Origin of the sequence: Arthrobacter echini (genome assembly GCF_004803505.1) — a bacterium.
Taxonomy (GTDB): Bacteria; Actinomycetota; Actinomycetes; order Actinomycetales; family Micrococcaceae; genus Arthrobacter_D; species Arthrobacter_D echini.
This window is the reverse complement of record NZ_SSWH01000006.1, coordinates 112,850-168,496: the sequence shown is the minus strand read 5'-3', so window position 1 is coordinate 168,496 and position 55,647 is coordinate 112,850. Positions and strand designations below refer to the sequence as shown.

56 protein-coding genes, 1 tRNA gene and 2 pseudogenes (1 of these 59 running past the window's edge) are annotated in these 55,647 nt (G+C 66.7%); 33 read left to right on the top strand and 26 right to left on the bottom strand.

The window, feature by feature from the left end; genetic code table 11:
* Window positions 1-141 precede the first annotated feature (141 nt).
* Window positions 142-1,500, top strand: a complete 1,359-nt coding sequence (locus E8P82_RS08795) for an MFS transporter (protein ID WP_136454117.1) — start codon at window positions 142-144, stop codon at window positions 1,498-1,500.
* Window positions 1,501-1,533: 33 nt separating this feature from the next.
* Here the strand turns inward: E8P82_RS08795 and E8P82_RS08790 are convergent, their stop codons facing one another.
* On the bottom strand, window positions 1,534-2,436 hold the full coding sequence (locus E8P82_RS08790) for a phosphatase PAP2 family protein (RefSeq protein ID WP_168796530.1): 903 nt from the start codon (window positions 2,434-2,436) through the stop codon (window positions 1,534-1,536).
* 157 nt (window positions 2,437-2,593) lie between these two features.
* On the opposite strand from E8P82_RS08790, the gene E8P82_RS08785 reads away from it, so the two are divergent.
* Together E8P82_RS08785 and menD are read left to right on the top strand one after the other, a co-directional pair.
* A complete protein-coding gene (locus E8P82_RS08785) occupies window positions 2,594-3,637 on the top strand; it encodes an o-succinylbenzoate synthase (protein WP_281275785.1) in 1,044 nt (347 codons plus the stop codon).
* Window positions 3,634-5,385 (top strand): 2-succinyl-5-enolpyruvyl-6-hydroxy-3-cyclohexene-1-carboxylic-acid synthase, encoded by a 1,752-nt coding sequence (menD, locus tag E8P82_RS08780; RefSeq protein ID WP_136454114.1) that lies wholly within the window; start codon window positions 3,634-3,636, stop codon window positions 5,383-5,385. The genes E8P82_RS08785 and menD overlap by 4 nt, the downstream gene beginning before the upstream one ends.
* Window positions 5,386-5,390: 5 nt before the next feature.
* Here the strand turns inward: menD and E8P82_RS08775 are convergent, their stop codons facing one another.
* From E8P82_RS08775 to E8P82_RS08760, 4 genes are all read right to left on the bottom strand, one after another.
* Complete coding sequence (locus E8P82_RS08775; RefSeq protein ID WP_136454113.1) at window positions 5,391-6,161, bottom strand: amino acid ABC transporter ATP-binding protein; 771 nt, start codon at window positions 6,159-6,161, stop codon at window positions 5,391-5,393.
* A gap of 5 nt (window positions 6,162-6,166) precedes the next feature.
* On the bottom strand, window positions 6,167-6,952 hold the full coding sequence (locus E8P82_RS08770) for an amino acid ABC transporter permease (protein WP_211096839.1): 786 nt from the start codon (window positions 6,950-6,952) through the stop codon (window positions 6,167-6,169).
* 75 nt (window positions 6,953-7,027) lie between these two features.
* The gene (locus E8P82_RS08765; protein ID WP_136454111.1) at window positions 7,028-7,840 is read right to left on the bottom strand and encodes a transporter substrate-binding domain-containing protein; all 813 of its coding nucleotides are present in this window, start codon (window positions 7,838-7,840) and stop codon (window positions 7,028-7,030) included.
* 116 nt (window positions 7,841-7,956) lie between these two features.
* A complete protein-coding gene (locus E8P82_RS08760) occupies window positions 7,957-9,297 on the bottom strand; it encodes an isochorismate synthase (protein WP_136454110.1) in 1,341 nt (446 codons plus the stop codon).
* Between the two features lie 62 nt (window positions 9,298-9,359).
* On the opposite strand from E8P82_RS08760, the gene E8P82_RS08755 reads away from it, so the two are divergent.
* The 3 genes from E8P82_RS08755 to E8P82_RS08745 are packed head-to-tail and all read left to right on the top strand — an operon-like array spanning window position 9,360 to window position 12,539.
* Window positions 9,360-10,121, top strand: a complete 762-nt coding sequence (locus tag E8P82_RS08755; protein ID WP_136454109.1) for a demethylmenaquinone methyltransferase — start codon at window positions 9,360-9,362, stop codon at window positions 10,119-10,121.
* Window positions 10,122-11,438 (top strand): geranylgeranyl reductase family protein, encoded by a 1,317-nt coding sequence (locus tag E8P82_RS08750; protein WP_136454108.1) that lies wholly within the window; start codon window positions 10,122-10,124, stop codon window positions 11,436-11,438.
* A 9-nt stretch (window positions 11,439-11,447) separates the two neighbouring features.
* The gene (locus tag E8P82_RS08745) at window positions 11,448-12,539 is read left to right on the top strand and encodes a polyprenyl synthetase family protein (protein ID WP_136454107.1); all 1,092 of its coding nucleotides are present in this window, start codon (window positions 11,448-11,450) and stop codon (window positions 12,537-12,539) included.
* A 49-nt stretch (window positions 12,540-12,588) separates the two neighbouring features.
* Here E8P82_RS08745 and E8P82_RS08740 read toward each other — a convergent pair whose 3' ends face one another.
* The 3 genes from E8P82_RS08740 to E8P82_RS08730 all read right to left on the bottom strand — a co-directional run bounded on the left by E8P82_RS08740 (window position 12,589) and on the right by E8P82_RS08730 (window position 14,201).
* Window positions 12,589-13,065, bottom strand: coding sequence for an HIT family protein (locus E8P82_RS08740; protein ID WP_136454106.1), 477 nt, complete (start codon window positions 13,063-13,065; stop codon window positions 12,589-12,591).
* On the bottom strand, window positions 13,065-13,490 hold the full coding sequence (locus tag E8P82_RS08735; RefSeq protein ID WP_136454105.1) for a hypothetical protein: 426 nt from the start codon (window positions 13,488-13,490) through the stop codon (window positions 13,065-13,067). The genes E8P82_RS08740 and E8P82_RS08735 overlap by 1 nt, the downstream gene beginning before the upstream one ends.
* Window positions 13,491-13,565: 75 nt before the next feature.
* Complete coding sequence (locus tag E8P82_RS08730; protein WP_136454104.1) at window positions 13,566-14,201, bottom strand: trimeric intracellular cation channel family protein; 636 nt, start codon at window positions 14,199-14,201, stop codon at window positions 13,566-13,568.
* A 124-nt stretch (window positions 14,202-14,325) separates the two neighbouring features.
* On the opposite strand from E8P82_RS08730, the gene E8P82_RS08725 reads away from it, so the two are divergent.
* Window positions 14,326-15,294 (top strand): alpha/beta hydrolase, encoded by a 969-nt coding sequence (locus E8P82_RS08725; protein WP_136454103.1) that lies wholly within the window; start codon window positions 14,326-14,328, stop codon window positions 15,292-15,294.
* Between the two features lie 31 nt (window positions 15,295-15,325).
* Here the strand turns inward: E8P82_RS08725 and E8P82_RS08720 are convergent, their stop codons facing one another.
* Window positions 15,326-16,795 (bottom strand): PucR family transcriptional regulator, encoded by a 1,470-nt coding sequence (locus tag E8P82_RS08720; RefSeq protein WP_136454102.1) that lies wholly within the window; start codon window positions 16,793-16,795, stop codon window positions 15,326-15,328.
* A 188-nt stretch (window positions 16,796-16,983) separates the two neighbouring features.
* Between E8P82_RS08720 and gabT the strand changes: the two genes are divergently transcribed.
* Window positions 16,984-18,369, top strand: a complete 1,386-nt coding sequence (gene gabT, locus E8P82_RS08715; protein ID WP_136454101.1) for a 4-aminobutyrate--2-oxoglutarate transaminase — start codon at window positions 16,984-16,986, stop codon at window positions 18,367-18,369.
* Window positions 18,370-18,481: 112 nt separating this feature from the next.
* Here the strand turns inward: gabT and E8P82_RS08710 are convergent, their stop codons facing one another.
* Window positions 18,482-19,009 carry a GNAT family N-acetyltransferase gene (locus E8P82_RS08710; protein ID WP_168796529.1) on the bottom strand — a complete coding sequence of 176 codons (528 nt, stop codon included), beginning with the start codon at window positions 19,007-19,009 and terminating at the stop codon, window positions 18,482-18,484.
* Window positions 19,010-19,132: 123 nt separating this feature from the next.
* Window positions 19,133-19,870, bottom strand: a complete 738-nt coding sequence (locus E8P82_RS08705) for a TetR/AcrR family transcriptional regulator (RefSeq protein WP_136454099.1) — start codon at window positions 19,868-19,870, stop codon at window positions 19,133-19,135.
* A gap of 131 nt (window positions 19,871-20,001) precedes the next feature.
* Between E8P82_RS08705 and E8P82_RS08700 the strand changes: the two genes are divergently transcribed.
* The 4 genes from E8P82_RS08700 to E8P82_RS08685 all read left to right on the top strand — a co-directional run bounded on the left by E8P82_RS08700 (window position 20,002) and on the right by E8P82_RS08685 (window position 24,791).
* On the top strand, window positions 20,002-21,414 hold the full coding sequence (locus E8P82_RS08700; RefSeq protein ID WP_136454098.1) for a flavin monoamine oxidase family protein: 1,413 nt from the start codon (window positions 20,002-20,004) through the stop codon (window positions 21,412-21,414).
* 2 nt (window positions 21,415-21,416) lie between these two features.
* Window positions 21,417-22,310, top strand: coding sequence for a universal stress protein (locus E8P82_RS08695; RefSeq protein ID WP_136454097.1), 894 nt, complete (start codon window positions 21,417-21,419; stop codon window positions 22,308-22,310).
* Window positions 22,307-23,827 carry an APC family permease gene (locus E8P82_RS08690; protein ID WP_136454096.1) on the top strand — a complete coding sequence of 507 codons (1,521 nt, stop codon included), beginning with the start codon at window positions 22,307-22,309 and terminating at the stop codon, window positions 23,825-23,827. Before E8P82_RS08695 ends, E8P82_RS08690 begins: the two co-directional genes overlap by 4 nt.
* A 121-nt stretch (window positions 23,828-23,948) precedes the next feature.
* On the top strand, window positions 23,949-24,791 hold the full coding sequence (locus E8P82_RS08685) for a universal stress protein (protein ID WP_136454095.1): 843 nt from the start codon (window positions 23,949-23,951) through the stop codon (window positions 24,789-24,791).
* Window positions 24,792-24,821: 30 nt separating this feature from the next.
* On the opposite strand, the gene rarD is transcribed toward E8P82_RS08685, so the two are convergent.
* On the bottom strand, window positions 24,822-25,781 hold the full coding sequence (gene rarD, locus E8P82_RS08680) for an EamA family transporter RarD (RefSeq protein ID WP_246021139.1): 960 nt from the start codon (window positions 25,779-25,781) through the stop codon (window positions 24,822-24,824).
* Window positions 25,782-25,966: 185 nt separating this feature from the next.
* On the opposite strand from rarD, the gene E8P82_RS08675 reads away from it, so the two are divergent.
* The 4 genes from E8P82_RS08675 (at window position 25,967) to E8P82_RS08660 (ending at window position 31,557) form a co-directional block, all read left to right on the top strand.
* Window positions 25,967-27,388, top strand: a complete 1,422-nt coding sequence (locus E8P82_RS08675) for an FAD-dependent oxidoreductase (protein ID WP_136454093.1) — start codon at window positions 25,967-25,969, stop codon at window positions 27,386-27,388.
* A 348-nt stretch (window positions 27,389-27,736) separates the two neighbouring features.
* Window positions 27,737-29,482, top strand: a complete 1,746-nt coding sequence (locus E8P82_RS15165; protein ID WP_246021132.1) for a M23 family metallopeptidase — start codon at window positions 27,737-27,739, stop codon at window positions 29,480-29,482.
* Between the two features lie 135 nt (window positions 29,483-29,617).
* Complete coding sequence (gene exaC, locus E8P82_RS08665; RefSeq protein ID WP_136454092.1) at window positions 29,618-31,141, top strand: acetaldehyde dehydrogenase ExaC; 1,524 nt, start codon at window positions 29,618-29,620, stop codon at window positions 31,139-31,141.
* A gap of 14 nt (window positions 31,142-31,155) precedes the next feature.
* A complete protein-coding gene (locus E8P82_RS08660) occupies window positions 31,156-31,557 on the top strand; it encodes a DUF779 domain-containing protein (protein WP_136454091.1) in 402 nt (133 codons plus the stop codon).
* Between the two features lie 102 nt (window positions 31,558-31,659).
* On the opposite strand, the gene E8P82_RS08655 is transcribed toward E8P82_RS08660, so the two are convergent.
* Complete coding sequence (locus E8P82_RS08655; protein ID WP_136454090.1) at window positions 31,660-32,595, bottom strand: cation diffusion facilitator family transporter; 936 nt, start codon at window positions 32,593-32,595, stop codon at window positions 31,660-31,662.
* Between the two features lie 89 nt (window positions 32,596-32,684).
* Between E8P82_RS08655 and E8P82_RS08650 the strand changes: the two genes are divergently transcribed.
* Both E8P82_RS08650 and E8P82_RS08645 read left to right on the top strand, forming a co-directional pair.
* Complete coding sequence (locus E8P82_RS08650) at window positions 32,685-33,350, top strand: TetR/AcrR family transcriptional regulator (protein WP_168796528.1); 666 nt, start codon at window positions 32,685-32,687, stop codon at window positions 33,348-33,350.
* A gap of 64 nt (window positions 33,351-33,414) precedes the next feature.
* Window positions 33,415-36,000 (top strand): MMPL family transporter, encoded by a 2,586-nt coding sequence (locus E8P82_RS08645; protein ID WP_136454088.1) that lies wholly within the window; start codon window positions 33,415-33,417, stop codon window positions 35,998-36,000.
* Between the two features lie 46 nt (window positions 36,001-36,046).
* On the opposite strand, the gene E8P82_RS08640 is transcribed toward E8P82_RS08645, so the two are convergent.
* On the bottom strand, window positions 36,047-36,439 hold the full coding sequence (locus E8P82_RS08640) for a DUF7793 family protein (protein WP_136454087.1): 393 nt from the start codon (window positions 36,437-36,439) through the stop codon (window positions 36,047-36,049).
* 108 nt (window positions 36,440-36,547) lie between these two features.
* Between E8P82_RS08640 and E8P82_RS08635 the strand changes: the two genes are divergently transcribed.
* Entirely contained in the window at window positions 36,548-36,787 is a 240-nt protein-coding gene (locus E8P82_RS08635) for a hypothetical protein (RefSeq protein WP_136454086.1), read from the top strand.
* A gap of 7 nt (window positions 36,788-36,794) precedes the next feature.
* On the top strand, window positions 36,795-37,046 hold the full coding sequence (locus tag E8P82_RS08630) for a hypothetical protein (protein WP_136454085.1): 252 nt from the start codon (window positions 36,795-36,797) through the stop codon (window positions 37,044-37,046).
* A 91-nt stretch (window positions 37,047-37,137) separates the two neighbouring features.
* Here the strand turns inward: E8P82_RS08630 and E8P82_RS08625 are convergent, their stop codons facing one another.
* Together E8P82_RS08625 and E8P82_RS08620 are read right to left on the bottom strand one after the other, a co-directional pair.
* Entirely contained in the window at window positions 37,138-38,625 is a 1,488-nt protein-coding gene (locus E8P82_RS08625; RefSeq protein WP_136454084.1) for a catalase, read from the bottom strand.
* 29 nt (window positions 38,626-38,654) lie between these two features.
* Window positions 38,655-39,125, bottom strand: a complete 471-nt coding sequence (locus tag E8P82_RS08620; RefSeq protein ID WP_136454083.1) for a Fur family transcriptional regulator — start codon at window positions 39,123-39,125, stop codon at window positions 38,655-38,657.
* Between the two features lie 81 nt (window positions 39,126-39,206).
* Here E8P82_RS08620 and E8P82_RS08615 point away from each other — a divergent pair, with 81 nt between their 5' ends.
* The 4 genes and pseudogenes from E8P82_RS08615 (at window position 39,207) to htpX (ending at window position 42,709) form a co-directional block, all read left to right on the top strand.
* Window positions 39,207-39,911 (top strand): esterase/lipase family protein, encoded by a 705-nt coding sequence (locus tag E8P82_RS08615; RefSeq protein WP_136454082.1) that lies wholly within the window; start codon window positions 39,207-39,209, stop codon window positions 39,909-39,911.
* A gap of 138 nt (window positions 39,912-40,049) precedes the next feature.
* Window positions 40,050-40,262, top strand: a pseudogene (locus E8P82_RS08610) (VOC family protein); the annotation flags it as partial.
* A 149-nt stretch (window positions 40,263-40,411) separates the two neighbouring features.
* Window positions 40,412-41,695, top strand: coding sequence for an MFS transporter (locus tag E8P82_RS08605; protein WP_136454081.1), 1,284 nt, complete (start codon window positions 40,412-40,414; stop codon window positions 41,693-41,695).
* A 135-nt stretch (window positions 41,696-41,830) separates the two neighbouring features.
* Window positions 41,831-42,709 carry a zinc metalloprotease HtpX gene (gene htpX / locus E8P82_RS08600; RefSeq protein ID WP_136454080.1) on the top strand — a complete coding sequence of 293 codons (879 nt, stop codon included), beginning with the start codon at window positions 41,831-41,833 and terminating at the stop codon, window positions 42,707-42,709.
* Window positions 42,710-43,235: 526 nt separating this feature from the next.
* Here the strand turns inward: htpX and E8P82_RS08595 are convergent.
* From E8P82_RS08595 to E8P82_RS08585, 3 genes and pseudogenes are all read right to left on the bottom strand, one after another.
* A complete protein-coding gene (locus E8P82_RS08595) occupies window positions 43,236-43,619 on the bottom strand; it encodes a helix-turn-helix domain-containing protein (RefSeq protein WP_246021130.1) in 384 nt (127 codons plus the stop codon).
* Window positions 43,585-44,013: a hypothetical protein gene (locus E8P82_RS08590; protein WP_211096837.1), complete on the bottom strand. Its 429-nt coding sequence runs from the start codon at window positions 44,011-44,013 to the stop codon at window positions 43,585-43,587. Before E8P82_RS08590 ends, E8P82_RS08595 begins: the two co-directional genes overlap by 35 nt.
* Before the next feature lie 375 nt (window positions 44,014-44,388).
* Window positions 44,389-45,638: pseudogene (locus tag E8P82_RS08585) on the bottom strand (IS256 family transposase).
* 51 nt (window positions 45,639-45,689) lie between these two features.
* Here E8P82_RS08585 and E8P82_RS08580 point away from each other — a divergent pair.
* Window positions 45,690-46,508: a tyrosine-type recombinase/integrase gene (locus tag E8P82_RS08580; protein WP_246021128.1), complete on the top strand. Its 819-nt coding sequence runs from the start codon at window positions 45,690-45,692 to the stop codon at window positions 46,506-46,508.
* Between the two features lie 15 nt (window positions 46,509-46,523).
* On the opposite strand, the gene E8P82_RS08575 is transcribed toward E8P82_RS08580, so the two are convergent.
* Window positions 46,524-47,012, bottom strand: a complete 489-nt coding sequence (locus E8P82_RS08575) for a YajQ family cyclic di-GMP-binding protein (protein ID WP_136454078.1) — start codon at window positions 47,010-47,012, stop codon at window positions 46,524-46,526.
* A 161-nt stretch (window positions 47,013-47,173) separates the two neighbouring features.
* On the opposite strand from E8P82_RS08575, the gene E8P82_RS08570 reads away from it, so the two are divergent.
* From E8P82_RS08570 to E8P82_RS15495, 3 genes are all read left to right on the top strand, one after another.
* Entirely contained in the window at window positions 47,174-47,548 is a 375-nt protein-coding gene (locus E8P82_RS08570) for a hypothetical protein (RefSeq protein WP_136454077.1), read from the top strand.
* Between the two features lie 101 nt (window positions 47,549-47,649).
* Window positions 47,650-47,731: transfer RNA gene (locus tag E8P82_RS08565), tRNA-Tyr, on the top strand.
* A gap of 403 nt (window positions 47,732-48,134) precedes the next feature.
* On the top strand, window positions 48,135-48,233 hold the full coding sequence (locus E8P82_RS15495) for a hypothetical protein (protein WP_425456016.1): 99 nt from the start codon (window positions 48,135-48,137) through the stop codon (window positions 48,231-48,233).
* 59 nt (window positions 48,234-48,292) lie between these two features.
* Here the strand turns inward: E8P82_RS15495 and E8P82_RS08555 are convergent, their stop codons facing one another.
* Complete coding sequence (locus E8P82_RS08555) at window positions 48,293-48,535, bottom strand: hypothetical protein (protein WP_136454076.1); 243 nt, start codon at window positions 48,533-48,535, stop codon at window positions 48,293-48,295.
* A gap of 175 nt (window positions 48,536-48,710) precedes the next feature.
* On the opposite strand from E8P82_RS08555, the gene E8P82_RS08550 reads away from it, so the two are divergent.
* A complete protein-coding gene (locus E8P82_RS08550) occupies window positions 48,711-49,460 on the top strand; it encodes a hypothetical protein (RefSeq protein ID WP_136454075.1) in 750 nt (249 codons plus the stop codon).
* A 78-nt stretch (window positions 49,461-49,538) separates the two neighbouring features.
* On the top strand, window positions 49,539-50,624 hold the full coding sequence (locus tag E8P82_RS08545; protein WP_136454074.1) for an acyltransferase family protein: 1,086 nt from the start codon (window positions 49,539-49,541) through the stop codon (window positions 50,622-50,624).
* Here the strand turns inward: E8P82_RS08545 and E8P82_RS08540 are convergent.
* The gene (locus E8P82_RS08540; RefSeq protein WP_136454073.1) at window positions 50,591-51,022 is read right to left on the bottom strand and encodes a DUF6314 family protein; all 432 of its coding nucleotides are present in this window, start codon (window positions 51,020-51,022) and stop codon (window positions 50,591-50,593) included. The two genes, E8P82_RS08545 and E8P82_RS08540, sit on opposite strands and share 34 nt — an antisense overlap.
* 88 nt (window positions 51,023-51,110) lie before the next feature.
* Between E8P82_RS08540 and E8P82_RS08535 the strand changes: the two genes are divergently transcribed.
* On the top strand, window positions 51,111-51,551 hold the full coding sequence (locus E8P82_RS08535; protein ID WP_246021126.1) for a MarR family winged helix-turn-helix transcriptional regulator: 441 nt from the start codon (window positions 51,111-51,113) through the stop codon (window positions 51,549-51,551).
* A 10-nt stretch (window positions 51,552-51,561) separates the two neighbouring features.
* Window positions 51,562-52,782: an MFS transporter gene (locus E8P82_RS08530; protein WP_136454071.1), complete on the top strand. Its 1,221-nt coding sequence runs from the start codon at window positions 51,562-51,564 to the stop codon at window positions 52,780-52,782.
* A gap of 17 nt (window positions 52,783-52,799) precedes the next feature.
* Here E8P82_RS08530 and E8P82_RS08525 read toward each other — a convergent pair whose 3' ends face one another.
* Complete coding sequence (locus E8P82_RS08525; RefSeq protein ID WP_136454070.1) at window positions 52,800-53,234, bottom strand: DUF1810 domain-containing protein; 435 nt, start codon at window positions 53,232-53,234, stop codon at window positions 52,800-52,802.
* A gap of 97 nt (window positions 53,235-53,331) precedes the next feature.
* Here E8P82_RS08525 and E8P82_RS08520 point away from each other — a divergent pair, with 97 nt between their 5' ends.
* On the top strand, window positions 53,332-53,721 hold the full coding sequence (locus E8P82_RS08520) for a thioredoxin family protein (RefSeq protein ID WP_136454069.1): 390 nt from the start codon (window positions 53,332-53,334) through the stop codon (window positions 53,719-53,721).
* Between the two features lie 82 nt (window positions 53,722-53,803).
* On the opposite strand, the gene E8P82_RS08515 is transcribed toward E8P82_RS08520, so the two are convergent.
* The 3 genes from E8P82_RS08515 to E8P82_RS08505 form a co-directional block, all read right to left on the bottom strand.
* Complete coding sequence (locus tag E8P82_RS08515) at window positions 53,804-54,094, bottom strand: putative quinol monooxygenase (RefSeq protein ID WP_136454068.1); 291 nt, start codon at window positions 54,092-54,094, stop codon at window positions 53,804-53,806.
* Window positions 54,095-54,149: 55 nt separating this feature from the next.
* On the bottom strand, window positions 54,150-55,121 hold the full coding sequence (locus E8P82_RS08510) for a DNA-3-methyladenine glycosylase family protein (RefSeq protein ID WP_136454067.1): 972 nt from the start codon (window positions 55,119-55,121) through the stop codon (window positions 54,150-54,152).
* A gap of 108 nt (window positions 55,122-55,229) precedes the next feature.
* Window positions 55,230-55,647, bottom strand: partial view of a tartrate dehydrogenase gene (locus E8P82_RS08505; protein ID WP_136454066.1) — the final stretch only. It continues 659 nt past the right edge of the window; the window shows 418 of its 1,077 coding nt (coding positions 660-1,077); its start codon lies beyond the right edge, outside the window; its stop codon occupies window positions 55,230-55,232.

Sequence of the window (55,647 nt, the reverse complement as noted above, 5' to 3'; positions counted from 1 at the left end):
GTGCCCGGAGTCCGTCCTTGAAGCGCAGTCCTGGACCTCACCGCTGAAACACATCGCGGCGACCCTTGACTGTGACGTTGCGCACTCATAGTCTTGTGCAACCATGTTGCATTGAATGCAACTCCGACGAAGAGGTGGATCATGGCGGAGAACGAGGACAACCGCAGTTCCGTTACCACGGGGGCATCTCCCGTGGGTCTGGACGAGACGTTCGCACCGATCACGGTGGACAGCAGCACCCGCAGGCGAGTCATTGCGGCGAGCTTCATCGGCAACTTCGTCGAGTGGTTCGACTACGCCGTCTACGGATATCTGGCGGTCACGATCGCGGCGGTCTTCTTCCCGGAGTCCGATCCGCAGACGGGCCTCCTGCTCACCTTCGCGCTCTTCGCGATCTCCTTCCTGGTGCGGCCGATCGGCGGCTTCGTGTGGGGGCACATCGGCGACAAGGTGGGACGGCGGACCGCGCTGTCCCTCTCGATCCTGATCATGTCCGGTGCGACGTTCTGCATCGCCCTCATCCCCAGCTACGCCGTCATCGGCATCTGGGCGCCGATCCTGCTCCTGCTCCTCCGCGTGGTCCAGGGCTTCTCCGCCTCCGGCGAGTACGCCGGTGCCTCGGCGTTCCTCGTCGAGTACGCCCCCGAGAAGAAGCGCGGGCTCTACGCGGCCGTGGTGCCGGCGAGCACGGCGGCCGGGCTCCTGCTCGGCTCACTCATCGCGGGCCTGCTGACCACCCTGCTCGACGACGACGCCATGAGCAGCTGGGGCTGGCGTCTGCCCTTCCTCCTCGCCGCCCCCATGGGCCTGATCGGGCGCTACATCCGGACCAAGCTCGAGGACACCCCGGTGTTCCGCGAGCTGGCGGAGGAGGACGAGACCATCAAGGCGCCGGTCGCCAGCCTCTTCCGCCTCCACTGGCGTCTGCTGCTCCGGGCAGGCGGGGCCGTGCTGCTCAACGCCGTCGGCTTCTACGTGATCCTCAGCTACATGCCCACGTATCTCTCCGCGGAGCTGGGCCTCGGTGCCACGGAGTCCTTCCTGGCCACCACCATCGCGCTGATCACCTACATCGGCTTCATCTTCCTGACCGGGGCGCTCTCGGACCGCTACGGCCGGAAGAAGGTGCTCATCTCGGCGTCGATCACGTTCATCGTGCTGACCGTGCCGGCATTCGCCCTGCTCGGTACGGGGAGTTTCCTGGTCATCGTCCTGGTCCAGATCCTCCTCGGCGCCATGCTCACGCTCAACGACGGGACGCTGCCGTGCTTCCTCGCGGAGATGTTCCCCACCCGCGTGCGCTACACCGGCTTCGCTGTCAGCTTCAATCTCTCGAACGCGATCTTCGGCGGCACCGCGCCGTTCGTGGCGACCTACCTCATCGGCGTATCGGGAAGCGACCTGGCTCCTGCCTGGTATCTCGTCGCCGCAGCGGTCGTGTCGCTGATCGCCGTCGCCGTCTCGCGCGAGACCTCCGCCGAACCCCTGCGCCACGAGTAGTCGGCGTTCCCGGCGGGGCGGGCGCCGGAGCGATCAGGCAAGCGCCCTGCCGGTGAGCCGGGCCGCCGCGAGGAGTGAGCCTGTCGCGGCTGCCAGGACGAAACCTACGCCGGTGATCCACAGCAGGCCCCACCAGAAGAACAGCGGGCGGCCGGCATCCGGAGCCGGGAACGGGAGGTCGGCCCGAACCGTGAGGTACACCAGGGCCGAGAGCACCAGGCCACCGACACCCAGCGTCCAGCACAGCACGAGCCAGCGACGCGAGGATCCCCACCCGGCGCCCGCTGCCCGCCGGGTGCTTCCTTGTCCGTCCGTCCGCAGGATCACCGGTCCGGCGAGCAGTGTCCAGCCGCCGACGACGAGCAGGGCCGCGACGACGTCGGCCGGGCGGTGCCAGAGATTGACGTAGGTGGCAGCCCCTGCAAGGACGGAGTACGCCCCACCCATCGCCGCAGCGAACGGACGCCACCGCGGCGCCACGATCAGGAGGACGGCGGCTGCCGTGGAGGCTGCGAGGGTCGTGTGCCCGGACGGCAGCGAGTTGAAGCTCAGTGTCTCCACGCCCCGGTCCGGGCGATCGAGGACGACGTTCTTCAGCAGCTGCGTCGTGAGGTTCGAGGCGGCGATGACGCCGGTCGCGACGATGGCCGCCGGGTATCGTCTGCGCAGCACCGCGACGAGGAGGATGGCGGCTGCCGTGAGGATCAGCGAGATGGTCGGCAGGGTGTCGAGGAAGCTGAGGAAAGCGCCCTTCGTCTCCGGTGCCAGCAGAGCTGCCTGACGCAGCGCCGACTCGTCGGCGAACTGGCCCCGTGTGGTCCGGACGAAGGCCCAGTAGGTCCATCCGAGCGCTGCTGCACAGCCTGCTGCCGCCAGGACGAAGACTATCGGCAGCCACGGTGCTCGCCCTGCGGGGCCGGTCATCTGCTGAGGCATCGCGTCAATGCTTCCACATGCGCCTGTGAATTCCGGTGGTGTTACAGGTCTGCCCGATGCACGTCGGCTCCGTAGGGTCGTGGGCCCCGTCGTCTCGGAGCTTCTGCTCCGGGAGTGCTGCGTGGCAACGCTCCCGTAGCCTGAGCGTGTGAGCGCTGTGTCCAACCCTCCGCCGGATCCCTTCGTGGGCGGCCGGCCGCTTCCCGTGCCCGACCTCCACGACGTGATCTCCTCCGCACGGGTGGTCTCCATCCCCATGCGGGTGAAGTTCCGCGGCGTTCTCGAGCGCGAGGCCCTCCTGGTCGAGGGGCCTGTGGGCTGGGGAGAGTTCTGCCCGTTCCTGGAGTACGACGACGTCGAGTCCGCGCCCTGGCTCGCTTGCGCGCTCGAGGCGGCGTGGCATGGTTTCCCTGCACCGGTCCGCACGTCGATCCCGGTCAATGCGACGGTCCCCGCCGTCGAACCGGGTCGCGTGGAAATGGTCCTCACCCGCTTCGGGCGTGTCGGCGCGGTCAAGATCAAGGTCGCCGAGCGGGGACAGAGCCTCGCCGACGACGTCGCCCGGGTCGCGGAGGTGCGCCGCCTGCTGCCCGACGCCGGTATCAAGCTCGACGCCAATGGTGGCTGGAGCACGGACGAGGCGCTCGCTGCCGTCGACGCCATGGCCCGTTTCGACCTGCAGTACGTGGAGCAGCCCGTGGCCGACATCCCGGGTCTACGCACTGTTCGCCTGGAGGTGCAGCGACGCGGGTACGGTGTGCTCGTCGCCGCGGACGAGAGCGTCCGGCGCCAGGAGGATCCGCTGCTCGTGGCCCGTGAGGATGCGGCCGATCTCCTCGTCATCAAGGCGCCACCCCTCGGTGGTGTCCGCCGGGCGCTGGAGATCATCGCGCAGGCCGGGCTTCCTGCCGTCGTCAGCTCCGCACTGGACACCTCCGTGGGCATTCGCGCCGGCGTGGCCCTCGCCGCCGCGCTGCCGGAGCTGCCCTACGCCTGCGGACTCGCCACGGTCTCGCTCATGGCCGGCGACGTGACGCAGTCCTCCCTGATGCCCGACGCCGGATCCCTGCCGGTGCGCGACGTCGCCGTGTCCCGGACCCGGCTGGAGCGCTTCGCTGCCGCACCGGAGCGCACGCGGTGGTGGCTGGAGAGGCTCCGCCGCACCCATGCCGTCCTGTCGGGTGTGAGGATGGGGTCGTGACCGAATCCGCGACCGATCCTGATCCTGCCCTCGATTCCGCCGCATCGGCAGCGCGAGCCGTCGCAGCACTCATCGCGGGCGGCGTCACCGACGTCGTCGTCGCCCCCGGGTCCCGCAGTGCGCCGCTGGCCTACGCGCTCGCCGACGCGGAGGCGGCAGGGCGCGTGCGCCTGCACGTGCGCATCGACGAACGCTCCGGGGGCTTCACGGCACTGGGCCTGGCCCTGGGTGCGGGCCGTCCGGTTGCCATCGTGACGACGTCGGGCACAGCCGTGGGAGAACTCCTGCCCGCCGTCATGGAGGCGAACCACGCGGCGGTGCCCCTCGTGGTCGTGTCGGCCGACCGGCCCGCCGAGCTGCGGGGGACCGGGGCCAACCAGACCACCGTGCAGCCGCAGCTGTTCGGCGTGCACGTACGCACGGACTTCGACGTCGCCGCCGGGGACGACCCGACCGGTCCCGTCACGGCGGCACTCCGGGCCGCACTCGGCGGCGACGCGGGTCACACCCCGCGTGGTCCCGTGCACCTGAATCTCGCGTTCCGGGACCCGCTCGTGCCGACGGGGGACCGCTCGCCGAATCACGATGATGCTCAGGAGGCGGTCGCACCTCCGGCGGCCGTGGAGCCGGTGCCGGTTCCGTCCGGTACTACCCGGTCGGACAGGGCCGCTCTCAGCGCGGCAGGGCAGGCGCCGAGTCCACGCACCGGTCCGCGCCATGGCAGCCGTACGGTGGTCGTCGCCGGACACGGTGCCGGGGACATCGCCGCCGTCGTCGCCGCGCAGCTCGAACTCCCCTTGCTGGCCGAGCCGTCGTCGAACGCGCGTGTCGGCAAAAATGCGATTACTGCGTACCGTCTGCTGCTCGATGAACTCGGACCGAGGATCACCCGTGTAATCGTGTTCGGTCGGCCCACACTCTCCCGGCCCGTGACGGCGCTCCTGGCGCGGTCCGACGTCGAGCACGCGCTGTACCTGCCCGAGCCCGTCGCATGGTTCGAGGAGGGCCGCCGACCCGAGCGGATCATCGTCGATCTACCCGAGCTGCTCGCGTTCGCCTCCCGCGGGGAGGAGGGGTGGCTGCGCACGTGGCAGGAAGCCGGGGCACGAGCGGACGCCGCGATCCATGCACTGCTCGACGACGAGGTGGAGCTCACCGGCCTGCACGTCGCCGAGGCGGTATGGGCCGGTACGGAGGGCAATCTCGTGCTCGGCTCCTCCAATCCCATTCGCGACGTGGATCTCATGGCGTCCGCGGACCGGCATCCGCTGGAGGTCTTCGCCAATCGGGGTCTCGCCGGCATCGACGGCACCATCTCGACCGCGACAGGCGTCGCCCTTGCGAACGGTGTCCCCACACGTGTCCTGTTGGGGGACCTCACCTTCCTGCACGACGTCGGTGGGCTGCTGATCGGCAACGGTGAGGTGCAGCCGGATCTGCAGATCGTGGTGCTCAACGACGGCGGCGGCGCGATCTTCGGTCTGCTCGAACATGGAGCCGAGACGACGACGGACCGCTACGGGTCCGCCGTCGAGCGCCTCTTCGGCACGCCGCACGCCGTCGACGTCGCCGCCCTGGCCGCTGCGTACGGTCTCGGGTACGAGCGGGCGAGAACGCTCGAGGAGCTGGGGTCTGCGCTGGTGCGGCCAGTCGTCGGGCGCTCCGTCCTCGAGGTGCAGACCCGGCGCAGCGGTCTGCGGGAGCTTCACGCGCGCATCCGGCGGGCGGTGTCCGCCGCCGTCGGCTAGCTAGGTCAGAGCACCTTGGAGAGGAACGACTGCGTCCGCTCGTGCTGCGGATCGCCCAGGACGTCCTCGGGCACGCCCTGCTCCACCACCACGCCGCCGTCCATGAAGACCACGCGGTCGCCCACCTCGCGTGCGAAACCCATCTCGTGCGTGACCACCATCATGGTCATCCCTTCGCTCGCGAGCTGCTTCATGACCCCCAGGACATCACCCACGAGCTCCGGGTCGAGCGCGCTGGTCGGCTCGTCGAAGAGCATCATGTCCGGATCCATCGACAGCGCCCGCGCGATGGCAACACGCTGCTGCTGACCGCCCGAGAGCTGCGCCGGGAACGCGTCCGCCTTCTCCGCGAGACCCACTTTCTCGAGGTTCCGCCGTGCGATCTCTGCCGCTTCGCGCTTGCCGCGCTTCTTCGCCCGTCGCTGGGCGAGGGTCAGATTCTGCAGGACCGTCAGATGCGGGAACAGATTGAACTGCTGGAACACGATGCCGATGCGCGTCCGGATGGCATCGAGATCCGTCTCGCTGTCGGTGATGTCGATCCCCTCCACCATGATGACGCCGCTGGTGGGTTCCTCGAGCCGGTTGACGCAGCGCAGCAGCGTCGACTTGCCGGACCCGGAGGGGCCGATGACGCAGACCACCTCGCCCTGGTCCACGTGGAAATCGATGCCCTTGAGCACGTCGTTGCTGCCGTAGGTCTTGCACAGCTCGCGCACCTCGATGGCGGGGACGGCCACGGGTGCTGTCGTGCTGCCCGTCACTGGATGTGCCATGGGGCTCACCGGCCTCTCTTGTTGTGTCGTTCGAGCTTCGCCACCAGCTGGGTGAGCGGCAACGTGATGACCAGGTACAGCAGGGCCGCGACCACGAGCGGAGTTGCGCTGGCCGTGCTCGAGAGCGCGTCGCGCGCGAAGGTGGTCAGTTCCCGCTGGTCCAGAGCCATCCCGACGATGAACAGCAGCGAGGTGTCCTTGATGATGATCACGAGCTCGTTCGTCAGCGGCGGAGTGATGATGCGGAAGGCCTGCGGGAGGACCACCGTGATCATGGTCCACAGCGGGTTCAGGCCGAGCGAGCGTGCTGCCTCCGTCTGGCCCTTGGGGACGGCCTCGATGCCGGCGCGGATGGTTTCCGCGATATAGGCGGAGGACACGATGATGAGCCCGATCAGACCGGCGCCCGTGCTGCCCCCGGGCGGTCGCCATTCGAGAGCGATGGGGACGGCGAAGGCGAAGGCGAAGATCACCAGCAGGGCGGGCAGGCCACGGAACAGCTCGATGAAGCCGGTGGCGAGCCAGCGGTACGGCAGCACCGGAGAGAGCTTCATGAGGGCCAGCACAAGTCCGAGGAGCACACCGCCCACGAAGGCGATCAGGGTGTAGATGACGGTGTTCTTCGCGGCGGTCAGCACGATGTCCGGAAAGAGCGACGCGGCGATCTCGGGGTTGAAGAAGTAGGGCTGGATCCGCTCCCAGTCGGCGGACAACACGACGAAGAGGACCACCAGGACGAACACGACGTAGAGAGTGCCCTGGACCAGATATCTGCGGGTTGAGCGTTTCACGCGCGGGATGTACCTTCCGTCAGCGGGGTCGCCCGCGCGGCCGGGCATCGATCCGGCCGCACGGGCAGGGCAGGTCTACTCCGCGAAGTAGGAGTCGTAGATCTCCTGGTACCTGCCGCTGTCCCGCAGAGCGGCGAGCTGCTCGTTCACCGCGGCGACGAGTTCCTCGGTGCCGTCCTGGGACATCGCGAAGCCGTACTGCTCGTCCGTCTCGTACTCCTCGGCGATGGTGAAGGCGCCGTCCTCGGTGTGGCCGATGTTGACGGGCAGATCCTGCAGGAGCGCGTCCACACCACCCGCCTGGATGGAGGCGTACATCTCGCCGTCTGACGGGAAGGAGACGATCTCCGCATCCTCCGGTGCGTTCTCTCCCGCGTAGTTCTCGCCGGTGGTGCCCTGCTGCACACCGACCCGCATGCCGCCCAGATCCTCGATCGAGGAGATGTCGGAGCCCTCGGGGACCAGGAGGGACTGCAGCGAGTCGTAGTAGGGGTCCGAGAAGGTGAGGCTCTGCTGGCGCTCCTCGGTGATGGTCATGGCACTGGCGCCCACATCGCACGTGCCCGCACCGAAGGCGACGCCGCTCTGGAGGCCGTCGAAGCCGACGTCCTGCACGGTGAACTCGAGCTCCATGCCTGTGGCGATCTCCCGCATGAGGTCCAGATCGAAGCCGGTGTACTCCCCGTCCTCCTCGAACTCGAAGGGCGGGTAGGGGACGTCCGAGCAGACGGTGAGCGAGCCGGGTGTGACGAGGTTGAGGCCGCCGGCCTCCGAGCCGGGCGTCGCGTCCGAGCCGGTGTCGGCGTCGTCGGAGCCTCCGCCGCAGGCACTCAGTAGAAGGGTTCCGGCGGCTACTGCCGCGAGCAGTGCGCTGTTCCTGCGAATCATGAAGGACCTCACTTGGACGGGAGCGATGAAGAGAAATGTCCTGCTGATTGTAACGACGAACACAGAGATGTGCGTCACAGGTTACAAGAAGTGCCCATGGGTAACCCTGGGCTGCGTCAGCGGCTGATGCCGAGGGCTTCCATCATGGGGCGGAACTTGCTCCACGTCTCCGCCAGTTCCGCCTCGGGCCGGGAACCCTCCACGATGCCGCACCCGGCGTAGAGCCGGACCCTTGTCGGAGTCTCGACGACGGCGCCGCGGAGGGCGATCCCCCACTCTCCGTTGCCGGCCGCGTCGATCCAGCCCACGGGCCCCGCGTAGGGTCCGCGCTGGAGGTGCTCGAGCTCGCGGATGAGCGCGCCGGCAACGGTGGTCGGGGTGCCGCACACCGCCGCGGTGGGATGCAGTGCCTGCACCAGGGCCAGCGACGTCGGTACGTGTCCGTCGCCGTCCGGGGTCAGATTCGCCGTGACGTCCGAGGCGAGATGCCACACGTTGGGCAACTGCAGCACGAACGGCTCGCTGTGCGAGGTCATCGAGCTCGTGAACGGCTCCAGCGTCCCGGTCAGGGAGTCGATCGCGATCTGATGCTCATGGAGCTGCTTCTCCGAACCGGCGAGGACCCGCTCGGCGTAGCCGGGATCGGCTGCCGGCGCACCGGCGCGATCGAGCGTCCCGGCAAGGACACGCGCCTGGGCCGTGTTGTTCTCCACCTTGATCAGCATCTCGGGCGTCGAACCGATCAGGCCGTCGACGGCGTAGGTCCAGCAGTCCTCGTACCGCACGGCGAGCTCGCGCAGCACCCGCGCGGTGGACACCGGCCGCTCCAGCTCCGCGACGACGTCGCGGGCGAGCACGAGCTTGCTCAGCTCGCCGTCGTGGACGTGCCTGACACCTTCGGCGACGACCGCCTGGTACTCGTCCTCGCTCAGGACGCCGGGGGCAAGGCGGTCTCCCGGGCTCGGGGGGTACTGCTCGTCGGGCTCGAGGAGATAGGCGGCCAGAGCGGTTTCCGCGGCCTCGGCAGTGAGCTCTGCCTCGGGGTCATCGGTGATATATGTCAGCCACCCCCGGCCGTCCGTGCAGCCCACCACGACCTCGGGCACGATCAGGCGTGACTCGTGTGCCGAGGTCTTGGAGAAGGCGAAGGACCCGAAGGCGATCAGCCCTGACCCCGGGACGCCGAGCTCGTCGACCACGTGGGCGCCGGCCAGTTCCCGACGCCACCAGTCCTGCCCACGGGTGAAACGGTCCGGCCCGGTCACCGTGAAGCGCTTCGTCTCGCCGTAGCCCACCATGCCTCCGTTGTGCCGGATCCAGGTGTGGGCGTCGTTGCGCACCAGATAGTCCAGGAGGCCGGAACGGGGGTCCAGCCCGCCGTGAGCCACCGTGATGCTGCGGAGTGCGCGGGACTGTCCGGGCGCAGGTGTCAGCGCGGTGAGGGACTCGGTGCTCATGATTTCCCAGCCTACTCCGGCGTTCCGCGCGTCCTGGAGATTTTGTTTGAGATGATGGACAGGTGAACCGAGCATCGCTGGAAAAGCGCCCCGACGAAGTAGCCGCCATGTTCGACGACGTGGCACCCAAGTACGACGTCGTCAACGATGTCCTGTCCATGGGCCAGGCACGCCGCTGGCGGCGCATCGTCGTGGACGCCGTCGACGCGGTACCGGGCGAACGCGTCCTGGATCTGGCGGCCGGAACCGGTACTTCGAGTGAACCGTACGCCGATGCCGGCGTCGACGTCGTCGCCTGCGATTTCTCGCTCGGCATGCTCACGGTGGGCAAGCGCCGACGGCCGGACATCGACTTCGTCGCCGGAGATGCCACCGATCTGCCGTTCGCCGACAATTCGTTCGACGCCGCGACCATCTCCTTCGGGCTCCGTAACGTCGCTCAGCCGAAGAAGGCGCTCGAGGAGCTGTTGCGCGTCACCCGGCCCGATGGCCGGCTGGTCATCGCCGAGTTCTCGCAGCCTGTCGCCCCGCTCTGGCGCACCGTCTACACCGAGTACCTCATGCGCGCGCTGCCTGTCATCGCGCGCAGGGCAAGCTCGAACCCCGATGCCTACGTCTACCTCGCCGAGTCCATCCGCGCCTGGCCGGACCAGGACTCCCTCGCGGCCTGGATCGGCGAGAGCGGCTGGGAGGATGTCGAGTACCGCAATCTGAACGGGGGGATCGTCGCGGTGCACCGCGCGTTCAAGGCCCCTGCCGCATCCGCCGGGGAAGCATTGCGGCCCGGGCAGGTCCTGCTGAGCCGTCGGACGACGGCACTCTAGGTGTCGGTCCTCATCGTCGGCGCCGGACCGGCCGGGTCCACCGCCGCCTACTACCTCGCGAGCGCCGGGATCGAGGTCACGGTCCTCGAGAAGACGCACTTCCCCCGCGAGAAGGTGTGCGGGGACGGCCTGACCCCGCGCGCGACGCGGGAAGTGCAGCTGCTCGGCCTGCCGCACGACGAGAGCGAGGGGTGGCGCCGGAACAAGGGTCTGCGTCTCATCGCGGGCAGGCGCACCGTCGAGGTGCCCTGGCCCGAGCTCAGCGACTTCCCGGACTACGGGCTGGTCCGTACGCGGGTCGGCTTCGACGAGGCCCTCGCACTGCATGCCCGCGACGCAGGAGCCACCATCCTCCAGGGCCATTCGGTCTCCTCCGCCGTCCGGGACGAGACCGGGCGCGTCAGCGGCGTCACGGTGAATCTGCTCGACGCCGACGGCCGCAAGACAGGTGAGACGCGCTCGTTCACCGCCGACGTCGTACTGGCAGCCGACGGCAATTCCACCCGCACGGCCGTCAGCCTCGGGATGCAGAAGCGCGACGACCGGCCCCTCGGCGTCGCCGTCCGCACCTACTTCACCAGCCCGCGGACGCACGACGAGTGGATGGAGGGCTGGCTCGAACTTCCCGACGCCGCAGGGAAGCCGCTGCCCGGCTACGGCTGGGTCTTCGGCGTCGGCGACGGCACGTCCAACGTAGGGCTCGGGATCCTCAATTCGTCCGCGGAGTTCGGCAGACTCGACTACAAGCAGGTGCTCCGCGACTGGACCGGTGCCATGCCGGGGGAGTGGGGTTTCACCCCGGAGAACCAGGTCGGCGAGATCCGCGGAGCTGCCCTGCCCATGGGGTTCAACAGGACGCCGCACTACAGTCCGGGCCTGCTGCTCCTCGGGGACGCCGGCGGTATGGTCTCCCCGTTCAACGGCGAAGGAATCTCCTATGCCATGGAGTCCGCGCGCTACGCAGCCGAGTTCATCGAGCGGGCGCAGGGTATTGCCTCCCCGCTGGGTCGTGATCAGGTCATGTCGGGCTACGCTCCCTACGTGCGCAATCGCTGGGGCAGTCACTTCACGCTCGGACGGATCTTCGCGCAGCTGATCGGCAAGCCCGCCGTGATGTCCCTGGCGCTACGCACCGGTATGCCGATCCCGCTGCTCATGCGTTTCGTGGTGCGTATGCTCGCGAATCTCACCGATGCCGGAGGCAAGGGTTTCGAGGACCGTGTCATCCGCCTGCTCGAATCCCTCGTGCCCGCCACCACCAACCAGCCATCGGCGACGTCGCTGCTGCGTGCGCAGGGCGTGGGTGCTCGTGGTTAGGCTTAGACCGTGACGCACTCCTTCAACCCCGGGTGGACCAACGCGGGTCTGAGCGGCGCCCTGGACACGGCGGATCCCCAGGACGCCGATGCGTTGCATCTGCCTCCGGGGTTCGCCCTCATCGCGGAGGATCCGGAGCTCGGTCCCTCGGTGTCGTCGTGTCTCGCCGAGGTCGAGACCCAGCTCCGCAATGCCATCTCCCACTCCGATCCCCTCGCCGATGCCACCAGCCGGCACCTCGTCGAGGCGGGCGGCAAACGCATCCGGCCCCTGCTGACCATCCTCGCCTCGCATCTCGGCAATCCCGCCAGCAGGAAGGTCGTCCAGGCTGCCGTCGTCGTCGAACTGACCCATCTGGCCACCCTCTACCACGACGACGTCATGGACTCCGCGCCCTATCGCCGCGGCGGTCCCACCGCCCATGAGGTGTGGGGGAACTCCGTGGCCATCCTCACCGGGGACCTGATCTTCGCCCGCGCCTCGATCCTCGTCTCGGAGCTGGGCGGCGAGGCGCTCGGGATCCAGGCCCGCACCTTCGAGCGCCTGTGCCTGGGCCAGCTGCACGAGACCGTCGGGCCCCGCGAGGACCAGGACGATCTCGAGCACTATCTCTCGGTGATCGCCGACAAGACCGGGTCCCTCGTCGCTGCCTCGGGCCAGTTGGGAGCCATTTTCGCCGATACCCCGCGCGATGTGGTGGACATCATGGTCTCCTACGGCGAGAAGGTGGGCGTGGCCTTCCAGCTGGCCGACGACGTCATCGACGTCACGGGCCTGAAGGTGAAGTCCGGCAAGGCTCCGGGGACGGATCTTCGCGAGGCGGTGCCCACCCTGCCCGTCATCCTGCTGCGTCGCGCCGCGACGGCGGGGGACCGGTCGGCAGCAGACGTGCTGGAGCTCGTCGACGGCGACCTGACCTCGGACGAGGCGCTCGCGGACGCCGTGGCAGCCCTGCGCTCCCACCCGCAGACGCAGGAGGCGTGGAACGTGGCCCGGCAGTGGGCGGACGACGCCGTCGCAGCCCTCGCTCCGTTGCCGGACAGCGTGGTCAAGCAGGCGCTCACGAGCTTCGCGCAGGCCGTGGTCAGACGGGACGTGTAACACACGCCGCCGGCGCCCGGAATCCAGCCGGTCGTCCGCGACCGACGGGTCACTGTGGTGGCAGGAAGGACCTGAGTTCGTCGGCCTTGCGCGCCCGGATGGCCGGGTCGACGATGGGCCGCTTCGGGGTGAAGTAGAAGCCGTCGTTCTCCCAGCGGGGCAGTACATGCTGGTGGTAGTGCCAGACGTGCTGGCTTCCCGCGGGCTCGTTGTGCTGGCGGGTGGAGACGCCGTCCGGGCCCCAGGCACGCTTGATCGCGATCGCGGTGTCCCGCGTGAGCGTCATGATCCGGGCCGCGACGTCGTCGGGCAGTTCGTACAGCAGTTCCACGTGCTCGCGGGGCGTGATGAGCACGTGCCCCGGATGCGGTTCGAAACCATGCGAGGCGATGAACGCCAGCGCGAGATCGTCGGAGTAGATGAGGTCTCCGGGGCGGCACAGGTTCTTCGGGTTGCTGAAATCTCCGCGCGCCAGATCACAGAACGGGCACTGGTACCCGACGGGGGCGTGATGGGTGAACTTCATCAGTCCTCCTCCTCCTCATCGAAGACCCACTCGAAGAGGTCCAGGACGTACTCGCTGAAGGTGCCTTCCTCGCTCTGCCACTCGCCGCGGGCATTGTTGCGCCGCCACACGATGGGGTCGGGAACGTCGAGCTGGTCGGCCCTCATGCCCCAGGTGTACTGCTCGTCCTCGTCCTCCAGGAAGAGCAGGAAACCGTCCTCGACCTCGAGCTCGTCAGGGTCCCAGAAGAAGTGGAACGCTTCCATGATGTCCTCGGTGGCGCCCACCGCACGGTAGAACTCCCACAGGGCCAGGGGCAGTTCGAGCTCCTTGCCCTCCAGCAGCTCTGCGAGTTCGAGCTCGGACAGCCCGTCCTCCTCGACCCACTCGTCCTCGAAGTACCGGGGCACGAGGTTGCGGAATTTGTCGAAGAACAGCTCGGTCACAGGTACTCCAGGAGAGGTGGCGGGACCTTCCATCCTATCCGCTGTACCCGGAGCGGGCCGTGCACTCCTTCCCGCCTACGAACGCGCATCGCGGAGCTTCGCCGCCAGCGGTGCATGCCAGCTGTACCGCCAGGCGAGGATGCGCAGGGAGAAGGCCAGCGATGCGGCGATGATCCCCGTGATGATCGTGAAGGTCCCCGTCAGATACAGGACGGTGACCATACTGGCACCGAGCATGGCCGGTAGTGCGTAGATGTCGCGCGGATCGAACAGCTGCGGTATCTCGTTCGCGACGACGTCGCGCAGCAGACCGCCGCCCACCGCCGTGGCGACTCCGAGCAGGACGGCCGACACGGGATTCTGGCCCAGTTCGAGGGCCTTGACGGTCCCGGTGATGCAGAACAGCGCCAGGCCGGCCGCATCGAAGAGCACCAGGACCTGTCGTACTCTCTCGACGCCGGAGAACACGAAGTAGACCAGCCCGGTGGCGAGCAGGGGTGGAACGAGGTAGGCAGGGTTGTTGAAGGCCGCCGGCGGAACATCGAGGATGACGTCCCGCAGCACGCCACCACCGAGCGAGGCGAGGGCCGCGAGCAGGAGGGAGCCGACCAGATCGAAGCTCTTGCGCGCCGCCAGCAGCGAGCCGGACACGGCGAAGAAGAGGACACCGAGGAGGTCGGCGGCGAGGGCGATCTGTGACGCGGTATCCATGTCTTCCTTCGGCATGCAGGATGCTGCGGTCGGCGGTGAGCCACCTCGCAGGGCCAGGGCAGTGCGGCCCAGTCCAGCATGACAGAGGCCGTGGCGAGGAAGGATCGCGCACTAGGCTGGGCCGATGACGAATGGTTCCATGCCGGGCCCGCACAGTGATCCACCGAGCGCACAGGACGGCTCCCTGGCGATGCGAGTGGCCTCCTGGCTGATCGGCTTCCTGCCCACGAAGAAGCATCTTGCCAGCCCCGAGTGGGTGAGGGAGACCTACATTGGGCGGACCTATCCGTCGATGGCTGCGATCCCGTGGACCGTCAAGCAGAAGCACACCATCCAGGAGACCAGGATCGACGGCGTGCGCACCATCACGGTCCGGCCGATCCTCGGTGCCACGCGCTCGCACATCATCTACACGCACGGCGGCATCTATCTGAATGAACTGGGGCGCCCGCACTGGTGGATCATCGCGGAACTCACCCGGCGGACCGGGGCGACCGTCACGGTTCCTCTCTATCGGCTCGCCCCCGAGAGCACCTACCGCGAGGCGTTCGGCTACCTGGTGTCCGTCTATCGCGAGGTCCTCCGCGCGACGGGCCCCGAGGAGGTGACCCTGATGGGTGATTCGGCCGGCGGTGGTCTTGCCATCGCCCAGCCGTGGGCGTTCAGTGCTGCCGGGCTGCCCGCTCCCGGCAGGATCGTCGTCTTCTCGCCGTGGCTCGACGTGACGGGAACCAACCCTGGGATCCCGGCGTACGACGCCGTGGATCCCATGCTCTCCGTGGCAGGCGGGGTCCAGGCAGGACTGTGGTGGGCGGGCGGAGAGGATCCGCGGACGCCACTGGTGAGCCCGGCACGTGCACCCGACGAGATGCTGGCGAGGGTGCCCACGACGCGGATCTACCAGGGCACACGCGACATCTGTATGGCGGATGCGACGGTGTTCAGGGATCGCGCCGCAGCAGCGGGTGCGGATGTCACCATGCGGGTCTACCCGGGAGGGTTCCATGTGTTCCCGGCCTTCCCCCGCCTGCCCGAAGCACGTGAGGTGTACTCCGACATCGAGGCCTTCCTCGGCCGCCCGGCCCTGCCCTAGCCGTACCGGTCGGGTCGCTGCCGGCGTCGTCTCAGAGATTCCCCTTCTCCAGGGCCCGGACGCGCAGAGCGAGGTAGAGATGGACCCGGTCCGCGGTCACGGACGGGTCGTACCCGCACAGGGCGATCACCTGCTGGAGCCGGTACCGGACGGTGTTGCGATGCACGTCGAGTTCCGCGGCCACTGCGGCCACGGAACCGTCGAGCTCGAGATAGCGCTGCAGTGTCATCGTGAGGCCGGCGCCGTGGGTGTCGTCGAAGGCCTCCAGCGGGCCCAGGGTCTCAGCGGCGAGATCGGCCAGGGGCACATCGGCGCTGGACATCAGCAGTGAGGTGAGACTGAGCCGGTCGGCACGATTCAGGCTCTGCCCGCGCAGGAGTGCCTCGCGGGCCTCGAAGTAGCTCCAGCGCAGCCCGTTCGGGTGCGTGTAGGCGCCCCCCACACCGATCCGCGAGGTCAGTCCGGCGCCGTCGAGGTAGCCGGTGAGCCGGGCCGGGTCGGGTGTGCCCGACGTCGGCAGGACGAGTACGAGGCGATCGTCGACCATGCCCGAGCGGGCCTCGCTCCATCCGTCCGGCAGGGGGAGCGTGCCCAGGGTCCTGCGGTGGTTCGCGGCCACATCGATGATGAGCACGCTGTGGCGCTGTGTCGCGTCGATGCCCGAGCTCGCGAGTCTGGCCGCGCCGTCGGGGCCGGCAAGCGTGCCGCGCACCACGTCCTCCAGCAATTGGCCGAGCGCTCTCCGCGCACCCTTGCGGTTGCGTGCCTGATTGGTGAGTTCGACGGAGATGAGGCTCTGTGCATAGTCCACGACCCCGGAGTGGGCGTAGGGCTCGCCGATCGCCAGCGTGCACCGGTCCTTCAGCCCCGTGGCGATGGGAACCCGGTGCCACCTGGTTCCGGGAGTGAGCCGATCCCCGACGGCGGTATCACCGGTGGCCGGCAGCTCGCGCGGAGCCGTGCCGGCACCGGCAATCCGTGCGCCGTACTGGAAGAGCGCGACATCGGTGCCGAGCATGCGCGCCAGCCGGTCGAGGAGGGCACCGAGCCCACCGGCACCCAGGAGAGCCGAGGCCAGGACGGCGTGTCCCTCGAGCAGGTCCTCCAGGCCCGCGTAGTGATCGGCGGAGAGCGAATCGGATACCTTCTTGCCGATGGCGATGAACGGGACGTCGTAGGGGACCCTGAAGACCGGCAGGCCCACGGCGTCGGCCTCCGCGAGCAGGGCAGGCGGAGTCCGCTCGTGCGCGAAGCCGATGCCGAACCCGATGGCGAGGGCGCCCGCGGCGTGGGTCGAACGGACGAACGAGCGCTGGGTGGAGACCGTGCGCAGGCGGACCCCCGTGGTCAGGACCACCTCGGCGCCGGTGAGGAAGGGGCGTGGGTCCTCGAGTTCCGTCACGGCGACCCACTGGACGGGAAGCATCGATGCCGGGGAGCGGCCCTCGGGGACCAGTGCGAGGACCGGGTCGGAGAGGAGATCCAGAAGCGTGAGGGCCATGACACCAGCGTAGGAGAGGCTTGTGCTCCTGCACCACCAGTACAATCCGTTCCTGTGCACGTAGCTGTGGCGACGGGTCTGCTGCCCAGCTACGGTGACCTCAGGAATGGCACCGCTCGCCTGCACCCGCAGCGGTCACAGGGTCGGCGTGCAGGCTACCCGATACCTTCACGAGGAAAGGAACTCGCATGACCACCTACGCAACCACCCCGGAGGCCACCACGTCGGGTCACAGACTCGAGCAGAAGCGCAGCATCATCGGCGACTTCCCCGGCCCGAAGTCCGTCGCTCTGGCGGCACGCCGGGCGCAGTCGGTCGCCAAGGGCGCCGTCTCGGGCGTTCCCGTCTACGCCGCGGACGCCGACGGCGGCATCGTCAGGGATGTCGACGGCAACTCGTTCATCGACCTCGGTGCCGGTATCGCCGTGACCAGCGTGGGCGCCTCGGATCCGGCGGTCGTCGACGCCGTCAGGGAGCAGGTGGAGCATTTCACGCACACCTGCTTCATGGTGACGCCCTACGAGGGGTACATCGCTGTCGCCGAGCAGCTGGCCGAACTGACACCGGGAGACTTCGACAAGCGGACCGTCCTGTTCAACTCGGGAGCCGAAGCCGTGGAGAACGCGGTGAAGGTGGCACGCCTGGCCACCGGGCGCAACGCCGTCGTCGCCTTCGATCACGCCTATCACGGGCGCACCAACCTCACCATGGCGCTCACCGCCAAGTCCATGCCGTACAAGACGAACTTCGGCCCGTTCGCTCCCGAGATCTACCGGGTACCCATGAGCTACCCCTTCCGCGAGGAGAATCCGGACATCACGGGTGCCGAAGCGGCGCAGCGCGCCATCACGATGATCGAGAAGCAGATCGGGGCCGAGACGGTGGCCGCGATCATCATCGAACCGATGCAGGGGGAGGGCGGGTTCATCGTGCCGGCGCCCGGTTTCCTCCCGGCCCTCGCCGCATGGGCGAAGACCAACGGCGTGGTGTTCATCGCCGACGAGGTGCAGTCCGGGTTCTGCCGCACCGGTGAGTGGTTCGCGGTGGACCATGAGGGCGTGGTGCCCGACATCATCACGATGGCCAAGGGTATTGCCGGTGGTTTGCCGCTCTCGGCGATCACCGGGCGGGCGGATCTGCTCGACTCGGTCCACGCAGGTGGCCTCGGCGGGACCTACGGAGGTAACCCCGTCGCCTGTGCCGCCGCGCTGGGAGCCATCAGGACCATGAAGGACCAGGATCTCGTGGGCCGGGCGAGGAACATCGAGGCTCTGGTGACCGCACGACTGTCGGAGCTGCAGGCCGAGCTGGGAGAGCACGGCATCATCGGTGAGGTCCGGGGCCGCGGGGCCATGCTGGCGATCGAACTCGTGCAACCGGGCAGCAAGGCACCCAATGCGGAGGCCACGAAGGCGATCACGGCGGAATGCCTGCGCCAGGGTGTGATCATCCTGACGTGTGGAACGTACGGCAACGTGATCCGCCTGCTGCCGCCACTCGTCATCTCCGACGACCTGCTCACCGACGGGCTCGACGTGCTGGAGAGCGCCATTCGAGCTGCGCAGAACGGCTGAGTGCGGGAAGCCGCCCGCACGAAGACCCCGCAGCCCGGCTGCGGGGTCTTCGTGTTATCCGGCGCGGGTTTCCCGGTGCAGTGCGATCAGCTGCCCTGCTCCCGCTGACCTCTCAACCCAGCGGGATCAGTGCCCGGAACTGAGGGTTCTCGGTCAGGAATACCTGGGCGTGCCTGCAGTAGGGAACAGGTACGAGGCGCCGGCGATGGGCGTTGAGCAGTGCTTCCCGTACCAGGACACCTTCCAGGCCCTGATGCTGGTACTCGGTGGCCACCACGGTCTCGAGCAGGTGGAGACGCCCTGCCCGGAGGTCGTACTTCACGTAGCCGACCAGCACGCCGTCGTGGAAGAGCTCGAACCGTGATGTCACTGAGTTGTCACGGAATTTCTCCCGTACCCTTTCGGCCTCGTCGCGTTTCGCGGCGGGTGACTCCCGCTCGGAGAGGGCCTCGACCACCGCTTCGTAGTGCTCCCGCGTGCCGAAGGGCGCATTGTCGGTGTCGAGAATCCGGTACAGCTGGTTGCTCAGGGCGCGGAGCTCCCGGACCGTTGCGGAGGAGAGATCGTACGGGACCGATGGGGCCGGCTCGCGACGGACCGGTGTATCGCGCGGAACGAGATCCGCCTCATCAGGATTCATCCACGAAGCCGACTTTCCGTCGTCATGGAGCGTGGAGCCGAGAACCGGCGAGCGAGCGCTAGCGGACATTGCAAACCTCACAGCATCGGAAGTGCCCGGCCGCTACTTGACCGTGACCCAATCTTAACATTTCCCCAGAGGGCGGTAAAGCCGGTCGGCGGTGCCCTGATCTGGTGCGCCATGGTCGCCATACCCGGCGAGTTGTTCGCGGAGACCAGCGAGGATGGCCTCGAGCCCTGCGTGGAAGGCGATGTCTGCCGCTCCACCGGCTTCGCCTCCGCCGTCCGAGCCGCGGGCTGACCGGACGGCGGAGGTGAAGAGGGGGAACCGGGGGCCGAGGGCACCCGAGTCGAAGATGTCGTTCGGCGCGGCGACGTCGAGGGCGGACCCGAAGATGAAGGACTCGAGGGCGACGATCGTCGGCACGACCCGGTGCTCGGGCCAGCCCGCGTCGAGGAAACCGCGGGTGACCTCCTCGTACATGAGCAGCGTCTCCGTGGCGTCGGTGACGGGCATGACGGCGATCACCGGGACGAGGGGTCCGTGCTGCGCCAGCACCTCGCGATAGGACCGGGCCCAGCTCCTGACGGCGTCGTCCCACGGTCCCTGCCTGAAGGCGCTGAAGTCGACCATCGTCATGACATGGTCCTGGACCCAGGTGAGTACCTCCCGCTTCGAGGCTGCGTGGTTGTACAGCGCGGAAGGGGCAACCCGGAGGCGGCGGGCCAGGGCGGACATCGTCAGTCCCTCGTATCCCTCGGTCCCGATCAGGTCCACGGCGGCCGCGGTGATGCTCGCTCGCGAGAGAACGCTCCGTGGCGGGCGTCCCGCGCGGCGCGGCGCCTGCGATACTGCGTCCATCGATGGGCCCCCGGTGTCGTGTCGGATCGAGCGGGTCAGCTCTTCCCTCAGGAAGGACCCACGGCTATAGTAGGCGAAAATAATGAACGTCATTCATTTTGTGTCCCGCGTCATGCGGGCGGGAGGATCACATGGAACACATCGAGCGCGACGTCGTCATCATCGGGGCAGGACCGTCCGGCCTGACCGCCGCACGTGAACTCAAGAAGGCCGGACACTCCGTGGCCGTCCTCGAAGCCAGGGACCGCGTGGGTGGGCGCACTCATACGGATGTGGTCGAGGGTGCGGTCCTCGAGGTCGGCGGGCAGTGGGTGTCCCCGGACCAGACCGCGCTCATCGACCTCCTCGACGAACTGGGCCTGGACACTTTCTCCCGCTATCGGGAGGGTGACTCCGTCTACATCGGACCCGACGGCAAGCCCGTGCGCTACACGGGAGAGATGTTCCCGGTCGGCGAGCACACCCGCCAGGAGATGGAGCGGCTCACCGCGCTGCTGGATCGACTCGTCGGCGAGGCAGGCCCCGAGGCTCCCTGGAACCACCCCGATGCTCGCGCGCTCGACACCGTCTCCTTCCACCACTGGCTGCGGCAGCAGTCCGACGACGAGGAAGCATGCAACAACATCGGGCTGTTCATCGCCGGTGGCATGCTCACCAAGCCGGCCCACGCCTTCTCGGCGCTGCAGGCCGTCCTCATGGCGGCGACGGCGGGCTCCTTCTCGAATCTCGTCGACGAGGACTTCATCCTCGACAAGCGCGTGGTCGGTGGAATGCAGTCCGTCTCCGAGCGCATGGCCGCCGACCTCGGTGAGGACGTGATCCTCTCGAGCCCGGTACGCACCCTGCGCTGGAACGGACCGGACGGCGGTGACGGTGGTGATGGTGTCATCGTCGTCTCGGACACGACGACGGTCCGGGCGCGCTATGCGATCGTGGCCGTGCCGCCGAACCTGTACTCACGCATCAGCTACGTACCGCCCCTGCCGCGTCGCCAGCACCAGATGCATCAGCATCAGTCGCTCGGCCTCGTCATCAAGGTCCATGCGGTCTACGCCACCCCGTTCTGGCGCGAGGACGGACTCTCGGGGACCGGCTTCAGCGCGGAGTCGATCGTCCAGGAGATCTACGACAACTCGAACCACGAGGACCCGCGCGGGACCCTCGTGGGATTCGTCTCCGACGAGAAGGCCGATGCGATGTTCGAACTCCCCGCGCACGAGCGGCGCGAGACCATCCTGGCGTCGATCGCAGAATTCCTCGGCCCGCAGGCGCTCGAACCGGAGGTGTACTACGAGTCGGACTGGGCCTCCGAGGAATGGACGCGTGGTGCCTACGCGGCGAGCTACGACCTCGGCGGACTGCACCGCTACGGACGCGACCAGCGCACACCGGTCGGCCCGATCTTCTGGTCGTGCTCCGACATCGCAGCCGAGGGCTACCAGCACGTGGACGGCGCCATCCGGATGGGCAAGCGCACCGCGGCGGCCCTTCACGAGGCGCTGGCCGAGGGTCTGCAGTCCGCCGCACCAGGGAAAGGCAACTGAGCATGCGCTACATCGTCGGCTACACCGCGGACGGGCGCGGGCACGACGCCGTCCGCCTCGCCGTCGCCCTCGCCCGCAGCCAGGACGCGAGCCTCGACCTCGTGCTGGTCACCCCGGAACACTCGCTGTACGCGGGGGCCTATCCTCCCGCCAGGAACTACGACGGCATGCTGTCCGATCAGCTGAAGGAGTGGATGGAGGAGGGCCTGGCCCTCGTACCCGAGGACGTGCCCGCCCGCGGTGTCGTCGTCCGGGCGGACTCGAACGCGGAAGGTCTGATCACCGCGGCCGGTGATCCGGACGTCACCCTGATCGTCATCGGAGCCAGCTCGCGGGGACTGGCGGCGCCCTTCAGCGTCGGCAACGTGGCACGTGGCCTGCTCCACGCGGCGCCCGTGCCCGTGGCGCTCGCGCCCAAGGGCTACAGTCGCACGGATCCGGTGACGCGACTGACCTGCGCCGTCGGACGCCGGGCGGGAGCCGAGGACGTCGTGGCCGTCGCCGTCTCCTCCGCCCGCCGTCGCGGACTGCCGCTCCGCCTGGTGTCCCTCGTGCCGCTCGACGCCGGTCAGTCGGATCCGGACGGAGCCGAGGATGCCGCGAATCGCCGGCTCCGGGAGGCGGCGTCGGCGCTCGCGGACCAGGGGCGCGTCAGCGTGGAGACAGCACACGGCGCCTCCGTCGAGGATGCCATCGACGCCCTGGAGTGGGACGAGGGCGAGATCCTGCTGGTGGGCTCCAGCCGTCTGGCGCAGCACCTGCGCATCTTCCTCGGCTCCACCGCCAACAAGATCCTGCGCACGCTGACCGTTCCCATGGTCGTGGTCCCGCGCACCTACTCCGCCCCTGGGCCGACATCCGGCGAGGGAACCACAGCCAGGGAGGCGAACGCATGAGCATCGAGGAGACGACGCAGACCGAGGGCGGTCTGAGCAGGAAGGGTCTCGCCTCCGGGAAGGTGGGGCTGCTCGGCGCTGTCGTGATCGGGGTGTCCTGCGTGGCGCCGGCGTACACGCTCACCGCTGCCCTCGGGCCGACCGTGGCCGAGGTGGGCGTTCAGCTGCCCGCGATCTTCCTCGTGGGCTTCATCCCCATGCTGCTCGTGGCATTCGGGTACCGGGAGCTCAACAACTCCATGCCGGACTCGGGGACGTCCTTCACCTGGGCCACGCGCGCTTTCGGGCCCTGGGTCGGCTGGATGGGTGGCTGGGGTCTCATCGCCGCGACGATCATCGTGCTCTCGAATCTCGCCGCCGTCGCCGTGGACTTCTTCTATCTCCTGATCTCCCAGGTCCTCGGAGATCCGGAGATCGCGGATCTCACCCTGAATCTCCCGCTCAACATCGCGACGACGCTCGTGTTCATCGCATTGGCCTGCTATGTCTCCTACCGCGGCATGGAGACCACCAAGACCGTCCAGTACGTCCTGGTCACCTTCCAGCTCATCGTGCTCGCGTGGTTCGCCGTAGCAGCCTTCATCCACGTGGCGAACGGCACCGCCTTCGATGCCACGCGCGTCAGCGCCGAGTGGTTCAATCCCTTCGCCGTCGGCTCCTTCTCCGCGTTCGCCGCCGGTGTCTCCCTGTCGATCTTCATCTACTGGGGCTGGGACGTGACCCTCACCATGAACGAGGAGACCACGAATCCCGAGAAGACCCCCGGCCGCGCCGGAGCGCTGACGGTCATCGTCATCGTGGTCATCTACCTCACGGTGGCCCTCGCGACCCTCTCCTACGCAGGCGTGGGCGACGGCGAGCTCGGCACGGGCAATCCGGACAACCAGGCGAGCATCTTCGCAGCGCTGGCGGGCCCGGTGATGGGTCCCTTCGCCATCCTGATGTCCATGGCGGTCCTGAGTTCCTCCGCGGCCTCCCTCCAGTCGACCTTCGTCTCGCCGGCGCGTACCCTCCTGGCCATGGGGCACTACACGGCGCTACCCAGGGGGTACGGCCGGATCAGCCCCCAGTTCAAGTCGCCGAGCGTCGCCACGGTTGCGGCCGCTCTCGCGGCCGCCGGTTTCTACGTCTTCACGCGCCTCGTGTCGGAGAACGCACTCTGGGACACCATCACGGCGCTCGGTCTGATGATCTGCTTCTACTACGGCATCACGGCGCTCGCCTGCGTCTGGTACTTCCGTGCCCAGGCCTTCTCGAGCGTGCGGAACCTGCTCTTCAAGTTCCTGGCACCACTGCTCGGAGGTGTGATCCTCCTCGTCATGTTCTTCAAGACGGCCGTGGATTCCATGGACCCGGCCTACGGTTCCGGCTCCGAGTTGTTCGGCGTGGGGATGGTCTTCATCCTCGGCATCGGCGTGATCCTCCTCGGCGCGGTACTCATGCTGATCTGGGCGCGGATCAACCCCGCCTTCTTCCGGCAGGACGTGCTCACGAAGGGCATGGCGCCGAAGCAGTAGCTCTCCCGCGGGAAGCCCCGGCGGTCGAGGATGCAGCGGAGGGCTGCTGCGTTAGAGTGAAGCGACTCCGCGGCTCGTCGCGTGTCTGCCGCCGCAACTGATCGAGGAAGAGGACGTCCCCGTGCGCTATGTCGTTGGCTATACCGAGAATGATCGCGGGAGGGATGCCCTGGAACTGGCGACCTCCCTGGCCCTCACCCAGGCCGCCGGCATCGACCTGGTGACCGTCCTCGACTGGCCCCAGGACGGCAGTGTCGCTCCGGGCGGCGTCCGCGCGCGGGAGGCTCTGGAGCGTGCGAAGGAGCACGTGCCCGACGGCGTCGAGGTCAGCATCCACGTACGCCTCGCCGATTCCTTCGCCGAGGGGCTGGTCGAGCTCGCTGACGACATCAATGCGGGCCTGATCGTCATCGGGGCCTCGAGCAATGGTTTGTTGCGGCGCTTCACGGTGGGCAGTGTCGCGAACGCGGTGCTGCACAGTTCCCGGGTTCCGGTGGCACTGGCACCCCGCGGCTATCGCCACCGTTCGGCCTTCACCCGCATGACCTGCGCCGTCGGGACCAGGGCCGGCGCCGAGGGGGTACTCGAGGTCTCCGTGGAGTCGGCCACCCGCCGTGGTCTGCCGCTTCGGTTCATCTCCCTCGTTGCCCTCGATGTGCACGAGTCCTCCGATTCCGGGGAGGCGATCAACAAGGCGCACCAGCACGCCGAATCGGTTCTCGAGCGCGCCGCCCGACAACTTCCCGAGAATTACGACGCGTCGGTCACCGTGGCTCACGGCAGAACGATCGAGGAGGCCATCGACGACATCGATTGGGACCCGGGCGAACTCGTGATCGTGGGTTCGAGTCGTCTTGCCCAGAATCGCCAGATCTTCCTCGGCTCCACGGCGAACAAGATGCTGCGTGCCCTGCCGGTCCCCATGGTCGTCGTTCCCCGGGACTGGGTGCGCACGCCCCGCTGAGGTAGGTGTCTACCGTCCCGCCGCGGACGCTCAGGCTGTGGCAACCGGAGCGGATGTCCCGGTCGGCCGCGGTTGCCGCCGCAGCGTCCACACCATGTCGGTGGTCAGGAGGATCAGGCCGACCCAGACGAGACCGAATCCTACCCACCTCTCCAGCGGCATCTGCTCGTGCAGTACCAGCAGGGCAAGCAGGAACTGGAGCACGGGCGCGAGATACTGGAGCAGTCCGATCGTGGTCAGCGGCAGTCGTCGGGCGGCAGCCCCGAAGAAGAGCAGAGGGACAGCCGTGATCACTCCGGATGCGGCCATGATCCAGAAATGGCCAGTGCCCTCGCTCGTCAGGGTCGCGCTACCGGTCGAGGCCAGCCAGACCATCACGGCTGCGGCGATCGGGGTGAGGACAAGGGTTTCGATGCTCAGACTCGAGAGGGCGTTCACCCGGGATCCCACCTTCTTCTTGACGAAGCCGTAGGTTCCGAAGGAGAACGCGAGTACCAGGGCGATCCATGGAACGGACCCATAGCCGACGGCGAGCACGATCACGGCGATCACGCCCATCCCGATGGCGGTCCACTGCAGTGGACGCAGTCTCTCGCGAAGAACCACCACACCCAGCAGCACCGAGACGAGCGGATTGATGAAGTACCCCAGCGAGGCTTCGATGGCCTGGCCCGAGGTGACTCCGTACGTATAGACCAGCCAGTTGACGGCGATGAGCAGCGCAGCGACGGCCAGCGGTGCCAGGAGCCGGGGTGTGCGCAGCACCACCAGCACCGGGCGCCATGCGCTCGTGACGGTGAGCAGGAGGGCACAGAAGAGCAGGGACCACAGCACGCGGTTCGCGACGATCTCCACCGGGCCTGCCGGGGCGAGGATGATGAAATACAGGGGCAGCAGACCCCAGAGACCGTAGGCGCTGACCCCGAATATGATGCCCAGGGAATTCTCGCTCCTCGGCGCGCGCCTGGTCCTCGCCTCTGTTCCACTCACGGAGTGAGTGAGCGCACACCGTCCAGCCTTTATTCCCGTACCCCAGGATTCCCGTACTCGGGGAAGGAGATCCCCGCCACTGTTGTGGTCAGTGCCAAGGGGCAACATTTAGACTGGGGGATTGTGCGCGTGGTCCGCGCACCCAATCCATCGGGATCAGTCTCACCGGGAAGAAGGCTATTTCAGTGACTAGCTCAGCTGCGGGACGACCGCTGCGGGTCGCGATCATCGGTGCCGGTCCGGCAGGAGTGTACGCCGCCGACATCCTGACGAAGTCGAACGAGGTGCAGGGAGGCGACTTCGCCGTCAGCATCGATCTGTTCGACCAGCACCCTGCACCCTATGGGCTCATCCGCTACGGCGTTGCCCCGGATCACCCGCGTATCAAGGGCATCGTCAATGCGCTGCACAAGGTGCTGGACCGGGGAGACATCCGCTTTCTCGGCAACGTGAACTACGGTCGGGACCTCACGCTCACCGACTTCCGGCGCCTCTACGATGCCGTGATCTTCGCGACAGGCGCGATCCGGGACGCGGATCTGCCCATTCCCGGGATCGAGCTCGAAGGGTCCTTCGGAGCGGCCGACTTCGTCTCCTGGTACGACGGCCATCCCGACGTGGACCGTGACTGGCCGCTGGATGCCAGGCAGATCGCGGTGATCGGTAACGGCAATGTCGCCCTCGACACCGCCCGGATCCTCTCGAAGCACGCCGATGACCTCCTCTCGACGGAGATTCCGGACAATGTCTATGCTCGGCTGAAGGCCTCGCCCGTCACGGACGTCCATGTCTTCGGCCGGCGTGGCCCCGCGCAGGTCAAGTTCACGCCACTGGAGCTACGTGAACTGTCCCATTCACGGGACGTCGACATAGTCCTCTACCCCGAGGACTTCGATTTCGACGCGGGCTCGGAACAGCAGATCGCCTCGAACAACCAGACCAAGACGATGGTCAAGACGCTGACCAACTGGCTCGTCGAGGACGAACCGACGGGTGCGTCCCGGCGCCTGCACCTCCATTTCCTGCACTCGCCCATCGAGATCTACGATTCGGTCCAGACGCCGGGCAAGGTTGCCGGAATGCGCTTCGAACGCACCGAACTCACCGGGGACGGCAACGTCCGGGGAACCGGGGAGATTCTGGACTATCCCGTGCAGGCCGTCTACCGGGCTATCGGATACTTCGGCTCCGAACTCCCGGAGGTGGGCTTCGATGCCGATCGCGGCGTGATACCGAACGCGGGCGGCCGAGTGATCGATGAATCCGGGGTTCCGGTGCCGGGTATCTACGCCACCGGCTGGATCAAGCGCGGGCCGGTGGGTCTTATCGGCCACACCAAGGGAGATGCGCTGGAGACCATCGGGTTCCTGCTCGAGGATCGCCTGAATCTGCCATCCGCGGAGGATCCGTCCGAGAGATCCGTCATCGACCTGCTTCAGGAGCGCGGAGTCCAGTACACCACGTGGGACGGCTGGCTGAAACTGGACGCCCACGAGATGAAACTCGGGGCGAACTTCGTCAACACCTCGGGCAATGCCGAGGTGGTACGGGAGCGGGTGAAGCTCGTACCGCGCGAGGACATGGTGGCAATCTCCCGTGACGAGTAGCCCGACTTCCTGACGACGTGCCCGGATGCCGGCGCACAAGCGCAAGGTTCCCTAAATTTTGTCGGCGAATCGCCGTTGACTGTCGTAATCCGGGATGCGAGCGGGCTAACGTAGTGGTCGGTGGCCGATGGGGTCTGCGGGTGATGCTTCCTGCAGAGCAGGATCACCGATCGGTGCATCTCAGAGGGGGATTTCTTGGCGCAGGTCGAACAGCACCCGAGCAGGTCGAGGGTGCCAGGGCGCGGTCTCCGCCTGCGTCGCACCAAGATGAATGCAAGCATCGCGATGGTGGTGTGTTTCGTCGGTTTCCAGGGTGTCGTGCCTGCATCATGGGAAGCGGCCGACGTAATGACACGTACTTCGGTGCAGGCGGATCTCGCACTTCTTGACGGCGATGACTCGATGTCGGCAACAGGGGATGTCGGTTTCCCCCTGATGGTGCCTCTGGACAGTTCCGGTGCTCCCGACCTCGAGGTACCCGGCTTCGGGACGTTCGGCCCTGGGACGTACGACGCGCTCGATGCGACACGGCCTGACGAGGGGAGTGTCCCCCCGGGCACTCCTGGTGTCACCGCGCGTGCTCTGACCGACCTGACGGCGGCTACGCAGCGTCCCGTCGAGGGAACCCTGTTCGCTCCTCTCGGTGAACTCACACCCTCCTCGCCCTTCGGCTCGCGCACGAGCCCCATCACAGGTCAAGCGGACGAATTCCATACGGGTCAGGACTTCTCGGCGCCGTGCGGTACCGCCGTCTATGCTGCGGACGCCGGGATTGTCCGCGCCGTCGGCTGGCACCCGTGGGGTGGCGGAAACCGCGTGGAAGTGGATCACGGCAACGGTCTCATCACGACTTACAACCATTTGCTGGGGATCTCGGCTGAGCTGGGCGACGTGGTCAACGGCGGCGACCAGCTCGCCGAAGTCGGGACCAGCGGATCCTCGACGGGATGCCATCTCCATTTCGAGACGATCCTCGACGGCGAGCACGTGAACCCCGTGCAGTGGAAGCTGGTCGTCGCGAGCCATACCCCGAGCGTCGGCGTGATGAAGGACTACACACCCGGAGGCTCGGCTACCTCTGCCATACCGGCATGGGCGCAATCCACCACGCGATCGGACCAGGCTCTGCCTGCCGGTGCGGAGGCCCTACCGCTCTTCCCGGGCTCCTCCGGGATCAGCGCAGCAGCGCCGGGCGGGCTGCTCGGTGCCCTCCTGAGTCAGCAGTCCAGTACCCCGGTCCTCTCAGAACCAGCCGTTGGCACTGCGGGCGGACCATCCGCGAGGCCCGACGCCGCGCCTCGAACGACGTCGGACTCCACGGTGGAGCCGACGAAGCCCGGGTCCAAGCCGTCGAAGCCGACGAAGACTCCTGAGGCGGAGAAGCCCGGGTCCAAGCCGACGAAGACTCCTGAGGCGGAGAAGCCCGGGTCCAAGCCGACGAAGACTCCTGAGGCGGAGAAGCCCGGGTCCAAGCCGACGAAGACTCCTGAGGCGGAGAAGACTGGGTCCAAGCCGTCGAAGACTGTTGAGGCGGGTAAGACTGAGGCGGAGAAGCCCGGGTCCAAGCCGACGAAGACTCCTGAGGCGGAGAAGCCCGGGTCCAAGCCGACGAAGACTCCTGAGGCGGAGAAGCCTGGGTCCAAGCCGACGAAGACTGTTGAGGCGGGTAGGACTGAGGCGGAGAAGCCCGAACCGAAGCCTGAACCGACGAGCGCCCCGAAGGCTGAGCCCGAGGCCGAGGTGACGCCCGTACAGGCTCCGACGGAGCCCGTACCGGTTCCCGAACCGGTCGTCGTTCCGGAGCCGGTCGTCGTGGAAGCCGAAGCGGATGCCTCGTGCGAGGTCGACCCAGCGGCGGTGGCGGAAGGTACGCCCCAGCCCGTGGAGCCGATGGCGAATGCGGGGACGGGGGTCGTGGCTCCTGTATCGACGGTGCCCGCAGCAGGCGAGAATGCGGGCGAGACACCCCTGTGCGGTGACGTTGCGGTAGCCGGTGACGCCGCGGCCGGCAACGACCCCGCGCAGGATCCCGAACCGGCACCGCTGCCGGGTATCCCGCAAGAGATCGGCGTCGCGCCTCGCGACGAAGGGTGATCCGGTAGGGCTTTGGTCGACCGGGGTGCACGACTGTATTCTCCTGAATTCCAGTGCCAACGGGGCGAGCCGCGCCTTAGGCTGTGAGACGTGGACGATGACGTCCCGCACACGTAGAGCCCAAGGAGTTCGACAATGACTGTTTATGCTCAGCCCGGCGAGAACGGGTCGAAGGTTTCCTTCAGGTCGAGGTACGAGAACTGGATCGGTGGCGAGTGGGTTCCGCCGCAGAAGGGTCAGTACTTCGAGAACATCTCGCCCGTGACGGGCAAGGCCTTCTGCGAGGTGGCCAGGGGGACGGCCGAGGACATCGAGCTGGCTCTCGACGCCGCACACAAGGCCGCCCCGGGATGGGGCAGGACGTCGGTCGCGGAGCGCGCGGCAGTCCTCAATCGGATCGCGGATCGCATGGAGGAGAATCTCGAACTCCTCGCAGTCGCGGACACCTGGGACAACGGCAAGCCGATCAGGGAAACCCTTGCCGCGGATATTCCATTGGCCATCGACCACTTCCGCTATTTCGCAAGTGCCGTGCGCGCCCAGGAGGGACGACTGTCCCAGCTCGACGAGGACATGACGGCATACCACTACCACGAGCCCTTGGGTGTCGTAGGGCAGATCATCCCCTGGAACTTCCCGATCCTCATGGCCACCTGGAAGCTCGCACCGGCCATCGCCGCAGGAAACGCCGTCGTGCTCAAGCCTGCCGAGCAGACACCGGCGTCGATCCTCGTCCTGGTGGAACTGCTGGGCGACCTGCTCCCGGCGGGCGTGCTGAACGTGGTCAACGGCTTCGGAGTGGAAGCAGGCAAGCCGCTCGCCTCGAGCAAGCGGATCCGCAAGATCGCGTTCACCGGTGAGACGACGACCGGCAGGCTCATCAGCCAGTACGCGAGCCAGAATCTGATTCCGGTCACGCTGGAACTCGGCGGCAAGAGTCCCAACATCTTCTTCGCCGATGTCGCGGACAGCAATGACTCCTTCTACGACAAGGCCCTCGAAGGCTTCGCGCTCTTCGCGTTGAACCAGGGTGAGGTCTGCACCTGCCCGTCACGCGCGCTCGTCCAGGGGTCCATCTACGACTCCTTCATGGCCGACGCGATAGCCCGCGTGGAGAAGATGGTGCAGGGGAATCCGCTGGATACCGAGACACAGGTGGGCGCGCAGGCCTCCAACGACCAGCTGGAGAAGATCCTCTCCTACATGGACATCGGTCGGCAGGAGGGCGCGAAGGTGCTGATTGGCGGCGAGCGGAACATGCTCGACGGCGATCTCGCCGAGGGGTTCTACGTCAAGCCAACGGTGTTCGAGGGGTCGAACAGGATGCGCGTCTTCCAGGAGGAGATCTTCGGCCCCGTCGTGTCCGTGACGCGATTCGACGACTACGCGGAAGCGATGGAGATCGCCAACGACACGCTGTACGGGCTGGGAGCCGGTGTGTGGTCCAGGAACGGGAATGTGGCGTACCGCGCGGGTCGCGAGATCCAGGCGGGTCGGGTCTGGGTGAACAACTACCACGCCTACCCGGCGGGAGCGGCGTTCGGTGGCTACAAGTCCTCCGGCATCGGCCGTGAGAACCACGCCATGATGCTCGATCATTACCAGCAGACCAAGAACCTGTTGGTCAGCTACTCGGAATCCAAGCTCGGCTTCTTCTAGTCGATGAGGACTCCATGACCGTCGAGGCATCCGTGACCATCCCGGGGGAGACATTCTCCCGGGTTGCGCTCACCGGCAGCGCGGTCGAGCTGCTGGACAAGCTGTGGCTCGTCCACGGGCCCCTGATGTTCCACCAGTCCGGCGGGTGCTGCGACGGGTCGTCCCCGATGTGTTATCCGGCGGGCGAGTTCATCACGGCCGAGGCGGACATCCTGCTCGGTGTCCTCGACATCTCCGCGGACGGGCCGGGCGACGACGGCGCCCGGCTCATCGAGTTCTGGATGTCGCGGGAGCAGTTCGAGTACTGGCGTCATACGCACCTGACCATCGACGTCGTACCGGGCCGGGGCAGCGGCTTCTCCGTCGAGGCGCCGGAGGGCAAACGGTTCCTGATCCGGTCCCGTCTGATGGAGTAGGTGTGCCACGGTCTCGATCATTCGTTCAGCAGGACTCCGGCGGACATGCCCGCCGGAGTCCTGCCGGTCGAGGACTGTCCCGGCATCGTCAGCGGGGCGGCATCAGTGTGTCAGCTCTGTCTCGTGCGGCACATGATCGAGTGGTTCGATCTGGAAGGTGCAGTGGTCGATACCGACCTCGAAGTGCTCACTCACGCACTCCTGGAGCTGGTCGAGCACAGTATGGGCGGAGCCGTTGCGGTAGCAGGCGTCGTCGACGACGACGTGCGCGGTCAGGACCGGGAGACCGGTGGCGATCTGCGTGATGTGGAGATCGTGGACGTCGCGCACGTGCGGTAGGCGGGACAGGTGCGAGCGCACGTCGTCGAGGTCGATCCCGGCGGGAGTGGACTCGAGCAGGACGTCGATGGTCTCGCGCAGCAACGTGATGGTTCTCGGGATGATCAGGGCGCCGATGAGCAGGGCCACGAGAGCGTCCGCCCGCATCCAGCCGGTCAGGGTGATCACGATGGCTGCGACAATGACGGCCAAGGAGCCGAGCGCATCGTTGAGTACCTCGAGGAACGCGGCCCTCAGGTTGAAAGTGGCCGCCCGATGCCGTGACAGGAGACCCAATGCAGCGAGGTTCCCGGCGAGGCCGATGACTCCGAAGACGATCAGCTCCGGCGCCGCGACGTCCTCCGGGGTGATGAGTCGGCTGACCCCTTCCACCAGCACATAGGCGCCGACCGCGAGGAGAAATGCGGCCTGCAGCAGTGCGGCAATCACTTCTGCCCGGCGGAAGCCCCAGGAGCGGCGCGGTGTCGCCGGGCGGATGGCGAGTGTCGCAGCGCCGAGCGCCATCGCCAGCCCTGCGGCGTCGGTCAGCACGTGGACGGAATCGAAGAGCAGGGCAAGGCTTCCCGTCCACACGGCGCCGACGATCTGCAGCACGAAGACGACGAGGGTGATCGCGAAAGCACCAGCCAGTGGTTTCCGTCCCGGTGATCCAGGTGATCCAGGTGACGCCGGTGAGGAGGAGTGCCGGTGAGCTGCCATATATCGAGAGTACAGCTCCGGCTGAACCATGATGGGATCGCCCGGCACTCTTGTTGCACGGTGTGCAAAATTTGTCGTATTCTAGGGCAGTGCTGAAAGCCACCAACCGCCTCGGATCCCTGGGCCGTCGTGAACAGAATAAGATCGACACCCGTCGGGCCATTGCGGATGCAGCGTTCGACCTCGCCCGAAACGTGGGACCCGGGGCCTTCACCGTGGACCAGATCACGGAGCGGGCCGGGGTGTCCCGGCGCACGTTCTTCAACTATTTTCCCAGCGCACAGGATGCCCTCACCGTACGGATGGACCTCTTCATCGACCGGATCCTGAGTACCTTCGAGAGGCTGCCCCGCGATGAACCCCTGTTCGACACGATCATCCGCGCCTTCGCCGAGACCACGGGGATGGAGGGGCTGTCCCAGCACGGCGAACTCTTCCGCATGGCGGACGCCGACCCGGACCTGCTGCGGGCCCAGCTGCATTCATGGGAACGCGCCGAGGCGAGGATCGCGGAGGCGCTGCGGATCAGATTCGGGTCCACTGCCTCTCAGCTGTACCTCACAGCGCTGGTCGGCTGCGTGATGTCCTGCACCAAGACGGCGATGCGGGACTGGGCTGTACATACTCCGGCGTCGGCGCCGGATTCGGGCAAGCAGCTCGAAGCTCGCATCCTCGCTGTGCTGACGATGCTCCGGGACGGGTTCGCCGATCCCGGTCTGCGTATCGCTCCCGATCCGCCGGATCCCGGTTCCTGAAACCACCCCCCCCGCTTCGCCTGTTCTCCCGTTCTGTCCCTTCTCATCCTGCAAGGATCACTCCATGGCTTTTCTGCTCTATCGGCTCGGCTCTTTCGCGTATCGGAGGCGATGGTGGGTCGTCTCCGCCTGGCTGGCTGTGCTGCTCGCCGTCGGCGGGTCGGCGATCGCCTTCTCCGGGACCCTGACGAACAACTTCTCCATCCCCGGCACAGAGTCCCAGCGCATCACGGATCGCCTCAGGGACGAACTTCCCGAGGCCGTGGGCGGTACGGGCACAGTGGTCTTCACGACGGACGACGGCTCGGAGTTCTCCACGGAGCAGCAGGAGGAGGTGCAGTCGGCACTCACTTCGATCTCGGACTTCGACGGGGTCCGAGGCGTCGTCGATCCCTTCGAGGTCGCAGCGCAGGTGGATTCGGCTCGCGAGGAGATCGAGTCCGGACGCACGGAACTCGAGGCCAGCGAGGAACAGCTCACGAGTGGTGAGGAGCAACTCGCCCAGGGGCAGGCACAGCTCGACGAGCAGCGCGAGGAGTTCGAGAGCAACCGCGATCGACTCCCTGCAGCGCGGGAAGCGGCCACGGAGGACCAGCTCGAAGAGGCGCAGGCCGAACTCGATGCGAGCCAGGCCGAGTTGGAGACCGGCCGCGAACAGTTCGAGTCCGGCACGGCCGAGCTCGATCGCGCCCAGCGGCAACTCGATGCCACCTCCGGAGTGAGCCTGCTGTCCGACGACCGATCAGCAGCAGTGGCCAATGTCCAATTCGATCAGCAGATCAACAGCGTCTCACCGGAACTTCGCGAACAGGTGCAGGAGACGGCGACTCAGGCGGAGTCGGCAGGTGTCACGGTCGACTTCAGCCAGGAGATCGTCGAGGACATCGGCGGCATCGCCGGTGCCGCCGAGTTCGTCGGCCTGGCCGTCGCCGCGCTCGTCCTGATCCTGATGCTCGGCACCCTTGTCGCAGCCGGGCTTCCGCTCCTGATGGCCATCGTCGGCGTCGGCGTGGGCGTGGGGATCACCTTCGCCCTCTCCGGTGTCATCGAGATGAACAGCATCTCTCCCGTTTTGGCGCTCATGCTCGGGCTGGCGGTCGGTATCGACTACTCGCTGTTCATCGTCAATCGTCACCGGACCCAGTTGCTGCGCGGGATGGAGCTGCGGGAGTCCATTGCACGAGCCACGGGAACTGCGGGCAACGCGGTTCTCTTCGCCGGCATCACCGTCGTCGTGGCCCTCGCAGCACTGGCCGTACCCGGTCTGCCGTTCCTGACGATCATGGGACTTGCTGCCGCCGGTACTGTCGCGGTTGCGGTGCTGGTCGCGCTCAGCCTGACCCCCGCCCTGCTCGCCGTCATCGGTCCCAGGATCGTGTCGAAGCGTCGCTGGGCCCGGGGAGACGGTGGAAAGCACTCGGCCACCGCACCTGCCCCCGGTCAGGATCCGACGGAAGCTGCGGACGAGCGTGCTGCCAGTGGGGCGGGCTGGGGTGGGATCGCCACCCGGAAGCCGATTCTGACGGTCCTCGCCGGTGTCGTGCTGCTCGGAGTCATCGCCATTCCGACCGCGCAGCTGCGTGTGGGACTGCCCGACGGCGGTTCCGAACCCGCTGATTCGACGGCCTTCCAGGCCTACAACACGGTCGGTGAGCGGTTCGGTGAGGGGACGAACGGTCCGCTGATCGTCGTCGGGTCCTTCCCGGAGACCGAGGACGACGCCGAGCTGACGGAACTTCAGCTCGACGTCAATGACCTCCTGCTGGACGTGCCCGGCGTGGCAGCTTCCGTCCCGGCCACTCTCAGCGAGGACGGTCGTACCGGGATCTTCCAGGTGATCCCGGAGGAGGGGCCCTCGAGCGAGAGCACCGAGAATCTGGTGCGGGACCTGCGGTCGGCCTCCGACAGCTTCGAGGACGAGACCGGTGTGCCGATCGCTGTCACCGGGCAGACCGCCGCCAATATCGACGTTTCGGAGAAGCTCGTTGAGGCCCTGCCGATCTACCTCGGCATCGTCGTGGGGCTGTCCCTGATCCTGCTGCTGCTGGTCTTCCGCTCCATCCTGGTGCCGATCATCGCGACCGGTGGCTTCCTGCTCTCGCTGCTGGCCAGCTTCGGAGCGACGGTGGCCATCTACCAGTGGGGCTGGCTCGGAAGCATCTTCGCGGTGACCAATCCGGGTGCCATCCTGAGCTTCCTGCCCATCATCCTGATCGGCGTGCTCTTCGGTCTCGCGATGGACTACCAGATGTTCCTGGTCTCCGGTATGCGTGAGGCTTTCGTCCATGGGGCCGAGGCCAAGGCGGCTGTCCGCATCGGGTTCAGCCATGGTGCGCGAGTGGTCACGGCTGCCGCCGTCATCATGGTGTCCGTGTTCGCGGGCTTCGTGTTCTCCGAGCTGACCATGGTCCGGCCCATCGGGTTCGGGCTCGCGTTCGGAGTCCTCGTGGACGCCTTCGTGGTACGGATGACAGTCATCCCTGCGGCCATGTACCTGCTGGGCAGGCGTGCCTGGTGGCTGCCGGCCTGGCTGGAGCGGATCCTGCCGGATGTCGACGTCGAGGGTGCGAAGCTGGAGCGCGAGAAACCCGCGATCCCGGCGAGCGAGGACGAGGCAGAGCTGGAGCGCGGGGAGAAGGTCGCCGTCTAGGACCTGCGACAGTGCCCGGGCACCTCGAGTACCCGGGCACTGTCTTCTACCTCGGTAGTGGGATGTCCAGTTCCGGTCGCGTCATCAGCCAAGAGCTCGCCGTGGCCTCGGTCTCGAAGTAGCCCACGGGGAAGGGCGGCTGGTACAGCTCGACGTACAGCTCGATCAGCGGCTGGTCGAGGACGGACGGACCCACAAGGGCGACGGCGGAGAGTGGTGCCCGCTTCGCGAAGTAGGCCAGGGCAGCCTGGCTCAGCGACGCCATGCCATTGAGCAGCATCAGCAGGTGGACGCGACGCCGGGGCAGGGCTGACTCGATATCGGCGGTCAGGAGAGCCCCGTCGGAGTGGTGGAGCACGATGGCGGGCGCCCACGTCACGCGTACCAGCGTCCCCTGCTCCACGGTCACCGTGTACCGCGACTCTGCCCCCATGGCCATCGCCTCCTGCCAAGGAGTCTAGTGATCTTCGCGCACCATGCGCACACCACCGCCGGACATATTCACCGAATTGTGTTGCGTGGACTGGGAGCACGAAACCAGGGCGGTATGCCTGCGGATCTGGTGGAGGCGGGTGCCTCCTTCGTTGCCGTCGACCGGCGAGACGCCGGACGCGTTGCAGCAGTTCTCTCGGAGGGCGCCGACCTGCTGGTCGACTGCCTGGCCTTCACCCGCGCGGACGCGGACATCGTGATGCCGCATCTTGCGGGTGTCGGCTCGACGGCGTTGCTCTCGAGCAAAGCCGTCTACGTGCGTCATCGCGAACCGCCTCGGTCATCAGTGGAGTGAGGAGCTGGTGCCGTCCACCGTCGGGACGCTCGGGTCCACGCCCTGGGATGCGGTCTCGCCGATCCTCCTCGATCTCGCCGCTGCCACCGACCTGGGCTACCGGCCGGTGGGGACCTATGCCACCACGGTGCGCCCCACCGTCGACTGGCTGGTGGCGGAGGCCGGTGAGCGCGGGGTCGCGGCGATGCAGCAGACGGGCTTCTTCGAGGACTCCTTCGACTACGACGCAGAGGACCGGTTCCTGGCGGCACGGTCCTGAAGACGCACCACATGAACGAGGGCGGACCCGTACGGATCCGCCCTCGTTCATGTGGTGCTGCTGATCGGTGCCCTATTCCTGGTAGAGCTTCCTAATAGAGCGCAGCCTCGGACTCGGTGGCCGGAGTGTGGCCGTGTCCGAGGTTGGACGCCAGCTTCGCGCCGAGGTCGGCGTCCACATTGGTCCAGTACTGAATGGCCCGAGCACGGATGTCCTCGCTCTGAACGCCTCCGACGGCGCCGCTGATGGTCTCGAGGAAGCGCGCGCGCTGGGCGTCGTCGAACACCTCGCGGTAGAGCGTCCCGGCCTGGCCGAAGTCGTCGTCCTCGGCGTGCAGAGAGTGCGCTGCGTACACGAGCTCGCCGTCGTTCTCCCAGCCGCCGTGCGCACCGTACTGAGCAGGGTCAGCCGCGGGGCCGCCGAGCGAGTTCGGTGCGTACACCGGCTTCGACGCGGAGTCGAAGTGATAGCGCGCCGCGCCGTCCTTCGAGTAGCTCCGTACCTCGTTCTTCGGGCTGTTCACGGGCAGCTGCGCGTGGTTGGTGCCCACGCGGTAGCGGTGGGCGTCCGCGTAGGAGAAGATACGGGCCTGCAGCATGCGGTCAGGGCTCGCGGCGATACCGGGCACGAAGTTCGACGGCGCGAAGGCGGCCTGCTCGATCTGCGCGAAGTAGTTCTCCGGGTTCCGGTTCAGCGTGAGTGTGCCGACGGGGATCAGCGGGTAGTCCTTCTGCGACCAGGTCTTCGTCACGTCGAACGGGTTGAAGCGGTAGTCCTTCGCGTCGTCGTACGGCATGATCTGGACCTTGAGGTCCCAGCTCGGGTGGTTGCCCTTGGCGATGTTCTCCGAGAGATCCCGCAGGTGGTAGTCGGAGTCGGCCCCGGCCAGCAGTTCGGCCTCCTCGCCGGTCAGCGTCTCGTGGCCCTGATTGGTCTTGAAGTGGTACTTGACCCAGAACTTCTCGTCGGCCTCGTTGATCCACATGTAGGCGTGCGAACCGTAGCCGTTCATGGTGCGCCAGGACGCAGGGATCCCGCGATCGCCCATCAGCCACGTCACCTGGTGAGCCGATTCAGGGCTGAGCGTCCAGAAGTCCCACTGCATGTCCGCGTCGCGCAGGTGGGTACCGGGGAGCCGCTTCTGCGACCGGATGAAGTCGGGGAACTTGATGCCGTCCCGGATGAAGAACACCGGGGTGTTGTTGCCCACGAGGTCGTAGTTGCCCTCGGAGGTGTAGAACTTCAGTGCGAAGCCACGGGGGTCGCGCCAGGTGTCGGGGGAACCCTGCTCGCCGGCCACGGTGGAGAAGCGGAGGAGGGTCTCCGTCGTCGTGCCCTGCTGGAAGAGCGCGGCGCGGGTGTACATGCTGACGTCCTCGGTGGTCTCGAAGACACCGAAGGCTCCACCGCCCTTGGCGTGGACCACGCGCTCGGGGACGCGCTCGCGGTTGAACTGGGCGAGCTTCTCGATGAGGTAGTGATCGGTCAGCGGGATGGCTCCGTCGCGGCCGATGACGGACGAGTTGGCGTCGTCGATGACCGGTGCGCCGGACTGCGTGGTGGTGAAGTTCTCGGACATGGTGCTCCTTTTCCTTTTCGGGGATCTGGTTACGGGTGGCTGGGGGCTGCGGTTCGGCAGGTGTCGCAGATGCCCTGATAGAGGACTTCCGCGATCTCGATGGTCATCTGCCGGGCGCCGGGCGACCAGTCGGGGGTGAGGCAGGGCGCGTGACCCACGGCGCAGTCCACGTCCTCGATCCGACCGCAGCCCGTACAGACGGCGTGGTGGTGGTTGTCTCCCACCCGCGTCTCGTAGCGTGCGGGGGAGTGCGGTGTGTCGATGCGGCGCAGCAGGCCGATGCCGGTCAGGTCGGCCAGGATCACGTAGACGGACTGCACGGTGATGTACGGCAGATCCGTCCTGACGGCGACGGCGACGTCATCGGCCGTGGCATGGGGGATGGCGTGGACGGCAGCCAGCACACCGAGTCGCTGGCGCGTCACGCGCCGGTCGCGGGAGCGCAGGGCCACTGACCAGAGGGACTCCTGTGTCCCCGGAGTCGTGGCTGTCTGTGTCATGGACCCAGTCAAGCAGTAAATCTGAGAAGTTCATAATAAGTCGGGCGGTGTCTCGTCGTGCTGATCAGTACCGTAGGAGACGTGAACCTCATCGAGCGCGGCTGGGCGTGGCTGCTGGACTATGCGTACGTCGGCTACTGGCAGGTGCGCGGCTTCCTCGTCAGGGATGATCCTGCCCAGTACCTCGTGCCGGTTCCGGGGGCTCCGCAGGGCCTGGCCCCCGTGCTGCTGATCCCCGGAGTGTACGAGACCTGGCAGTTCATGAGACCCGTGGCCGATCATCTCCACCGTGCCGGGCACCGGGTCCATGTGGTGCAGAGGCTCGGATACAACCGGGGGACGGTTCCGGCCATGGCAGAGCTCGCAGCCGAGTACCTCGACCGGCACGGGCTCACCGGCGTGGTCCTCGTCACGCACAGCAAGGGGGGGCTGATCGGCAAGTTCCTGCTGACCATGCCGAGTTCCGCACCCCGGATCGCGCGTCTGGTGGCGATCAACGCGCCGTTCTCGGGCTCCATCTACGCCAATTTCTTCCTCCTGCCCAGCATCCGCGCATTCTCCCCGCGCAACACCATCCTGAAGACCCTGCGAGCCAACAGGGCACTGAATGGACGCATCACCTCGATCTACGGCCGGTTCGATCCCCACATTCCCGGCGGAAGCTTCATGGAGGGCGCCCGCAACGTCCGACTCGAGACGATGGGTCACTTCCGGCCCATCGCCGATCCACGGGTACTGCAGGAGATCGACCGCGCGATCGAGGCGGCCGAGCACGACGCCGGCTGAGGTGGCACGGACGCCGCCCGAGCGGCGCGGGACCACGACCTTCCCGAGATGACACAAATTACCGCTTCACGGCAGGTGGACCGGTCATATCTGCCATGTCGAGGAGAGAGCGGGGCGATTGCCGCGCCTTGGTAGCCGATTGAGACGGAGCCGACGCGTCCCAACGAGATCGGCATGCACCGTCTCGCCTTCTCGGTCGACGACATCGAGCAAGCGGTCGAGATCGCCGCACGGCACGGCTGTCACCCGCTGCGCGACGTCGCGACGTACGGGGACGTCTACAAGCTCACCTATCTCCGTGGTCCCAGTGGGATCATCGTGATGTTCGCCGAAGATCTGACGAAGGCCTGACCGATGAATCGGCTGAGGAACTCGGCGTCAGGCGTCGTCGCGCAGCAGCGCGACGGGCGTTCGAACTGGCACTGAGCAGCCACCGTCGAGACCTGCCGAGCCTCCCCGACTGTTGCTACAGCGAATCAAAGCGCCGTTAGACTTCTCCCGTGCCCAGACTGCTCGCCGACATCACGCCACTGCGCGAGAGTCCGGCGTTCCGCAGGCTCTACATCGGCACGGCGCTCTCGGCCATCGGCACCCAATTGACCATCGTGGCGGTGAGCCTGCAGATCTACGCGCTCACGCAGTCCACCCTCAGTGTCGGCCTGCTCAGCCTCTTCGCGCTCGTCCCCCTCGTGGTGGCAGGGCTCTACGGCGGGGCGATCGCCGACGCACTGGACCGGCGCAAGGTGGCCCTGTGGTCCGGCCTCGCGCTCTGGGGCACCACCACGGCCATCGCACTCCAGGCCTGGGCCGGCGTCGACAGCGTCGGGCTGCTCTACGCGCTGATCGCCGTCCAGTCGGGGGCCGCGGGCATCAACCAGCCCACGCGGAGCTCCATCATCCCGCGGCTGGTCCGCCCGGCGCTGCTGCCGGCGGCCAATGCGCTGAGCATGATCACGTTCGGGCTCGCCTTCACCATCGGACCCTTGCTCGCGGGTGTGCTCGTGGCGCAGGTGGGCTACGCCTGGACGTACACGGTCGACGTCGTCACCTTCACCTTCGCGCTGTGGGCGGTCTACCGGCTCCCGCCGCTGCCGCCGGAGGGCCCGACGCGAAGGGCCGGGCTGGCCACCGTGCTCGAGGGGTTCCGCTTCCTCGGAACCCGCCCGAACATCCGCATGACGTTCATCCTCGACCTCATCGCCATGATCACCGCCCAGCCCAGGGCCCTGCTGCCGGCCGTCGGGGCCGTGCTGATCGGTGGTGGCGAACTCACCGTCGGTATCCTGCTGGCCTCCGGTGCGTTCGGATCCGTGCTGGCCGGATTGTTCTCGGGGCCACTGGGGCACATCCACAGACAGGGTCAGGCCGTGATCTGGTCCATCGTGGGGTGGGGCTCCTCCGTGGCGGGCTTCGGTGCCGTCGTCGTCATGGCGGGATCGTCGTCCCTGCCCGCCCTCGAGGGCGAACTGTCACCGTGGGTCGTTCCCGCGGCGGCCTGCCTGGTCCTCTCGGGCATCGCCGACTCGATCAGCAGCGTCTTCCGCAACACCATCCTCCAGTCCGCGACGCCGGATGCCATGCGCGGACGGCTGCAGGGCGTCTTCATCGTCGTCGTCGCCGGTGGTCCGCGGCTCGGGGACCTGGTGGCCGGCGGTCAGGCCGCGTGGCTGGGCGAGGGCTGGACCGCCGTCGTCGGTGGTCTCGCATGCGTGGTGCTGGTGCTCGCCGTCGCCCGGTGGCAGCCGGGCTTCTCCCGGTACGATTCCCGTCACCCCGAGCCCTGATCACGCAGGCACCGGGCCGGGCGTCTCTCAGCGAGCGTGAAGCTCCACCCCGTACCATGGATGAACCAGGCCCGTTCGATCCGCCGCTGTACGTGACGGCCCGGACCGAGGCCTCCATCCTGCAAGGAGTAAGCAGTGCACAATCATTTCAACGGTGCCAAGACGGCGTTGTTGTTCGGTGCCCTGATGGGCATCTTCCTCGTCTTCGGCGCGGTCATCGCCGGAGCCACCGGCAGTTCGATGTTCATCTGGCTCTTCGCCCTGTTCGGCGTCGGATCGATCGCCTACAGCTACTGGAACAGCGACAAGATCGCCATCCGCAGCATGCGCGCCGTCGAGGTCTCGGAGCAGCAGGCACCGGCGATGTACCGGATCGTCCGCGAGCTCAGCTCGCGGGCGGGCAAGCCCATGCCGCGGCTGTACGTCTCGCCGACCAACGCGCCCAACGCGTTCGCCACCGGGCGCAACCCGGAGAACTCCGCGGTGTGCTGCACGCAGGGCATCCTGCGGCTGCTCGACGAGCGCGAGCTGCGCGGCGTCCTCGGCCATGAGCTCATGCACGTGTACAACCGCGACATCCTCACCGGGTCCATTGCGGCCGCCGTCGCCGGGGTCATCACGTCCGTGGCGCAGATCTTCGCCTTCACCGGCATGCTGGGCGGCAACCGGAACCAGGGCGGCAACCCCATCGCCGCGCTGCTTCTGGCCATCCTCGCCCCGTTGGCCGCAGGTCTCATCCAGACCGCCATCGGCCGTACAAGGGAGTTCGACGCCGACGAGGACGGCGCCGTTCTCACCGACGATCCGCTGGCCCTCGCCTCGGCGCTGCGCAAGCTCGAGAGCGGAACCCAGCGCGCTCCGCTGCCGCAGGATCAGAAGCTCGTCAACACCTCCCACCTCATGATCGCCAACCCGTTCAAAGGCGGCGGTATGAGCAAGCTGTTCGCCACGCACCCGCCCATGAACGAGCGCATCGCGCGGCTCGAGGGCATGGCCGGCCGGCCCCTGCGCTGATTCGCTCGAACTGACGACGGCGGTCCCACCTCGTGCGGTGGGGCCGCCGTCGTCGTTCCGGGAGCACGGGTCAGCGCATGTTCACGAACCTCTAACGGGTGGTTGCCTAGTGCCGGGGGTGCTGAGAACCCCTAGTTTCCGGGCTTCACGGTGTTGTGCATGATGGGCCGGAAGTGGTGCTTTGCGGACCTCCTGCGGACTAACTGCGGACCGAGAAGGGCTGCGCTATCGATCTACGTAGCCTCTCTTGCGCCCGATTACTCACGCCTACACGAGCAAGAAGAAGCGCCCCACCTTTGCGAGATGGGGCGCCTTGAGCACGAACTCTAGCTCGTCCTTGAGTGAGCCGATATGATTGAATTGTAGGCCTGTGACAGGTCCAGCAAGTTGTAACGAGTATTCGAGTCCTCGACCTCGTCAAGAATTGCTTTCAAGAGTGCATTACGCGCTTCCAGTCTTATGTCTTCCGTAGCCATGATTTCCCCAGTGGTAGTTCGAATAGATAATAGCCATGCATTCAGATGGACTAGACCGCTTCCATCTTGTTTGTTTTCGTTAGGTCATCCCTCACATTGTCGAGGTCTACCTCAATTTCTTGACCCTTCATTGAGACTACAATTCGCACATCATCCGCGCCAGCTGCATTTAGGTAACGGAGGAGCGTCTGTAGGAGCATGTTTTCGGATCGCTCAAGCTTCGAAACCACACCCTGCGTGCTATCCATGTTTTGGGCTAGTTCTGTCTGGGTCAGATTCGCAGCGTCACGAATCATCGCTAGCTGCATCTTGTAAGTGCGATCATTCTCGCGATTCCCAGCGCGTATGGCCGCGACTCTTGCAGCTATATCAGGGTTTTGCAACGCCGCATCAATCTGCTCATTTCCGCGACGGAAGTTCATTGGTTCCATCATTTTTCTCCTCCTGTTCGCGATACCACGCCTGTATGGCTACCTTCGCTCGATCTTCCACTGAATTGTAGAAAATGTCGCCTATGTTTGATTTGTCTCCGGAGAACAGGGCCACCACCACTGTGTCTTTGTGTTCAGGAGGAAACCAGGCTATGACTCGCACCGCCAGCCCTTTGACATATGGGTGTGACACTCTCCACACCGTGTGAGCCTTGCACTGTCGCACAATCTTGAAGGTCGCAGATTCCTCAGTTGGCTCACCGTCTAAGCTACTCAGTTCCCCTAGGGCCGCAATGATAAAGGAATAGACCTCGGCGTCACGCTCCTTGCCCTGCCCTGCTGCCCCTTTGTAGCGGTCCAACATCCTCTGAAAACTCTCGGGCCACTGAACCTCCATGACGTAAATATAGCCTAAAAGTCATATGCATACAAGAGGTACGGGCGCAGTCGTGACACAACGCACGGAGCTCGCCTGCGACCGATTTTTGCTGATCTGCCGCAAGCAAGACCCTCTCAATGCTGTGGAAAAACCGGCTGTCGAGGGCTGTCTGACTAGGCGAAACGTGTATTTTTCCTGTGTGTGTAAGCACTCCGAGGCAGAATCCGAATGCTTCAAGTTGGCTGAAGGCGCATACGGCCCTCGGTGTAGGGCGGTCGTTGTCACGCGGCCTGCGTCCGGTTCTGGCCCTGCCGAAGAGTCAGATCCGTTCGCTGGTGGTCAAGTCCCTGGTGGTGGTGTAGCGGTTGGTGGTCCTTCTGGTGTTGGTTGTGGTTAGGCGCTGAGTTCGAGGGCGGGTTGGTCGGTTACCTCGTTTCCGGTGTCGGGTACGGGGGTGAGCCGGCTCTTGGTGAGGATGTCGAGGCCGAGGTAGGGGCGTCGTTTGAGCCCATTCATCGGTCTGCTCGGCCAGGACCGCGCCGACGAGCCGGATGATCGCGTCGCGGTTGGGGAAGATCCCGACGCTGTCGGTGCGACGGCGGATCTCTCTGTTGAGTCGTTCGTTGGGGTTGTTGGACCAGATTTGTTGCCAGAGGCCTTCGGGGAACCCGGTGAAGGCCAGGATGTCCGCCCTCGCACCATCGAGGTGCTCGTGCGCGTCAGGGAGCTTGTCCTCGACGTAGTCCAGCAGCCGATCGAACTGGGCGTGCACGGCGCCGGCGTCGGGTTGGTCGTAGACACTGTGCAGCATCGCTTTGACGGCCGGCCACAGGCTCTTCGGTGTCACCGACATGAGGTTCGCCGCGTAGTGGGTGCGGCAGCGCTGCCAGGCGGCCCCGGGCAGATTCGCGGCGATCGCCTCCACCAGCCCGGTGGGCGTCGGAGGTGACCAGGCGGACCCCGGTCAGTCCCCGGGCCACCAGGTCGGCGAAGAACGTGTTCCACGCCGCCCCGGTCTCGGAGGTGGCCACCCGGACGCCGAGGACTTCCCGGCGCCCGTTAGCGTTGACGCCGGTCGCGACGAGGACGACGGTGTTGATGACCCGCCCGCCTTCGCGGACCTTCATCGTCAACGCGTCCGCGGTGTGAGAACGTGAATGGGCCGGCATCACCGAGGGGTCGGTACCGGAACTCGTCGACGAGCTGGTCCAGGTCCGTGGCCATGCGGGAGACCTGGGACTTGGAGAGCGCGTTGATGCCCAACGTCTTGACGAGCTTGTCCATCCGGCGGGTACTGACACCGGCGAGGTAGCAGCCCGCGACGACGGTGATCAGCGCGGTCTCGGTCCGTTTCCTACGCTCGAGCAACCAGTCCGGGAAGTAGGTACCGGATCGGAGCTTCGGGACAGCGACATCGATCGTGCCGGCCCGGGTGTCCAGGTCGCGGTGCCGGTAGCCGTTGCGTTGAGCGACTCGGTCCAGGCTGGGCTTGCCCCACTCAGCTCCGGCCACCGCGTCGGCGTCAGCAGAAAGCAGGGCGTTGATCATGGTCTGCAGAAGGGAGCGCATCAGATCCTTACGACGAATCGGTAAGGGCTTCACCGAGAAGGCGGGCAGGGTCTTTCAATATGAGGAGCGGTCATCGTGATGATGCCTTTCGAGTGGATGTGAGAGTTTTCTCGAAGGACCACACGGTGACCGCGTCCACGTCTCAAGCGACGTACCCGGCCACCGGGCGTTACACCACACTAAGGGGCACTACTTACAACTTCGCCCGGTCAGCGTTCAGGGCTGCCGTGGTCGACCGAATCATCTCTTCGGACCCCTCAGACAACATCAAGCTACCCAGGGAACGCCGGGCAGCGGCAGCAATGACTATCCCCACGCCGTCGCAGGTCGCTACCGCGCTGTCAGTAGCCCCCGAATGGTTCCAGGCCTACCTTGGGGTGTGCGCGTTCGCCGGGCTCCGTCTCGGTGAAGCGTCGGGCCTGCAAGTCCGCGACGTAGATTTCCTGCGCCGTACGCTGACGGTGAGTAGGCAAGTCCAGGGCGAGAACAAGAGGAACACTGAGGTCTCAGCGCCGAAGCACGGTTCGGAGCGCGTCGTCTACATCCCAACGCGGCTCACTGAGATGATAGCCCGCCACGTCGAGCAGGTCGGCGTCCACGGGGAGGATGCTTGGCTGTTCTCGACCGGGGGAGACCTATGGCACCGGGACATGGCAGGCCACTACTGGCGCGAGGTCCGCAAGGCCTCCGGGCTGGAGGAGTTCACCCTCCACGATCTGCGCCACTTCTTCGCCTCAGCGCTGATCGCCACCGGGTGCGACGTCGTCACGGTGCAGCGAGCCCTCGGACACGCTCAGGCGTCTATTACGCTGAACACGTACAGCCATCTATGGCCTACCGCTGAGGACAAGACAAGGACCGCCGCCACCGAGCTGATGGAGACGGTCCTTGGCGATCCTGCGGACTCTCTGCGGACTGAGGCCTTGTTACAAGCCTCTGACTAGGCGTTATGTCTCTTGTCAGCGCATGTTCACGAACTGAAGATCCGCCTCGTCGAAGTTCTTGAGGAGCGCCATGGTGGCCTGCAGATCGTCGCGGGACTTGGAGCTCACGCGCAGCTCATCTCCCTGGATCTGCGATTTCACTCCCTTGGGGCCCTCGTCGCGGATGAGCTTGTTGATCTTCTTCGCAACGTCCTGGGCAATGCCCTCCTTGATGGACGTCTCCAGGCGGAACTCCTTGCCGGAGGCGTAGGGCTCGCCGGTGTCCAGGGACTTGAGAGAGATGCCGCGCTTGATCATCTTGGACTGCAGCACATCGAGCACGGCCAGGACGCGCTCCTCCGAGTTGGCCTTCATGAGGATCTTCTCGCCGCTGAAGTCCGCCTCCGCCCCCACGCCCTTGAAGTCGTATCGCTGGGCGATCTCCTTCTGGGCCTGATTCAGTGCGTTGGCGACCTCCTGCTTGTCCACTTTGCTGACGACGTCGAACGTGGATTCGCTGGCCACGATGCCTCCTGGGGTGGTTGGGATTCTTGCCCTACAGACTATCGGCAACCTCGGCTCGGCGTCCCGTCGGCACTCACAGGCGATGGCCAGCCACTGCTCGGGTGCGGCGCATGCAAGGGGGGCACGGTGGAGTGCATCACCGAGCCAGAGGAGAGCGCACCATGACCAGGACACCTCGCCGTCGCTATCGGGTGCGCCTCCGCTCCGCAGTAGCCGGGTCCTTCCTCGCGGCAGCGTCGGTGACGTCCCTGCTGGGGGTCGGGGCAGCCCCAGCTCCGGCAGCGGCGTCCGAAGTGATCGTCCAGAGCCCTGATCAGGTGGACGACGAGATCAGCAATCGAACCCGGCAGCTCGACAACGCACCGACGGTCGGTGCCCGCGTGCCACTGCTGGTCGCGGCAGGCAGGACATCGAGCGAGCGCCTTGCCGGAGTCGGCGCCGACCTCGACCGGGCTGTCCTCCTGCAGCTGATCACGCCCGAGCAGGCGGGCGGCTTCTATGCCCAGGTGGAGCGTCGCGTTGCGTCCGGCCTGTAGTAGCCGATGCAGTGCCGGCACGGATTCGTCACCCGCGCCCTTTGTCTGTAAAGTTGTCTTGCCCGCGCTTGCTACGGGCGGTCCTCCCAGCGAAGACATAGGGCAGATTACCCGAGCGGCCAAAGGGGGCTGACTGTAAATCAGCTGGCAACGCCTACGGGGGTTCGAATCCCTCATCTGCCACTCGCCGGTCACGGTGGGAAACATGGACCCATCGGTATCTCTTCAGAGGTACCGATGGGTCTTTTTTAGTGCTTGAAGTACTCGGTGGCACGGAAAACCGCGACGCTGTTCCGCCTTCGAGTCCGTGCTCCTGTCCGCGGATCAGCTGCGGAGCTGGGGTAGCTCAGGATCCGCCCACTGCCGACGTGGGGATCTCACGGACTCCTACCGCCGAAGCTCCTTCCGTCAGACATTTTTTATTGGTGAGCGAGGACCGGGTGCAGCAGTGGGCGGATGAAACCGAAGCCGGCTATGACGTCGAGGAGATGAAAAGCCTCAGACACGGGCGGCCCGGTCGCGCCGCCGAGCCGATGCAGATCGTCCCGGTGCGGTCACCGTTGAAGAGGTCGCTGCGGTCGATGCCATCGCCGAGCGCGAGCACATCTCGCGATCCGAAGCAGTCCGCCTGGCGTTGGCCGATTCGGCGGCGGGAAGATCCGCGACAGCGCATCCCGAGCACTGAGCAATCCCAGGCAATGCGGTCCAGGCAGCACGGCCCGTAAGTCGATTGTGAATCGTACGTCAGGGGTGCGTCCGTTCCCGCCGGCTAATAAATCCGTGGGTAATGAGCGCGGCGACACCCAGTACCAGACCCAGTGCTCCAGCCGTGTACCCGAACAGGAGGAGGATGCCGGCACCGATGTTCACACCGGCGTCGCCTGAATCGTTCGAGAATGCCCAACCTGCAGGACCGGTTGCCAGGAAAGCGATCGTCAGGAGACAAGTGCACAGAAGATGCAGCAGCTTTGGCAGTTGCGTGTCCATGTCGTCTCGCTCTCAGGAGTGTGGTCGGAATCGAAGGGTAGCGCAGCCCGTACAGGAAATTCGGCACGCCACGGCTCCTGCGAAGAAGATGCCGAGGGCGCGGCAGCGGTCTTTGCGATCACAGCGGGTGAGCCGACGTACGATCAGGGAACCGCATCACACACCTGGGGGATTCATGAAGTTCTACCGTGCACCGCTACTGGGTCTCGCCTTGGCCCTGACCGCCTGCTCGGGAGGTGGAAATGCCGAGGCGCCGGTGGAGTCGGCGGCAGGATCTGCGTCCGCGTCCGCTCCGACGACGACGGCAGCAGCGCCGATTGCGTCGGCGACGGCAGCACCGGCACCTGTTCCTGCGACGACTCCGCCGCCGACGGCGCCGACAACTCCTGCCCCGGCACCGACCACAGCAGAGGCGGCACCCACGACTGCGGCAGCACCTACACCTGCGGCGGCACCTCCCGCCACCACGGAGCTGTCCCCCCGCGGGAATCTCATCAAGCAGGTCGGCGAGCTGGCCGGAATCAGGGACGCCAATGGGGAGTACCTGGTCTCCTTCACCGTGAACGACATCGCCGTCGACGTGCAATGCACCGACAGCTTGGCGGAAGCGCCGGAGAACGGGCACTTCGTCGCTCTGGACGTCTCGGTCGAGACGAGCCCGAACATGCTCAACTCGGACCTGATCGAGCAGTTCAGCATGTCCTCGTACACGTTCCAGGCGATCGGACCCGACGGTGTCACGTCGAATGCGGGTGCGGACAGCGTTGCGACCCTGTTCTGCCTCGACGACTCCGTGCTTCTGCCCACAGATATCGGGCCGGGTGAGAAAGCTCAGGGCATAGTCCTCCTCGACGTCGAGAATCCCTCCGGCACGCTCGTCTACGAGGACTACTGGACCGACAGCAGCTGGGAGTACAGCTACTAGCGCGATGCATACGCACGCCCCTGCCTCACCTGATCGCGCGCAGGAGCAATCCGGTGCCGCCTCCTCCACGAATGGTCAGTGCGCCTACCTACAGTAGGAGCGACGTCGGAGGAGGTCAGGATCAGCGCGACGGACGACGTGCGGATCGGTTGGATGGACAGCCTGCGGGGCACCGCCATCCTTCTCGTGATCGTGCTGCACGTGGGGGAGGCCCTGCGGCAGGCCGTCGGTCCGGTCCCCGGCGTCGACCAGTTCAATCTGTTCCTCGAACCGTTCCGCATGCCGGTGCTGATGTTCCTCTCGGGCATTCTGCTGCCGCGCTCGATCGCCAAGCCTGGGCGTGAGTACGTCGCCGGCAAGGTGTCCATGGTGGCGTGGCCGTACCTCCTGTGGTCCCTGATCCTCCTGGCGGCCGGCGGCGACATCGGCCTGACGGAGGTCGCCGAAATCATCTACCTCTCGCCGACGTACCTCTGGTACCTGTGGTTCATCCTGATCTTCTACGCCGTGGCCTTTCCGCTGCGCCACATCCCGCCACTGTTGATCTCCGGTGCCGCCCTGGTGGTGTCGTTCGTCCTGCCGGACGGCAGCCGCCCCGAGATCATGGTGTTCCTCGCAGCGTTCTTCTTCTTCGGCGCCTGGTGCGCCAGGCACGCACGGCAGGTCACCCGGATCATCGAACGCCCCTGGGTACTGATCATGGCGGCGGTCTCCGCCATAACCGTGGGTGTGCTGAATCTGGCCGGCCGGGACGTGCTGTACCACGGCGAGTTCGCCTGGGGAGTGGTGGGTGCGCTCGGCGTCGTCTGCTGGCTGTTCCCGCGCCTGCGCGCCGGACGTGTGAGCGCTGCCCTCGAGTTCGTGGGCCGCTACTCGATCGTCTTCTACGTGGTGCATCTCGGCCCCATCATGATCACGCTCGCGCTCGTGGGCGACGCTGGGCTCATCGGCGCATGGTTCGTCCTGCCTCTGCTGCTCGTCGTCGGCATCGGTGTGCCGCTGGGTCTGGCGTGGGTGTACGCGAGGCAGGAGCACGCCTCCGTCAACCTCCTGTTCGAAATCCCCGCACTGAAGCAGCGGCCACGGGAACGGGCTCCGCGCCGACGACGGATGCGAGTCCACCCGCCGCGTCAGGCCCGCCGGAGTGAGGTGGACAGGAGCTGATCCTTCGCCGGTCCTGTCACGTCCCAGGAGTATTCCACGGAGTCCGCTGTGTGGATGGCGAAGTCGACGCGGTACGTGTCGGGGAAGCACGCGTGGACGTCGCGTGCCCTGCCCGTGCGCAGATCGAGCCGGCAGAGCACGCGATCATCAGGGAAGTGCACGATCGTCGTCCCTCCGACCGCGCTGATCCAGTAGGAACGCCACGCCGGTCCCCGGAAGTGCGGCCAGCTGACGGTCCCTTCCTCGACCCATGCCAGGCCGTCGGCGTCGGGCGTGAACGTGGTGAGACCGCTGAACGTACCGCTGAGGCCTGACGCACGGTCGAGCAGTCGCCGTTCCGTCGCCCAGGCCCCCACAAGGAAGGAGAGCGCATCGTCCACGCCCAGGTAGCGCTGCATGTTCCTCCTTCGGTTGACCCACTCCACGCTAGTCCGGCCAGCGCGCTCTTTTGTACCATTCGGCAGGTGAATGTTAGGCTGCCTAACTATGAGGACCGAGACCGAGGACGAGGAGCTCCTGGCGCTCGCGCAGTCCTTCCGCACCACTCTGCGGCATGCCGTGTACCTGAGCCGGTCCATGGACCACGACGGCGAACTGTCGACCATGCAGCTGAGCACACTGGGCATGGCGGCCGATGCACCCCTGCGCGTGAGCCGTATCGCCGGGAATCTGGGCATCCGGGTTCCGTCGGCCACCGAGCAGATCATCAAGCTCGAGCAGGCAGGGTTGGTCAGCCGCCACCAGGACCCCACCGATTCCCGCGCCGTTCTGGTGCAGCTCACGGGAAAGGGCCGCGCGGCCTGGGAGGAGGCCAGCAGGCGCCGGAACGCGCGCATCGCAGAGCTGCTCGGGCAACTCGACGCGGAGGACAGAGCAGCGATTGCCGCTGCCCTGCCCGTCGTCGCGAAACTGAACCGCAATCCCTAGGAGCTTCTGAGTGACCAAGCACGTTTCCCGGCAGGAGACATCGCCCTCCGCTGTGCTGACCGAGGAGAAGCAGTCCTTCTTCCGCCAGCCCAGAGCCGTCTGGGCCACCGCTCTCGCCGCTGTCTTCGCCTTCATGGGCATCGGGCTCGTGGATCCGATCCTCCCGGCCATCGCCGAGAATCTCGACGCCTCGCCGAGCCAGGTGTCCCTGCTGTTCACGAGCTACTTCCTCGTCACGGCGGTTGCGATGCTCGTGACCGGCGTCATCTCCTCCCGCATCGGCGGTAAGAGGACGCTTCTGCTCGGATTGGGACTCATCGTCGTCTTCGCCTCGCTGTCAGGGCTGTCAGGGGACGTGGCGACCCTCGTTGGCTTCCGCGCCGGGTGGGGTCTCGGCAATGCTCTCTTCGTGGCCACTGCACTCGCGGTGATCGTCGGTGTCGCGAGCGGCGGAACAGCAACGGCGATCATTCTCTACGAGGCTGCCCTGGGGCTGGGGATCTCGCTCGGCCCGCTGCTGGGAGCGCTCCTGGGCGGCTGGCAGTGGCGTGCCCCGTTCTTCGGCACCGCCGTCCTCATGGCCGCAGCGCTCATCGCCCTGATCATCATGCTGCCGGCCACCCCGACGCCCGCACACAGGACGTCGCTGAAGGATCCACTCCTCGCTCTCGGCCACAAGGGTCTGCGCACCACCGCGTCCAGCGCCCTGTTCTACAACTACGGGTTCTTCACCATTCTCGCTTTCACACCCTTCGTGCTCGGCATGGATGCCTACGGCATCGGCGCGGTCTTCTTCGGCTGGGGCCTCATGGTCGCCATCTTCTCGGTCCTCGTGGCGCCCGTGCTGCAGCGCTCACTCGCCACCACCCGCCTGCTGCTCCTGACCCTGGGTATCCTCGCGCTCGTCCTCGTCGGTCTGGCCCTGGCGGCGGAGCGCTCGGTGGCCGCCGTCGTCGTGCTGGTGATCGTCTCCGGTGCGCTGCTCGGCATCAACAACACCCTCTACACCGAGCTGGCCATGGGTGTCTCCGACGCGCCGCGGCCCGTTGCCTCTGCCGGCTACAACTTCGTCCGCTGGCTCGGCGGCGCCCTCGCGCCGTTCGCCGCGACGAAGCTCGCCGAGCTCTACAACCCGCAGACCACTTACGCGGTAGCGGGTGCGATGGTGGTCATCGCCGGAGTCGTCGTGGTCAGTGGGCGCCGCTCACTGAAGCACGCCGAGGCCGAATAACCAGGGTATGAGGCCTGTCAGTCCGAGACCGACGACCTGGTTGCCAGATCCTCCGCGCCCCCGTAGTAGCGGTCGAGCACGGCCTTGAACCACAGTTCCTGCGGCGCCGCCAGGTTGAACAGGGTCATGGAGGATTGCAGCTTGCGCGCATCGATCCCGCCGAGAACCTCCACCGGGTCGTTGCCCTCAAGGTTCAGGAGTGCGTGCACACACTCGAGCAGGCGCGGTCCCAGCACGGGATGCGACAGGTAGGCACGGGCCTCGTCGAGCGAGGAGATCGCGTAGCGGACCGACGTCGGGCTGCTGCCCAGACCCTGGATCTGCGGGAAGACGAACCAGATCCAGTGGCCCCTCTTGCGTCCGGCGCGCAGCTCGGTCAGGGCCTGCTCGTAGGTATTGTGCGCGTCCTGCGCGTCGACGAATCGTGCCAGATCGTAGGGGTCGTTGCTCACTCGTGTCTCCGGGATCGTTGGGGAATTGTTGAGTGCTGATTCTTCATCGGTAGCGAACAGGCCTGACAGGTTCGACGGCGATCGCTAGCCTTGGGGGATGTCGACAATCAATGTTACTGAGGCAAGCTTCCCGGAAACCATCGAGGGCAACGATATCGTGTTCGTTGACTTCTGGGCCGACTGGTGTGGCCCATGCAAGCAGTTCGCGCCGGTGTACGACGCCGTGTCGCAGAAGCACGACGACGTCACGTTCGCGAAGGTGGACACCGAGGCCGAGCAGTCGCTCGCCGCGGCCGCCGGCATCACGTCGATCCCCACGCTCATGGCCTTCCGTGAGAAGGTGCTCGTGTTCTCCCAGCCTGGCGCGCTCAATGCGACGCAGTTCGGCGAGCTGGTGGACGCCGTGAAGGGTCTCGACATGAAGGCCGTGCACGAGCAGATCGCGCAGCAGGCAGACCAGGACTCTCCTGCCGCTGACGCACAGTAGTCCGCACCAGACCCCATCGGAAGGGCCCCGCACTCACGGAGTGCGGGGCCCTTCTACGCGATCAGGGGTGGCCGAAGCCCGCTCAGGCGGGCTGGTCGGAACGCGTCATGTCGATGGGCTCGGCCAGCAGGGCGCTCAGTGACTCACCGAGATCCTGCAGGGCGGGGCCACGCATGTGGAGATCGAGGGCTTCGGTGGACTCCCACCGCTCCTGAAGGACTATCCGGTCCTCCTGCGCCTCGGTGATCTCGTACCGGATGCAGCCCGGTTCCTGGACCACCTGTTCCACGGCCAGGTCGAGGGCCTGTTTCACGCGGGAGAACTCTCCTTCCTGGGGGACGAAGATTGCTGTGACGTCTACGGGTTCGCTCATACCCCAACCCTAGCGGCATCCGGTGATCATCCCGTGCACTGACGATCCATGGAGGTCAACGCCCCCGATGGTCCTCGGGTGTCAGCCTGGGGCCGAAGGCCTGCTTGCGGAAGCCGCTCGCGTACAGGGCCCGCACCACGCGCTGCCGCTGGCCCGCCCAGGGTCTGAGCAGTTCGACCATCCCGGCGTCGTCCGTCCGCCGTCCGGTCAGTGCCGCGCTCACATAGGCGGCGAGGTGGTAGTCGCCCACGGAGATGGAGTCCGGACAGCCGTGCGTCCGCTGGACCACCTCCGCGACGGTCCAGACGCCGATTCCCGGGACAGAGCGCAGTCCGGCCCGGACGGACTCACCCTGCCGCGATGCGAGTCGTTCGAGACCGCTTGCCACCAGGGCCGCTTTGAGGATGGTGCTGGAGCGTTTGGCGTCGACGCCGGCCCGGTGCCAGTCCCACGACGGGATGCGGCGCCACTGCTCGGCAGTGGGTGGGAGGCGGAGACCGGCAGGCGCCACAGTGCCTGCACCTGGAGCCGTGTCTCCGTAGCGCGTCAGCAGATACCGCCACGCACGCTTGGCCTCCAGCCCTGTGACCTTCTGCTCCAGCACCACGCGGGCCACCGTGTCGAGCATGCGCCCCGAGGACGGGAGGCGGAGACCCGGATTCAGATATCGCCCTTTCCGTGCCAGTTCCGGCAGGGTGGCGCGGAAGCCCGGATCGTCGAAATCGCTCCAGTCGTCATCGGCGCCGAGCAGCCGGGGGAGCGCCTCGAGCGCGGAGGCGGCTCCCGGCCCCCACGCCGCTGCCTGGACCACACTGTCATGGAGTGAACCACGCTGCCGCAGCAGCAGAGTCACGGGTCCATGCGCGGTCCGGAAGGCGAGCCAGTGATCGGGGCCCTGCACGATGAAGGAGGGATCGTGGGAACCGCATTGCAGGATTTCGATGCTGCGGGTGAGGGTGTAGGCCCCATCCGGCGTCCATTCCGCGACCTCCGCGCCGTGTGGCCTGAGTGCGGGGGCGATGGACATGGAACCATGGTGCCACGGCGATACCCGGTGCGCTCGCCGCTCCGGGCGGACCTCTGCCGGGAGGCCGGGCGGTCGGGTAGCGAGGTGGTCAGCCCGTCATGGTACCCGTCAGCCCGCGATGGCCGCGGCGATCGCCGCGCCCAGCGACGCCGTCGTGCCGGAGCCGCCCAGATCCCGCGTCAGGGCCTCTCCTCCGGTGGCGAGCACCGACTCGATACCCGCGAGGATACCCGCGGCCGCCTCCGCCTCCCCGAGATGCTCCAGCATCATGGAGGCGCTCCAGATCTGCCCCACCGGGTTGGCGATGCCCTTGCCCGCGATATCGGGCGCCGACCCGTGCACGGGTTCGAAGAGGCTGGGGAACGTCCGGTCCGGGTTGATGTTGCCGCTGGGAGCCACGCCGATGGTGCCGGTGCAGGCAGGCCCGAGGTCGGAGAGGATGTCACCGAAGAGATTGCTGGCCACCACGACGTCGAACCAGTCGGGGTGGAGCACGAAGTTCGCGCACAGGATGTCGATGTGGAAC

Bases quoted from the DNA above. Each gene is read 5' to 3' on its own strand.
- E8P82_RS08635 (WP_136454086.1), top strand. From the start codon at position 36,548: ATGCCTGCGGATCTGGTGGAGGCGGGTGCCTCCTTCGTTGCCGTCGAC.
- E8P82_RS15165 (WP_246021132.1), top strand. From the start codon at position 27,737: ATGACACGTACTTCGGTGCAGGCGGATCTCGCACTTCTTGACGGCGAT.
- E8P82_RS08730 (WP_136454104.1), bottom strand. From the start codon at position 14,201: ATGGATACCGCGTCACAGATCGCCCTCGCCGCCGACCTCCTCGGTGTC.
- E8P82_RS08700 (WP_136454098.1), top strand. From the start codon at position 20,002: ATGGAACACATCGAGCGCGACGTCGTCATCATCGGGGCAGGACCGTCC.
- E8P82_RS08640 (WP_136454087.1), bottom strand. From the start codon at position 36,439: ATGGCCATGGGGGCAGAGTCGCGGTACACGGTGACCGTGGAGCAGGGG.
- E8P82_RS08555 (WP_136454076.1), bottom strand. From the start codon at position 48,535: ATGGACACGCAACTGCCAAAGCTGCTGCATCTTCTGTGCACTTGTCTC.
- E8P82_RS08720 (WP_136454102.1), bottom strand. From the start codon at position 16,795: ATGGCCCTCACGCTTCTGGATCTCCTCTCCGACCCGGTCCTCGCACTG.
- E8P82_RS08660 (WP_136454091.1), top strand. From the start codon at position 31,156: ATGACCGTCGAGGCATCCGTGACCATCCCGGGGGAGACATTCTCCCGG.
- exaC (WP_136454092.1), top strand. From the start codon at position 29,618: ATGACTGTTTATGCTCAGCCCGGCGAGAACGGGTCGAAGGTTTCCTTC.
- E8P82_RS08515 (WP_136454068.1), bottom strand. From the start codon at position 54,094: ATGAGCGAACCCGTAGACGTCACAGCAATCTTCGTCCCCCAGGAAGGA.
- E8P82_RS08765 (WP_136454111.1), bottom strand. From the start codon at position 7,840: ATGATTCGCAGGAACAGCGCACTGCTCGCGGCAGTAGCCGCCGGAACC.
- E8P82_RS08790 (WP_168796530.1), bottom strand. From the start codon at position 2,436: ATGCCTCAGCAGATGACCGGCCCCGCAGGGCGAGCACCGTGGCTGCCG.
- E8P82_RS08725 (WP_136454103.1), top strand. From the start codon at position 14,326: ATGACGAATGGTTCCATGCCGGGCCCGCACAGTGATCCACCGAGCGCA.
- E8P82_RS08625 (WP_136454084.1), bottom strand. From the start codon at position 38,625: ATGTCCGAGAACTTCACCACCACGCAGTCCGGCGCACCGGTCATCGAC.
- E8P82_RS08690 (WP_136454096.1), top strand. From the start codon at position 22,307: ATGAGCATCGAGGAGACGACGCAGACCGAGGGCGGTCTGAGCAGGAAG.
- E8P82_RS08535 (WP_246021126.1), top strand. From the start codon at position 51,111: ATGAGGACCGAGACCGAGGACGAGGAGCTCCTGGCGCTCGCGCAGTCC.
- E8P82_RS08595 (WP_246021130.1), bottom strand. From the start codon at position 43,619: ATGATGGAACCAATGAACTTCCGTCGCGGAAATGAGCAGATTGATGCG.
- E8P82_RS08695 (WP_136454097.1), top strand. From the start codon at position 21,417: ATGCGCTACATCGTCGGCTACACCGCGGACGGGCGCGGGCACGACGCC.
- E8P82_RS08645 (WP_136454088.1), top strand. From the start codon at position 33,415: ATGGCTTTTCTGCTCTATCGGCTCGGCTCTTTCGCGTATCGGAGGCGA.
- E8P82_RS08705 (WP_136454099.1), bottom strand. From the start codon at position 19,870: ATGGACGCAGTATCGCAGGCGCCGCGCCGCGCGGGACGCCCGCCACGG.
- E8P82_RS08655 (WP_136454090.1), bottom strand. From the start codon at position 32,595: ATGGCAGCTCACCGGCACTCCTCCTCACCGGCGTCACCTGGATCACCT.
- E8P82_RS08520 (WP_136454069.1), top strand. From the start codon at position 53,332: ATGTCGACAATCAATGTTACTGAGGCAAGCTTCCCGGAAACCATCGAG.
- E8P82_RS08740 (WP_136454106.1), bottom strand. From the start codon at position 13,065: ATGAAGTTCACCCATCACGCCCCCGTCGGGTACCAGTGCCCGTTCTGT.
- E8P82_RS08550 (WP_136454075.1), top strand. From the start codon at position 48,711: ATGAAGTTCTACCGTGCACCGCTACTGGGTCTCGCCTTGGCCCTGACC.
- gabT (WP_136454101.1), top strand. From the start codon at position 16,984: ATGACCACCTACGCAACCACCCCGGAGGCCACCACGTCGGGTCACAGA.
- E8P82_RS08760 (WP_136454110.1), bottom strand. From the start codon at position 9,297: ATGAGCACCGAGTCCCTCACCGCGCTGACACCTGCGCCCGGACAGTCC.
- E8P82_RS08775 (WP_136454113.1), bottom strand. From the start codon at position 6,161: ATGGCACATCCAGTGACGGGCAGCACGACAGCACCCGTGGCCGTCCCC.
- E8P82_RS08570 (WP_136454077.1), top strand. From the start codon at position 47,174: ATGACCAGGACACCTCGCCGTCGCTATCGGGTGCGCCTCCGCTCCGCA.
- E8P82_RS08510 (WP_136454067.1), bottom strand. From the start codon at position 55,121: ATGTCCATCGCCCCCGCACTCAGGCCACACGGCGCGGAGGTCGCGGAA.
- E8P82_RS08590 (WP_211096837.1), bottom strand. From the start codon at position 44,013: ATGGAGGTTCAGTGGCCCGAGAGTTTTCAGAGGATGTTGGACCGCTAC.
- E8P82_RS08795 (WP_136454117.1), top strand. From the start codon at position 142: ATGGCGGAGAACGAGGACAACCGCAGTTCCGTTACCACGGGGGCATCT.
- E8P82_RS08620 (WP_136454083.1), bottom strand. From the start codon at position 39,125: ATGACACAGACAGCCACGACTCCGGGGACACAGGAGTCCCTCTGGTCA.
- E8P82_RS08540 (WP_136454073.1), bottom strand. From the start codon at position 51,022: ATGCAGCGCTACCTGGGCGTGGACGATGCGCTCTCCTTCCTTGTGGGG.
- E8P82_RS08710 (WP_168796529.1), bottom strand. From the start codon at position 19,009: ATGAATCCTGATGAGGCGGATCTCGTTCCGCGCGATACACCGGTCCGT.